The sequence below is a fragment of the Nonomuraea deserti genome (assembly GCF_004348685.1).
Lineage (GTDB): Bacteria > Actinomycetota > Actinomycetes > Streptosporangiales > Streptosporangiaceae > Nonomuraea > Nonomuraea deserti.
Window position 1 is genome coordinate 1 of record NZ_SMKO01000062.1, and the last position, 46,725, is coordinate 46,725.

At 71.0% G+C, this 46,725-nt stretch carries 38 protein-coding genes; 15 read left to right on the forward strand and 23 right to left on the reverse strand.

Translation table 11 applies throughout. The features are described from left to right. Positions 1-572, forward strand: a 572-nt coding sequence (locus E1292_RS22825; RefSeq protein WP_132597260.1) for a GNAT family N-acetyltransferase, incomplete at its 5' end; no start/stop codon positions are given. On the opposite strand, the gene E1292_RS22830 is transcribed toward E1292_RS22825, so the two are convergent. The 3 genes from E1292_RS22830 to fbaA all read right to left on the reverse strand — a co-directional run bounded on the left by E1292_RS22830 (position 569) and on the right by fbaA (position 3,417). Beyond that, positions 569-1,852 (reverse strand): adenylosuccinate synthase, encoded by a 1,284-nt coding sequence (locus E1292_RS22830; RefSeq protein ID WP_132597261.1) that lies wholly within the window; start codon positions 1,850-1,852, stop codon positions 569-571. The two genes, E1292_RS22825 and E1292_RS22830, sit on opposite strands and share 4 nt — an antisense overlap. 98 nt (positions 1,853-1,950) lie before the next feature. Continuing rightward, complete coding sequence (locus E1292_RS22835) at positions 1,951-2,361, reverse strand: DUF3151 domain-containing protein (RefSeq protein ID WP_220447009.1); 411 nt, start codon at positions 2,359-2,361, stop codon at positions 1,951-1,953. 33 nt (positions 2,362-2,394) lie between these two features. Next, positions 2,395-3,417 carry a class II fructose-bisphosphate aldolase gene (gene fbaA / locus E1292_RS22840; protein ID WP_132597263.1) on the reverse strand — a complete coding sequence of 341 codons (1,023 nt, stop codon included), beginning with the start codon at positions 3,415-3,417 and terminating at the stop codon, positions 2,395-2,397. A 127-nt stretch (positions 3,418-3,544) separates the two neighbouring features. Between fbaA and E1292_RS22845 the strand changes: the two genes are divergently transcribed. Both E1292_RS22845 and E1292_RS22850 read left to right on the forward strand, forming a co-directional pair. Further along, the gene (locus E1292_RS22845; RefSeq protein ID WP_132597264.1) at positions 3,545-4,246 is read left to right on the forward strand and encodes a DedA family protein; all 702 of its coding nucleotides are present in this window, start codon (positions 3,545-3,547) and stop codon (positions 4,244-4,246) included. Between the two features lie 170 nt (positions 4,247-4,416). Beyond that, a complete protein-coding gene (locus E1292_RS22850) occupies positions 4,417-4,917 on the forward strand; it encodes a hypothetical protein (RefSeq protein ID WP_132597265.1) in 501 nt (166 codons plus the stop codon). Here E1292_RS22850 and pyrE read toward each other — a convergent pair. Next, the gene (gene pyrE / locus E1292_RS22855) at positions 4,914-5,447 is read right to left on the reverse strand and encodes an orotate phosphoribosyltransferase (protein WP_132597266.1); all 534 of its coding nucleotides are present in this window, start codon (positions 5,445-5,447) and stop codon (positions 4,914-4,916) included. The genes E1292_RS22850 and pyrE overlap by 4 nt on opposite strands. Before the next feature lie 122 nt (positions 5,448-5,569). On the opposite strand from pyrE, the gene E1292_RS22860 reads away from it, so the two are divergent. Beyond that, the gene (locus tag E1292_RS22860; RefSeq protein ID WP_165974688.1) at positions 5,570-7,927 is read left to right on the forward strand and encodes a sigma-70 family RNA polymerase sigma factor; all 2,358 of its coding nucleotides are present in this window, start codon (positions 5,570-5,572) and stop codon (positions 7,925-7,927) included. Between the two features lie 186 nt (positions 7,928-8,113). Then, positions 8,114-9,499 (forward strand): NYN domain-containing protein, encoded by a 1,386-nt coding sequence (locus E1292_RS22865; protein WP_132597268.1) that lies wholly within the window; start codon positions 8,114-8,116, stop codon positions 9,497-9,499. Positions 9,500-9,716: 217 nt separating this feature from the next. On the opposite strand, the gene E1292_RS22870 is transcribed toward E1292_RS22865, so the two are convergent. Continuing rightward, positions 9,717-10,346, reverse strand: coding sequence for a response regulator (locus tag E1292_RS22870; protein WP_132597269.1), 630 nt, complete (start codon positions 10,344-10,346; stop codon positions 9,717-9,719). 3 nt (positions 10,347-10,349) lie between these two features. Further along, complete coding sequence (locus E1292_RS22875) at positions 10,350-14,525, reverse strand: hybrid sensor histidine kinase/response regulator (protein ID WP_181958280.1); 4,176 nt, start codon at positions 14,523-14,525, stop codon at positions 10,350-10,352. A gap of 570 nt (positions 14,526-15,095) precedes the next feature. Between E1292_RS22875 and E1292_RS22880 the strand changes: the two genes are divergently transcribed. Further along, positions 15,096-16,190 carry a PP2C family protein-serine/threonine phosphatase gene (locus E1292_RS22880; protein ID WP_246090275.1) on the forward strand — a complete coding sequence of 365 codons (1,095 nt, stop codon included), beginning with the start codon at positions 15,096-15,098 and terminating at the stop codon, positions 16,188-16,190. Positions 16,191-16,317: 127 nt separating this feature from the next. Here E1292_RS22880 and E1292_RS22885 read toward each other — a convergent pair whose 3' ends face one another. The 3 genes from E1292_RS22885 to rho all read right to left on the reverse strand — a co-directional run bounded on the left by E1292_RS22885 (position 16,318) and on the right by rho (position 20,378). Beyond that, positions 16,318-18,084, reverse strand: a complete 1,767-nt coding sequence (locus E1292_RS22885) for a S9 family peptidase (protein WP_132597270.1) — start codon at positions 18,082-18,084, stop codon at positions 16,318-16,320. A 129-nt stretch (positions 18,085-18,213) separates the two neighbouring features. Then, positions 18,214-19,257 carry a putative RNA methyltransferase gene (locus E1292_RS22890; RefSeq protein WP_181958281.1) on the reverse strand — a complete coding sequence of 348 codons (1,044 nt, stop codon included), beginning with the start codon at positions 19,255-19,257 and terminating at the stop codon, positions 18,214-18,216. A 23-nt stretch (positions 19,258-19,280) separates the two neighbouring features. Further along, positions 19,281-20,378, reverse strand: a complete 1,098-nt coding sequence (gene rho / locus E1292_RS22895; RefSeq protein WP_132597290.1) for a transcription termination factor Rho — start codon at positions 20,376-20,378, stop codon at positions 19,281-19,283. A gap of 367 nt (positions 20,379-20,745) precedes the next feature. Here rho and E1292_RS51295 point away from each other — a divergent pair, with 367 nt between their 5' ends. Together E1292_RS51295 and E1292_RS22900 are read left to right on the forward strand one after the other, a co-directional pair. Next, on the forward strand, positions 20,746-20,919 hold the full coding sequence (locus E1292_RS51295; protein WP_165974687.1) for a hypothetical protein: 174 nt from the start codon (positions 20,746-20,748) through the stop codon (positions 20,917-20,919). 22 nt (positions 20,920-20,941) lie between these two features. Further along, positions 20,942-21,763 carry an MBL fold metallo-hydrolase gene (locus E1292_RS22900; protein ID WP_246090276.1) on the forward strand — a complete coding sequence of 274 codons (822 nt, stop codon included), beginning with the start codon at positions 20,942-20,944 and terminating at the stop codon, positions 21,761-21,763. Here the strand turns inward: E1292_RS22900 and E1292_RS22905 are convergent. Continuing rightward, positions 21,750-23,651 (reverse strand): sensor histidine kinase, encoded by a 1,902-nt coding sequence (locus tag E1292_RS22905; protein ID WP_132597271.1) that lies wholly within the window; start codon positions 23,649-23,651, stop codon positions 21,750-21,752. The two genes, E1292_RS22900 and E1292_RS22905, sit on opposite strands and share 14 nt — an antisense overlap. Before the next feature lie 62 nt (positions 23,652-23,713). Between E1292_RS22905 and E1292_RS22910 the strand changes: the two genes are divergently transcribed. Then, positions 23,714-24,139, forward strand: coding sequence for a hypothetical protein (locus E1292_RS22910; RefSeq protein ID WP_165974690.1), 426 nt, complete (start codon positions 23,714-23,716; stop codon positions 24,137-24,139). Positions 24,140-24,145: 6 nt separating this feature from the next. On the opposite strand, the gene E1292_RS22915 is transcribed toward E1292_RS22910, so the two are convergent. Next, on the reverse strand, positions 24,146-24,502 hold the full coding sequence (locus E1292_RS22915; protein ID WP_132597272.1) for a hypothetical protein: 357 nt from the start codon (positions 24,500-24,502) through the stop codon (positions 24,146-24,148). 75 nt (positions 24,503-24,577) lie between these two features. Here E1292_RS22915 and E1292_RS22920 point away from each other — a divergent pair, with 75 nt between their 5' ends. Then, on the forward strand, positions 24,578-25,105 hold the full coding sequence (locus E1292_RS22920; protein WP_132597273.1) for a DUF6886 family protein: 528 nt from the start codon (positions 24,578-24,580) through the stop codon (positions 25,103-25,105). Here E1292_RS22920 and E1292_RS22925 read toward each other — a convergent pair. The 7 genes from E1292_RS22925 to xylA form a co-directional block, all read right to left on the reverse strand. Beyond that, positions 25,080-26,042, reverse strand: coding sequence for a ketopantoate reductase family protein (locus tag E1292_RS22925; protein WP_132597274.1), 963 nt, complete (start codon positions 26,040-26,042; stop codon positions 25,080-25,082). The genes E1292_RS22920 and E1292_RS22925 overlap by 26 nt on opposite strands. Before the next feature lie 41 nt (positions 26,043-26,083). Beyond that, positions 26,084-26,812 carry a glycosyltransferase family 2 protein gene (locus E1292_RS22930; protein WP_132597275.1) on the reverse strand — a complete coding sequence of 243 codons (729 nt, stop codon included), beginning with the start codon at positions 26,810-26,812 and terminating at the stop codon, positions 26,084-26,086. A 66-nt stretch (positions 26,813-26,878) separates the two neighbouring features. Next, complete coding sequence (locus E1292_RS22935) at positions 26,879-27,415, reverse strand: AAA family ATPase (protein ID WP_132597276.1); 537 nt, start codon at positions 27,413-27,415, stop codon at positions 26,879-26,881. Further along, positions 27,412-29,013 carry a lysine--tRNA ligase gene (gene lysS / locus E1292_RS22940; RefSeq protein WP_132597277.1) on the reverse strand — a complete coding sequence of 534 codons (1,602 nt, stop codon included), beginning with the start codon at positions 29,011-29,013 and terminating at the stop codon, positions 27,412-27,414. Before lysS ends, E1292_RS22935 begins: the two co-directional genes overlap by 4 nt. Positions 29,014-29,199: 186 nt before the next feature. After that, positions 29,200-30,303 carry a Gfo/Idh/MocA family protein gene (locus E1292_RS22945; RefSeq protein WP_132597278.1) on the reverse strand — a complete coding sequence of 368 codons (1,104 nt, stop codon included), beginning with the start codon at positions 30,301-30,303 and terminating at the stop codon, positions 29,200-29,202. Further along, positions 30,300-31,043, reverse strand: coding sequence for a sugar phosphate isomerase/epimerase family protein (locus E1292_RS22950; protein ID WP_132597279.1), 744 nt, complete (start codon positions 31,041-31,043; stop codon positions 30,300-30,302). Before E1292_RS22950 ends, E1292_RS22945 begins: the two co-directional genes overlap by 4 nt. Further along, complete coding sequence (gene xylA, locus E1292_RS22955; protein WP_132597280.1) at positions 31,040-32,191, reverse strand: xylose isomerase; 1,152 nt, start codon at positions 32,189-32,191, stop codon at positions 31,040-31,042. The genes E1292_RS22950 and xylA overlap by 4 nt, the downstream gene beginning before the upstream one ends. An 89-nt stretch (positions 32,192-32,280) precedes the next feature. Between xylA and E1292_RS22960 the strand changes: the two genes are divergently transcribed. Beyond that, positions 32,281-33,393, forward strand: coding sequence for an ROK family transcriptional regulator (locus E1292_RS22960; RefSeq protein ID WP_246090277.1), 1,113 nt, complete (start codon positions 32,281-32,283; stop codon positions 33,391-33,393). Here E1292_RS22960 and E1292_RS22965 read toward each other — a convergent pair. From E1292_RS22965 to E1292_RS22985, 5 genes are all read right to left on the reverse strand, one after another. Further along, complete coding sequence (locus E1292_RS22965; protein ID WP_132597282.1) at positions 33,390-33,908, reverse strand: DinB family protein; 519 nt, start codon at positions 33,906-33,908, stop codon at positions 33,390-33,392. The genes E1292_RS22960 and E1292_RS22965 overlap by 4 nt on opposite strands. Before the next feature lie 77 nt (positions 33,909-33,985). Further along, positions 33,986-36,997 (reverse strand): GH92 family glycosyl hydrolase, encoded by a 3,012-nt coding sequence (locus tag E1292_RS22970; RefSeq protein ID WP_246090278.1) that lies wholly within the window; start codon positions 36,995-36,997, stop codon positions 33,986-33,988. A gap of 191 nt (positions 36,998-37,188) precedes the next feature. Then, positions 37,189-38,142, reverse strand: coding sequence for a discoidin domain-containing protein (locus E1292_RS22975; protein WP_132597283.1), 954 nt, complete (start codon positions 38,140-38,142; stop codon positions 37,189-37,191). Positions 38,143-38,154: 12 nt separating this feature from the next. After that, positions 38,155-39,726 (reverse strand): alkaline phosphatase D family protein, encoded by a 1,572-nt coding sequence (locus E1292_RS22980; RefSeq protein ID WP_132597284.1) that lies wholly within the window; start codon positions 39,724-39,726, stop codon positions 38,155-38,157. Positions 39,727-39,820: 94 nt separating this feature from the next. Next, a complete protein-coding gene (locus E1292_RS22985) occupies positions 39,821-40,558 on the reverse strand; it encodes a DeoR/GlpR family DNA-binding transcription regulator (RefSeq protein ID WP_132597285.1) in 738 nt (245 codons plus the stop codon). A 189-nt stretch (positions 40,559-40,747) separates the two neighbouring features. Between E1292_RS22985 and E1292_RS22990 the strand changes: the two genes are divergently transcribed. The 4 genes from E1292_RS22990 to E1292_RS23005 all read left to right on the forward strand — a co-directional run. Further along, positions 40,748-42,049, forward strand: coding sequence for an extracellular solute-binding protein (locus tag E1292_RS22990; protein WP_132597286.1), 1,302 nt, complete (start codon positions 40,748-40,750; stop codon positions 42,047-42,049). Then, entirely contained in the window at positions 42,046-42,930 is an 885-nt protein-coding gene (locus E1292_RS22995; protein ID WP_132597287.1) for a carbohydrate ABC transporter permease, read from the forward strand. Before E1292_RS22990 ends, E1292_RS22995 begins: the two co-directional genes overlap by 4 nt. Next, a complete protein-coding gene (locus E1292_RS23000) occupies positions 42,927-43,739 on the forward strand; it encodes a carbohydrate ABC transporter permease (RefSeq protein WP_246090279.1) in 813 nt (270 codons plus the stop codon). Before E1292_RS22995 ends, E1292_RS23000 begins: the two co-directional genes overlap by 4 nt. After that, a partial coding sequence (locus E1292_RS23005) for a hypothetical protein (RefSeq protein ID WP_181958282.1) occupies positions 43,736-46,725 on the forward strand: 2,990 nt, incomplete at its 3' end. The genes E1292_RS23000 and E1292_RS23005, both read left to right, overlap by 4 nt.

Here is a 46,725-nt window from a genome sequence, read left to right on the forward strand (position 1 = left end):
GCCACATCGTGCCCGCCCCCACCCCCGAGATCCTCCACCGGCTGACCAGCAGGATCACGACGCCCGGCACCTGGCTCAAACTGTGCGCGCCCGCCGAGGCCGTCGTCCCGCACCTCCCGGCCGCCTGGCGCATCCAGGAGCCGGAGTTCATGATGATCGCCACCCGCCTGCCCCGCACGGCCCCGCCCGCGGCCCCCGCGGGCTACACGGCGGCCGTCACGACCAGGGCGGGCGTCACGGTGGCCCGCGTGCTGACGAACGCCGGCGAGATCGCGGCCAGGGGCCAGATCGCGCCGGCGGGCAGGACGGCCGTCGTGGACCAGGTGGAGACGGCCGCCCGCCACCGCCGCCGCGGCCTCGGCACCGTCATCATGCGGACGCTCACCTCCGCCGCCGCCTCGGCGGGCGCGCGGCAGGGCATCCTGGTGGCCACGGCAGAGGGCAGGGCCCTGTACGAAACGCTCGGCTGGACCCTCCACACCCCGATGACGGCCGTGGTCCTGACCACCCCGCGACCCGGTCCGCCGCCGGGGCACGGCCTGTCCCGGCCCCGCCCCGCACGCGGTCCCTAGACGAGCGGCCTGACCACGACCGTCTGGTCGCGGCCCGGGCCGACGCCGATCGCGGAGATCGGGGCGCCGCTCATCTCCTCCAGCGCCCTGACGTACGACTGCGCGTTCGGCGGCAGGTCCTCGAAGACCTTGGCCCCCGTGATGTCCTCCTGCCAGCCGGGGAACTCCTCGTAGATCGGCTTGGCGTGGTGGAAGTCGGTCTGCGTCATGGGGATCTCGTCGTGCCGCACCCCGTCCACGTCGTACGCCACGCACACCGGGACGCGCTCCAGACCGGACAGGACGTCCAGCTTGGTGAGGAAGTAGTCGGTGATCCCGTTGACGCGGGTGGCGTACCGGGCGATCACCGCGTCGAACCAGCCGCAGCGGCGGTCGCGGCCGGTCGTGACGCCGAACTCGCCGCCGGTCTGGCGCAGCCACTCGCCCATGTCGTCCGTGAGCTCCGTCGGGAACGGCCCGGAGCCGACGCGGGTGGTGTACGCCTTGAGAATCCCGATGATCTTCGTGAGGCGGTTGGGCGGGATGCCGGCCCCGGCGCACGCGCCCCCCGAGGTGGGCGACGACGACGTGACGAACGGGTAGGTGCCGTGGTCGAGGTCGAGCAGCGTGCCCTGCCCGCCCTCCAGCAGCACGAACTTGTCGTCGTCCAGCGCCTTGGACAACACCAGCGAGGTGTCGGCGATGTGCGGCTTGAGGCGCTCCGCGTAGGCGAGATATTCCTCCACGACCGCCGCCGGGTCGATCCCGCGCCGGTTGTAGACCTTGGTCAGCACCTGGTTCTTCTCGGTCAGGGCGACCTCGATCTTCTTCGCCAGGATGCCGGGGTCGAGCAGGTCCTGGACGCGCACCCCCATGCGGGCGACCTTGTCGCCGTACGCGGGCCCGATGCCGCGCCCCGTGGTGCCGATCCTGGCCTTGCCGAGGTAACGCTCGGTGACCTTGTCGAGCGCCTTGTGGTGGGGCATGATCAGGTGCGCGTTGGAGGAGATCAGCAGCCGCTCCGCGGAGATGCCCCGCTGGGCCAGCCCGTCGATCTCGCCCAGCAGCACGCCGGGGTCGATGACCACGCCGTTGCCGATGACCGGCACCACGTCAGGCGACAGGATCCCCGTCGGTAGCAGGTGCAGCGCGTATTTCTGGTCTCCGATGACCACGGTGTGACCCGCGTTGTTGCCACCCTGATAGCGGACGACGTAGTCGACGTCGCCACCGAGCAGGTCGGTGGCCTTGCCCTTGCCCTCATCGCCCCACTGGGCACCAACGAGTACGGCAGCCGGCATGGTTCAGTCTCCCGAGCACAAAACGAAACCCCTGGCGCAAGCGCGACAGGGGCTCTTGCGTGGAGAGACTACCCGAACGTGGTTATTCGTCCCAAGGCCTAGCCCTGGGTCAGCGCGTCGTAACCCGTTTCCGTGCTGTCCTTGAGGAACTGCAGGCACCGCTCGGCTTCGTCCTTCTCGCCGATCGCCTGAGCAGCCCTGGACAGCGCGTACAGGCAGCGCAGGAAGCCGCGGTTGGGCTCGTGCTCCCAAGGAACGGGCCCGTGGCCCTTCCAGCCGTTCCGGCGCAACTGGTCGAGCCCGCGGTGGTAGCCCGTGCGGGCGAAGGCGTACGAGGTGACGGCGTGCCCTTGAGCGAAGGCCTCTTCCGCGAGCGAAGCCCAGGCCGCGGGGAAGGCGGGGAAGCGGGCGGCCACGTCGGAGGCCTTGGCCCCGGATTCGAGCGCCTCCGTGGCCTCGGGCAGGTCCGGCAGGTGAGTCGGGGGCGGCCCGGCGAGAAGGTTATCCATAGGACAAGTCATACCCGCCGGACCGCTCCTGTGCTATGAGATCTTTGTCCCAGCGCTCTTCAGGCTCTGGCACGCCTCCGCGACGCGCGCGGCCATCCCGGCCTCGGCGGCCTTGCCGTAGGAGCGCGGGTCGTAGGTCTTCTTGTTGCCCACGTCGCCGTCGACCTTGAGCACTCCGTCGTAGTTGCGGAACATGTGGTCCGCGATCGGCCTGGTGAAGGCGTACTGCGTGTCGGTGTCGACGTTCATCTTCACCACGCCGTACGAGATGGCCTCGTGGATCTCCTCGAGCAGCGAGCCGGAGCCGCCGTGGAAGACCAGGTCGAACGGCTTGTCCTTGCCGAACTTCGCGCCGACCGCGTCCTGGATCTCCTTCAGCACGCTCGGCCGCAGCTTGACGTGGCCGGGCTTGTAGACGCCGTGCACGTTGCCGAACGTGGCGGCCAGCATGTAGCGGCCCTTGTCGCCGACGCCCACGGCCTCGGCGGTGGCCAGCGCGTCGCCGGCGGTCGTGTAGAGCTTCTCGTTGATCTCGCCGACGACGCCGTCCTCCTCGCCGCCGACGACGCCGATCTCCATCTCCATGATGATCCGCGCCTTGGCGCACTTCTCCAGGAGTTCCTTGGCGATGTCGAGGTTCTCCTCGAGGGGCACGGCCGAGCCGTCCCACATGTGCGACTGGAACAGCGGGTCGAGGCCCTTGGCCACCCGCTCCAGCGAGATGTCGATCAGCGGCCGCATGAAGCCGTCGAGCTTGTCCTTCGGGCAGTGGTCGGTGTGCAGCGCCACCGTGACCGGATATTTGGCGGCCACCACCCTGGCGTATTCGGCCAGCGCCGTCGCGCCCGTGACCATGTCCTTCACCGTGGTGCCCGACAGGAAGTCGGCGCCGCCGGTGGAGACCTGCACGATGCCGTCGCTCTCGGCCTCGGCGAAGCCCCGCAAGGCGGCGTTCAGCGTCTGCGATGAGGTCACGTTGATCGCCGGGTAGGCGAATCCGCCGGCCTTCGCCCGGTCGAGCATCTCAGCGTAGACCTCTGGAGTCGCTATAGGCATGATTCATCTCCCTGAGAAGTAAACGGCTTCGCGCGAGCCCAGTATCCCGGCTCCCTACCCTGCGTGGTAGAGACAGCGCGACCTCATTGGTCATCTCGCGCCTCTCCAGTACAGGTAGGCTCTCCTGGTGGACTGGCTTTGGAACCTCCTGGACCCGACGTGGTGGCTGACGATTCTCGGCGCTTTCGCCACGGTCGGCGTTCTGGCCATCATCTTCGCCGAAACCGGTTTGCTGCTCGGGTTCTTCCTGCCCGGCGACTCGCTGCTGGTGGCCGCGGGAATCTTCAGCTCGGCGGCGGTGGCCCAGGGAATGGGCATCACCCCGCTTTCCCTGCCCGTGCTGCTGATCGGCACGCCGCTGTGCGCGATCGCGGGCGCCCAGCTCGGGCATTTCCTGGGGGCCCGGTTCGGCCGCAGGCTCTTCGACAAGCCGGATTCACGGTTGTTCAAGCGCGAGCACGTGCTCAGGGCCGAGGAGTTCTTCGAGAAGTTCGGCCCCGCGAAGGCGGTGGTGCTGGCGAGATTCGTGCCGATCGTCCGCACGTTCATGAATCCGGTGGCGGGCGTGCTGGAGATGCCGGCCAAACGTTTCCTCGTCTGGAACATCGTCGGCGGCGTCGTCTGGACCGAGGGGCTCATCCTGCTCGGCAACGCCCTCGGCAGGGAGGTCGATCCCAAGCAGATCGACAAATACATCCTGCCCGGCGTCTTCCTCATCGTGCTCATCTCGATCATCCCGATCATCGTCGAGGTGATCAAAAAGCGCAGGGGTGACAAGGTCGCCGCCGTCCCCAGCGGCAAGCACCGTGTCACCAACGGCCGGCACTAACCGCGACGGCGGATCATTCGCCCGGCGGCGAGAACCAGACCGCCGGCTCTACGGCCCGGGTCGGCGGGATGTGAAGCCTGTGGAGGCCACGTAAGACCGTTGGGCAGTCCCCCGCCCCTCGCCTTGACCGGGACGGCTGTCGCCGGTGAAGCAGGAAGATCCAACCCGCGATGGTCGGAATCCCCGACAGCCGTGGGGAGAAGGTCAACAAGCTGTACGCTCCCCCTGTGGGACGCCACAGGTCAGATCCGATGGGCATGGCCCGATTAGCTCTCACCGTCCTGGCGGCGGGAGCCGTGGTGACACTGCTGGTCATCGGCGGGCGCGCGCTGCTCGTGGCGCCGGGCGGGCAGCCTTCTGAACGTGAGCGCGCCTCCGCCCCGGCCACCGGCCTCGCCACCGCTCCGGCCTCCGACGCCACGGTGCGGGTGCCGACCGTGCGCATCGAGTGCCTGGCGGAGACCTGCCCCGTGGTCACCGTACGCGTGCCGGGCGGCGACGTGCTCCACCACCACGAGATGACCAGGGGCGAGGAGCTCAACTACTTCGAGCCCGAGCTCGACGTGGTGCTCAGCGACGCGGGCACGGTGCGGGTCACCGAGAACGGCAAGCCGCGCGAGCAGGGCGGCAGCGGAAAGAGGGAGGCGTTCACCGTCCGGGAGCCCGACTAGAGCCCCAGGTCGGCGAGCGTGAAAGCGGTGCGGTAGTCGAGGCCCTCGCCGGTGACGCGCTCCCTGGCGCCCCTGTCGACGATCGTCGCCACCGCCACCACCTCGGCCCCGGCTTCCCGCAGCGCCTCCACGGCCGTCAGCGGCGAGGCGCCCGTCGTCGAGGTGTCCTCGACGGCCAGCACGCGCCGCCCCTTCACCTCGGGTCCTTCGATCCTGCGCTGCATGCCGTGCGCCTTCTGCGCCTTGCGCACCACGAACGCGTCGAGCGTGCGCCCGCGCGCCGCCGCCGCGTGCAGCATCGCGCCCGCAACCGGGTCGGCTCCCAGCGTGAGCCCGCCCACCGCGTCGTATTCCAGGTCGGCGGTCAGGTCGAGCATCACCCTGCCGACGAGCGGCGCGGCCACCCCGTCGAGCGTGATGCGCCGCAGGTCGAGGTAGAAGTCGGCCTCCTTGCCGGAGGAGAGCGTGACCTTGCCGTGGACGATGGCCTTGCTCTTGATCTCGGCCAGCAGGTTGTCGCGATCCGTCATGCGCCCAAGCTTATGGCCCGCTCGTGATCGCCTCCCCGCACCCGGTTTAGCCGTGCCGGGTAATGCGGAATGTATGCGCGGGGCAACCCTTCGTAATCGTGAGGCCGATCATGGGTGTCGAATTGCCGCAAAGCGATGCAAGCCTGCTACAGGCCGCCCGACAGGGCGATGCCACCGCCTACGGGCGGCTCTACGAGCGGCACGTGGCCGCGGCCCGCGCCATGGCCCGGCAGCTCGTCCGGCGCGCCGAGGCCGAGGACGTCGTCACCGAAGCGTTCACCAAGATCCTCGATCTCGTGGGCAGGGGCGGCGGGCCGGAGTCCGGCTTCCGCACCTACCTGCTGACCGTGGTGCGGCGCACGGTCCACGATCGCTCCAAGCTGGCGGGCCGCCAGGCGGGCGAGGTCGAGGGGTATGACCCGGCGGTGCCGTTCGTCGATCCCGCGCTCGCCGGGCTGGAACGGTCCCTGATCGCCAGGGCGTACCTGTCGCTGCCCGAGCGCTGGCGGGCGGTGCTCTGGCACACGCAGGTGGAGAGGTGCAAGCCGGCCGCGGTGGCGCCGCTGCTCGGGTTGTCGGCCAACGGCGTGGCCGCGCTGGCGTACCGGGCCAGGGAGGGGCTGCGGCGCGCGTACCTGCAGATGCATCTCGGCGCCGCGCCGCCGCACGACTGCCGCCCCGTGCTCGGCAAGATGGGTGCCTACGTCAGGGGCGGGCTGGCCAGGCGCGAGGCGAGGGCCGTCGAGCGGCACGTGGACGGCTGCGAGGAGTGCCACGGGGTGATCCTGGAGCTCACCGACGTCAACCGCGGGCTGCGGGTGCTGGTGGGGCCGTTGATCGCGGGGCCCATGTTCGGCGGGTACGCGGCGGCGCTGGCCAGGCCGGACGCGGCCGAGAGCGGGCCGCACCACGCGATCCGGCGGCTCTGGCGGGCGCGCCGGCGGCAGCCCGTCATGCTGGTCGCCGGCGTGGCCGTCACCGTGGCCGCGGCGGCGTCGTTGTGGCAGACCGCCGGCAAGGCACCCGACGGCACACCGGCGACCTCGACGGTGGCCGCCCAGCCGTCGGAGCCCGTACGCGCGGTACGCGTGCCGCCGCAGGGCGACGACCCCGAGCAGATGCCGCCGCAGGAGAACCCCGATCAGCCGTCGCCGCGGGGCGGGGAGCCCGAACGGGTGCCGCCACCCCCTGTGGAGCAGGAGCCCGCGGGCCAGGCGCGGCTGCGCGCCACCGTCGACGTCCTCGGCGCACTCGTACGCGCCCAACCCGGCATCGTCGGCCTGCGGCTGCGCAACTACGGATCGCGGCCGAGCGAGGAGCTGACGGCGTACGTGACCCTGCCGCCGGGCGTGACGCTCATGCCGCCCGAGCGCCGCGGGCTTCCGGCCGTCGTGGGGCCCGCGGACGGCTGGGAGTGCCGTCCCTCGGTGGGCGGGGCCCGCTGCACCAGGGAGCCGCTGGGCGCAGGGCGGGCGACGGCCGTCTTCCTGCGGGTGGTGGTGGCCCGGCGGGCTCCGCGGAGCACGGGCCCCGCCGCGCGCGTCGACGCCGGCCCGCTGCGGGTCAGGGCGCGGGCCGGCAAGGGGGTACGCGCGACGGGCGCCCCCGCCAGGTTCGCCGCCGACGGGAAGGTGACGGTCAGGGCGGTGGGCAACGCGCTGCTGAGCTGCCCCGAGGAGAGCCCCGGCTGCGCGCAGGCCCGGCGTCGCGAGGGCGGCAGGCGCGACAACGACCTCTGGCCGATGGCCGCCGTGGACCGGGACGGCACCCTCGGCACCGCCACCTCCAGCGGGGCGAGGCTGTCGCTGCCGAAGGGTGGCAGGGTCGTGTGGGCCGGGCTCTACTGGTCGGCCGGTGGCGCGAACACCGGGCCCATCAGGTTCAGGCCGCCGGGGAAGCGTAAATATGCGACGATCCGGCCCAGTCACGTGGCCGTGCGCGAGCTGCCCCAGGGCCCGGTCTACCACGCGTTCGCCGACGTCACAGGGCTGGCGGCGGGTGCGTCCAGGACCGGCGTGTGGTGGGCGGCCGACGCCCCCATGGAAGTAGGGGCCTCGCGCCATGCGGGCTGGAGCCTCGTGCTGGTGGTGACCGATCCGGCGCAGCCGTACAGCCAGGCCGTGGTGCTCGACGCGGCCACCGTGGTCGGCGGGCCCGTCCGCCGGGTGAGCCTCCCGCTGGGCGGGCTGCGCCCCGCCGCCACTCCCGCGAGGGCCGCGCTCGTGACGTGGGAGGGCGACGCCGACCTGAAGGGCGACAAGGTCTCGCTCGGGTCAGGCGCGCTGCGGCCGGCGGGCGGCGACCGCGATCTCGCGAACGTCTTCGACGGGTCGTCGGGCGGTGTGGCGGAGATGACGTTCGGCGTCGACGTCGACACGGTCAGCGCCGAGCTCGGAGCGGATCCCGGGCTGACGATCGCGACGGGTAAGGACGCCGTTCTGTTCGGAGCCGCGGCCATAAGCGTACGAGCACGATCGTGACCATAATCGGGACAAACTGGTACCGTCGGCCTGAGTGGTCCGGCGCGATGGCGGCTGAGGGGCGAATCGTCAGGATTAACCCTCGCACGATCACCTGCTTTCATTACCCTGAGAGAGGGCCGCCGAGTCCGGTCTCTGACGGTGCAGAGCCAGCAAGGTCGGACCACCAGGAAAGGGGCGGTGTCAGTGGATCGCTGTGCGCTGTTCGTGGACGCCGGCTATCTGCTGGCAGACGGAGCGATGGCCGTGCACGGCACGCGTCATCGAGAGGCGGTCTCCTGGGATTATCCGGGCCTGCTCCAGCTGATGACCGGCTTGTCACGCGAGCGCACCGGCCTGCCGCTGCTGCGGTGTTACTGGTACGAAGCGACCGTCGAAGGCCGCCGCACCCCGGAGCACGACGCGCTGGCCGACATACCGGGTATCAAGCTCAGGCTGTCCCGCATCCGGCCGGGCCGGCGCGAGGGCGTGGACGCCCAGGTGCATCGCGATCTCATGACCCTCGCCCGCAACAACGCCATCTGCGACGCGGTGGTCCTGAGCGGCGACGAGGACCTCGCGCAGGTCATCTGCGACGCCCAGGATCTCGGCATCAGGGTGAGCGTCATCCACATCGCGGTCGAAGGCAGCTGGGCCGTGTCGCGCTCGCTCAGGCAGGAGTGCGACGACCTGGTCGAGCTGGGCGCCGTCCACCTGCGGCCGTACGTCAGCCTGGTCAGCGGCGCCGCCGAGGCGGCCAACGGGCACCACCAGCCGATCAGCAACGGGCAGGCCACCCACTCGCTGCCGCCCGGCCAGAGCTCCACGCCGTCGCTGCCCTCGCTGCCGCAGTCGCCGCCGTCCGGCAGCCACGCCACCGGCAACCACGCATCGGGCGGCCACGCCTCCGGTGGTCACGCGGCCGGCAGCCACGCCTCGGGCGGCCACGCCACCGGCAGCCACGCCACCGGCAGCCACGCCACGGGAAATCATGCCACCGGGAGCCACGCCGGCAGTCACGCCGCCGGCGGTGCCACCGCGCCGAGCCAGCCGTCGTCCAACGGGCCTTCGCCGTCGGGGCAGGGCCAGTCGTCGCCGCCTCCGGTGCTGCCCACGTACACCAACTACCAGCCCGAGCCGCAACCGCAACCTCAGCAGCAGGCGCCGCCGCCCTCGGCGCCCGCGCAGCCGCAGCAGCCCAGCACCGGCCAGTTCGCGTCGCCCACCAGTGGTGGCACCGGCCAGTTCTCCCCGCCGGCCAGCGGCGGCTACCAGCAGTCGCAGCACGGCCCCTACACCGGGCCGCAGCCCGCGCCGGTCACACCGTCGGCCTCGACGGCCGGCGCCACCACGCTGTCCGACGCGGTCAAGGCCGCGCACCGGGAAGGGCACGACTTCGGCGAGTCGGTCGCGCGGGACGCGCCCGCGCTCTGGCTGGAGGCGGTGCTGGCCCGCAAGCCGCGCATGCCCTCCGACCTGGAGGCGCGGTTGCTGCAGGGGTCGTCGCTGCCGATCGACTTCCTGCTGCACGACGAGGTGCGCCACGCCCTGCGCCGCGGCTTCTGGGACGCACTGGAACGCGCCCGCCAGTGACCCCTCGACACCGGATGGGCAGCGTCTAGAAGCCCCCGCGTCCCGCAAGCTCGCCCAAGTCCGTGCGCCCGGGCAAGCGCGTCCCGACCGCAGCTCGCCCCATCGCGCGCCCGGGCAAGCGCGTCCCGACCCGCTCGCCCCGGGGAGCGCGCCCGACCCGCTCGCCCCGGGGAGCGCGCCCGACCCGCGTGGCCGGGCAGGCGGGCGCGCCCGCGCGTCAGGAGAGGGCGTCGAAGCCCGCGCGCAGACTGTTCACCCGGTCCGTCAGGTCGGCCAGCGGCGCGGCCAGCGCGGGGTCCTGCGACTTGCGGGCCAGTTCGCGCACCCTGGCCAGCTCGTCCTCCACGGCAGTGAGCCGCCGCGACAGCTCGGGCAGCACCGCCGCGTGGTCGCCGGCGCCGGGCGGCAGCTCGCCGGTCAGGCGATCCCGGAGCATGATCGCCTGCTCCGCCAGGCGCTTGTTCATGTTGTACAGCTCGGTGAACACCGACACCTTCGCCCGCAACACCCACGGGTCGAACGGTTTGGTGAGGTAGTCGACCGCGCCCGCCGCGTAGCCGCGGAAGGCGTAGTCGGGGGCGCTGTCGACGACGGTCAGGAAGATGATCGGGATGTTCCTGGTGCGTTCGCGCCGCTTGATGTGCGCGGCCGTCTCGAAGCCGTCCATGCCGGGCATGCGCACGTCGAGCAGGATGAGCGCGAACTCGGTGTTGAGCAGCGCCTTGAGCGCCTCCTCGCCGGACCTGGCGCGCACGGGCACCAGGTCGAGGGAGCTGAGGATGGCCTCGAGGGCGATCAGGTTTTCCTCGCGGTCATCTACCAGGAGGATCTTCGCACGATCTGTCATCGATCACGACCCTTCGGCTGGTGAGTCGGACGCGGAGCCGCGTCCTCGGCTGAGCCAGCCGCGCAGGCGTTCGAGCAGGCGGTCCACGTCGACCGGCTTGGGCACGTAGTCGGACGCGCCCGAGGCGATGCTCTTCTCCCGGTCGCCCCGCATGACCTTGGCCGTGAGCGCGATGATCGGCAGATCGGCGAACTGGGGCATGCGCCGGATCGCCGACGTCGTCGCCCAGCCGTCCATTTCCGGCATCATGATGTCCATCAGCACGAGCGCGACGTCCTCGTTCCGTTCGAGCTGCTCGATCCCCTCCCGACCGTTTTCAGCGTAGACGACCGTGGAACCATGTCGCTCCAGCACGCTCGTCAGCGCGAAGACGTTACGGATGTCGTCGTCGACGATGAGGATCTTCGCGCCGGCGAGCGGATCGTCGCCCTGCCACTGCGCGGGCGTCTCGGTCGGCGTCTCGACCAGCTCGGGCATCGGCAGGTCGAGCGGCATCGGCGGCTCGGGCGCCGGCGACGTGGGCTCCTCCGCCGGCTTGGTCATGAGCTGCCGGCGCGCGGCGCCGCCGTCGGTCACGGCCAGCGGGCCGGTGTAGGAGGCCGGCAGGTAGAGGGTGAACGTGCTGCCCTTGCCGAGCTCGCTGTCGACGTGGATCTCGCCGCCGAGCAGCCGGGCGATGTCGCGGCAGATGGCCAGGCCCAGGCCCGTGCCGCCGTATTTGCGGCTCGTGGTGCCGTCGGCCTGCCGGAACGCCTCGAAGATGACGTCCCGCTTGTCGGGGGCGATGCCGATGCCGGTGTCGATCACCTGGAAGGCGAGCAGGTCGTCGGCGTCGTGCAGGGTGTCGTCGTCGAACTGCACCCCGGTGGGCGGGGTAGTGACGCGCAGCTTCACCTCGCCCCGCGGCGTGAACTTCACCGCGTTGGAGAGCAGGTTGCGCAGCACCTGCTGCAGGCGCTGCTCGTCGGCGCGCAGCTCCTGCGGCACGTCGGGCTCGACCTCGACGCTGAACGACAGCCCCTTGTCCTGCGCCAGCGGCGCGAACGCCGCCTCCAGCAGGTCGACCATCTTGGGCAGCGACACCTGGATGGGGTGGATGTCCATCCGGCCCGCCTCGACCTTCGACAGGTCGAGCATGTCGTTGATGAGCTGGAGCAGCGCCGAGCCCGCGCTGTGGATCGTGCGGGCGAACTCGACCTGCTGCGAGGTCAGGTTGCCCTCGGCGTTCTCGGTCAGCAGCTTGGCCAGCACCAGCAGGCTGTTGAGCGGCGTGCGCAGCTCGTGCGACATGTTGGCGAGGAACTCGGACTTGTAGCGCGAGGACACCGCGAGCTGCTCGGCGCGCTCCTCCAGGGTGCGGCGGGCCTGCTCGATCTGGAAGTTCTGGATCTCGATCGCGCGGTTCTGCTTGGCCAGCAGCGCCGCCTTGTCCTCCAGCTCGGCGTTGGACCTGCGCAACTCCTCCTGCTGGCGCTGCAGCTCGTCGGAGCGCTCCTGCAGCTCTCTGGTGAGCCGCTGCGACTCGGTCAGCAGGTCTTCGGTGCGGGAGTTGGCGATGATCGTGTTCATCGTGACGCCGATGGTCTCGACGAGCTGCGTCAGGAAGTCGAGGTGCACCTCGCCGAACGGCGTGAACGAGGCCAGCTCGAGGGCGCCGAGCACCCGGCTCTCGAACAGGATCGGCAGCACCACGATCTGGGCGGGCGTGGACCTGCTGAGCCCGCTGTCGATGGTGATGAACTCCGGCGGTACGTCGTCGAGGATGATGTGCCGGCCCTCGGCCGCCGCCTGGCCGACGATGCCCTGGCCGATCGCGAAGCGCTGGCGCGGCCCCCGGTCGGGGCGCACGCCGTAGCCGCCGATCAGCATCAGCTCGTGGTCGCCCTCGGGGTCGATGCTGTAGAAGGCGCCGTAGCGGGCCGACACCAGCGGGGTCAGCTCGCTCATCGTGAGTTTGGCGACCTCGAGGAGGTCGCGGTGGCCCTGCATGAGCCTGGAGATGCGGGCCAGGTTGGACTTGAGCCAGTCCTGTTCCTGGTTGGCCTGGGTGGTCTCGCGGAGATTGGCCACCATCGAGTTGATGTAGTCCTTCAGCTCCGCCAGCTCGCCCTGCGCCTCGACGGCGATCGAGCGGGTCAGGTCGCCCCGCGCCACGGCGCTGGTCACGGTGGCGATGGCGCGCACCTGCGTGGTGAGGTTGCCGGCCAGCTCGTTGACGCTCTCGGTGAGCCGCTTCCACGTGCCCTCGACGCCCTCGACGCGGGCCTGGCCGCCGAGCTGGCCTTCCGAGCCGACCTCGCGGGCGACTCGCGTGACCTCGGAGGCGAACGACGACAGCTGGTCGACCATGCGGTTGATGGTGGTCTTCAGCGCGAGGATCTCGCCCTGGGCGTCGACGTCGATCTTGCGGGTGAGGTCGCCGTTGGCGACCGCGGTGGTCACCTCGGCGATGTTGCGCACCTGGTAGGTCAGGTTGTTGGCCATGAAGTTGACGTTGTCGGTGAGGTCTTTCCAGACGCCCGACACGCCCTGCACCCGGGCCTGGCCGCCCAGCTGCCCCTGCGTGCCCACCTCGCGGGCGACGCGGGTGACCTCGTCGGCGAAGGACGACAGCTGGTCGACCATCGTGTTCAGGGTGTCCTTCAGCTGGAGGATCTCGCCCTGCGCGTCGACGGTGATCTTCCTGGACAGGTTGCCCTGCGCCACCGCGGACGAGACCGCCGCGATCTGGCGCACCTGCGAGGTCAGGTTGTTGGCCATCGAGTTGACGTTGTCGGTGAGGTCTTTCCAGACCCCGGACACGCCGCGCACCTGCGCCTGGCCGCCGAGCTGGCCTTCCGTGCCCACCTCGCGGGCGACGCGGGTCACCTCGGAGGCGAACAACGAGAGCTGCTCGACCATTGTGTTCATGGTCGACTTGAGCTCGAGGATCTCGCCCTGGGCGTCGACGTCGATCTTGCGGGTGAGGTCGCCGTTGGCGACGGCCGTGGTCACCTGGGCGATGTTGCGCACCTGGTAGGTCAGGTTGTTGGCCATCGAGTTGACGTTGTCGGTGAGGTCCTTCCAGACGCCCGACACGCCCTTCACCTCGGCGCGGCCGCCCAGCTTGCCCTCGGTGCCCACCTCGCGGGCGACGCGGGTGACCTCGTCGGCGAAGGACGACAGCTGGTCGACCATCGTGTTCAGGGTGTCCTTCAGCTGGAGGATCTCGCCCTGCGCGTCGACGGTGATCTTTTTCGACAGGTTGCCCTGGGCCACCGCCGTCGCCACGGTCGCGATGCTCCGCACCTGGGAGGTGAGGTTGTTGGCCATGAAGTTGACGTTGTCGGTCAGGTCTTCCCAGACCCCCGACACGCCGGGCACCTGTGCCTGGCCGCCGAGCTGGCCCTCGGTGCCCACCTCGCGGGCGACTCGCGTCACCTCTTCGGCGAAGCCGGAGAGCTGGTCGACCATCGTGTTGACGGTGTTCTTCAGCTCGAACATCTCGCCCACGGCGTCGACCGTCACCTTGCGGCTCAGGTCGCCCTTGGCCACCGCGGTGGTCACGACCGCGATGTCGCGCACCTGCGCGGCCACGCGGGACGACATCGTGTTGACGGCCTCGGTGAGGTCGCGCCAGCTGCCCGACATGCCCCGCAGGTTGGCCGAGCCGCCCAGCCGGCCCTCCGTGCCCGCTTCGCGCGCGACCCTCGTCACCTCGGTGTTGAACAGCGCGAGCTGGTCGACCATGCCGTTGATGGCCTTGCCCAGCCGCCGCACCTCGCCGCGCGCCGTGCGGTCGAGGTCGATGCGTCGTGACAGATCGCCCTTGGCCACCGCGTCGATGACGTCGGCCGCGCCGCTCACCGGGCTGACCAGGGCGTCGATCAGGATGTTGACCGACTCGACGCTCTCCGCCCAGGCGCCGACGCCGGGACCGGGGGTCAGCCGCTCACCGAACCGGCCTTCTTTGACGACTTCCTTGCGTACGCGTGCGAGCTCGTTGGAGAGATGCTCGCGCCGGTCGGCCACTTCGTTGAGCAGCAGCCGCACCTCGCTGAGTATCCCGGGAGGGGCATGAGGGACCCGGCGTCGGAAGTCGCCGTCCCGCCAGGAGAACAGGGTCTCCAGGATGGGAACGAGATCCGACTCGGTGTACGTCCTCTCCTCCGGGGTTAGCGTGGCTTTGGCCGTGGTCATGGGGCCTCCTTCACTCGCGGCGTGCTCCGGCGAGTGATTCAAGTCTGTCACGATGAGTAGCTCGTAGTCCTGTCCTTGGATTTACCCCAAGTCAACGGGAAGTGTGGTAGGCACGTTGGGATGACTGCTTCTCCCCATGCGGTTCTCGCTGCGACGTTCGCGCCGGGCGGGACCGCTGTGACCGCTGCGATGAGGTTCACGCGCGAGGTGATGACCGCGTGGGCCACCGGTGGCGTGCTCCACACCGCAGAGCAGGTCGCGGGAGACTTGGCGGAGCAAGTCGCCGACGAGCCGTTTGAGGTGATTTGGAAGCATTTTGGGGACGCCGTACAGGTCGAGTTGCGGCAGCAAAACCTCTCCCAGAGTGATCCAAAGGCACCTTCCGCGAATGTCGAGGAGTGGGGAGTCACCTTCGCGGGTGATTCCCGTGTCCATTGGGCTAGGATCACGGTACCCGGCTCGGCGGACAGAGTTGCAGCCGAGTGGCTGGAGGAGAGTTCCAGAGGGCCCCACTGGCTGGGGTTCCTTGCCGACGCGAGTGACCTGCTGGCGGGCACGCTCGATCCCGACATGGTCCCCGCGATCGTCGCCCAGGTTGTGGTGCCGAGGCTGGCGAGCTGGTGCGCCGTCTACACCTCCGACACCGCCGCGGGCCCGCTGCGGCTGGTCTACCTCTGGCACGCCGACGAGGCGAAGATCGACGGCCTGCGCGAGCAACTCGACGGCATGGACGTCGACGGCGCCGACACCAGGGTCACCTCCGCGTTCCACGTGAACGACTCGCACGTTCTCGCGGTGCCGCTCACCGCGCGCGGCCGCAGCCTCGGCATGATGTGCCTGGGCCGCCCCGACCGCTTCCCCGACGAGGTCATCCAGTTCGCCGAGGACATCGGCAGGCGCGCCGCGCTCGCCATGGACAACGCCAGGCTCTACGCCCAGCAGGCGGCCGCCAACCGCGCGCTGCAGCGCAGCCTGCTGCCGCCCAACGAGCCCGAGGTCCCCGGTCTCGACTACGGCGTCATCTACGAACCCGCCGGCGAGGCCAACGAGGTCGGCGGCGACTTCTACGACCTGTTCAAGGCGGGCGACGAGTCGTGGCGCTTCGCGATCGGCGACGTCTGCGGCACCGGCCCCGAGGCCGCCGCCGTGACCGGCCTCGCCCGCCACACGCTGCGGCTGCTCGCCAGGGAGGGGTACGGCGTGGCGGCCGTGCTCGGCCGGCTCAACCAGGCGATCCTCGAGGAGGGCGAGCGGGCCAGGTTCCTCACGTTGCTGCACGGCGAGATCACGCCGGTGGAGACCGGGCTGGAGCTGCGCCTGGTGTCGGCGGGCCACCCCGAGGCGCTGCGGCTCAAGCCGAGCGGCAAGGTCGAGGCGGTGACCACCCCGCAGTCGCTGCTGGGCGTCTTCCACGAGGTGATGTTCGAGGCCGACACGATCCGCCTCGACCACGGCGACGTGCTGCTGGCGGTGACCGACGGGGTGACCGAGCGGCGCTCCGGCGGGCGGCTGCTCGACGACGACGGCGGCCTGGCCAAGCTGCTGGCCGAGTGCGCGGGGTTGTCGGCCAGAGCGGTGGCCGAGCGCATCCGCAGGGGTGCGGCCGAGTTCGCCTCCGAGCCGAGCGCCGACGACCTGGCGATCGTGGTGCTGCGCGCCCGCTAGTACGACGACGTGGCGATCGTGGTGCTCCAAGTACGCCCTTCCGGCTCGGCGGTGGCGTGATGGTGGCAGCCGGGAAGCCCGACGATCAAGGGATGGAGTCGCCCAAGTTCTTACGACATGTCAGTAGTTAGTGCAGTTTGACGTGTTTTCGGGCGAAATCGAGCTGGTGCGCGATCTGGGTGATGCGCTCCGAGACCAGGAGCGAGCTCGCGGCGGCGTCGTAAGTGTAGACCTCGTGTTCGCGCCCGTGCTCGGCCAGCTTGGCCACGTACTTCTCGATCTGGCGCATCGGGCAGCGGGCGTCGTTCTCGCCCGCCAGGATCAGCAGCGGGCTCTGCACCTGCTCGACGTAGGTGATGGGGGAGCTGGCCGCGTACCGCTCCGGCTGCTCGTCGGGTGAGCCGCCGAACAACGCCCGGTGGTAGGCCCGCAGGCTCTCCGCCTCGTCCTCGTACGACGTCTGGTGGCAGGCCAGCGGCACCGCCGCGATGCCGGCCGTCCACAGGTCGGGCTGGGTGCCGAGGCCGAGCAGCGTGAGGTAGCCGCCCCAACCCGAGCCCGCGAGCACCATCCGGCCGGGGTCGGAGATGCCGCGCTCGACCACGCACCGGTGCACGGCGGCCACGTCGGCCAGCTCGGTGTGCCCGACGTCGCCGCGCAGCGCGTCACGCCAGGCCGATCCGTAGCCGGTCGAGCCGCGGTAGTTGACCCGCACCACCGCGAAGCCGGCGTCCACCCAGGCCGCGACCTCGGGTGAGAAGGCGTCGCGGTCGTGCGCCGCCGGCCCGCCGTGCAGCAGGAAGATCGTCGGGTAGGGCGCGGTGCCGACCTCGGGCCTGCTGACCAGCGCGTGGATGCGGCCGCCCTCGCCCTCGACGTCGAGGTCCTCCACGGGGACGCTCGGCGGGGCGGGCGGGCCGCTGGAGTTGACCACGACCTGATCGTTGCTCGACCGGATGACCGGCGGGTGGGAGGCGCTCGACCAGGAGTATTCGACATGGCCGCCGGGCCGCGGGGTGGCGTCGTCGATCACGCCGTGCGGCGTCTCGATGAGTTTCAGTACGCCGCCGGCCAGGTCGTAGCGGTGCAGGTGGCTGCGGGCGCGGTCGTCGCGCAGGATGAGCAGGCCGCGGCCGTCGTCGTACCACTCGGCCGCCAGGTCGCCGGAGTCCTTCAGCCAGATCTCGCGCTGCTCGCCGGTCACCGGGTCCCACACCAGGGGCTCGTGGCGCCGGCGGCGCTCGTGCAGGGCGAGCAGGCGGCGGTCGCCCATGACCGGGGCGAAGGTGAGGCCGAGGACCCCCTTGCCGGGGCCGTCGTAGAGCTCGCCGACCGTGTCGCCGTTGTGGCGGACGACGCGGAGCGCCGGGTGCCGGAAGCCGGCGTACTCGCCGTGGTTGACGGCGATCAGAGAACCGTCGAGTGACATGTCGGTCACCCAGTTGGCCTCGGCGTGCTCGTACAGGAGTGTGGCCGGCTCGCCCGCGCGTACCAGGTGGATGCGGAACGCTCCGCCGCTGGCCAGGCTGATCGCCGCGACGCCCGTCGCGGACAGCGCGATGCCGCCGGGCTGGCCCGGCGGGACGTCGGGGGCGACCGGCTCGTCGGGGCCGCCGTTGAACGGCTGGCGCCACCACGACCCGAACTCGTCGCCCTCGGTGTCGGCGAACCAGTAGATCCACTGGCCGGTCGGGTCGATGGCGGCGTACACCGCGCCCCTGGGCCGGTCGGTGACCTGGCGGGTGGTGCCCGACACGCGGTCCAACGCGTAGACCTGCCAGGTGCCGGTGGCGTTGGAACGGTAGATGGAGCGGTTGGGGGCCTGGCGAGCCCAGGACGGCAGCGTCATGCGCGAGGCCCGGAACCTGGCCTGCCAGCGTTCCTCCGCCTTCATCCGGCGCGCTCCCTCCCTGAAGTCCTTCGCCTCGGGGCGACGGATGTCGTCCAGTATTGCGCCTGTGCCGGGGAAATACTTAGGAAATGTGGGGGAATTTCGGACTAAATGCCCCATCAGTAACATCGGTCACGCCGGCCCGTCAAGGAACGGCACTTGATCCGGGGCGGTCTCGTAGATAGACAGGTGAAACGCCGCGCGGGTCGTCACTTTATGACGTCCTTTCGCGACGTTATGGGAGATAAATGAGGCAATTCGCTCATCGAGCGTAGTCGCGTCGGTATGCCACGCACTCGGGCCCATCCCGATCACCTGGGCGAGGTCACCGTGCCCCAACTCCATGTCGAACTCCACCGAACGCCGCTCGCGCTCGGCGAACCCCTCCAGGCTCCGAGCCACCCTGCGCTCCTTCTCGTCGTCGACGGAGAGCAGGCCCAGCTCCTCGACCAGCGGGCTCAGATGCGCCTTCGCGGGAGTGACGACCACCGCGACGCCGCCGGGCCGCAGAATCCTGCCGAACTCCGGCCCGTTCCTGGGCGCGAACACGTCGATCACCACATCGGCCACCCCATCCCGGATCGGGAGGGGCCGCCACACGTCGGCCACGAACGCTCCCGCCCTCGGATGCACCCGCGCCGCCCGGCGCACAGCGTGCTTCGACACATCGAATGCCATCCCGATGCCATCGGTCACCGCGTTGAGCGTGGCCGCCAGATAGTGCCCGGTGCCCGCTCCTGCGTCGACGATCACCGGCGCGGCCCTGCCCTCCGCGCGACGACCCTCGACGATCCCCGGCGCGCGCCCGCGGCCGGCCGACCCCGGGCCGTCACCGGCCTCCATTTGCGCCCCACGGTACGCCCTCAGCTCGGCTCCGTCACTCGTTTCCGTGGAGGACTCATGTTTTCCCCGCCGCGTCACATGCGCCCGCACGGTTTCCGCCACGGCGTCGGTCAGGGGCGCATAGTGCCCCGCGTCCAGGAAATCGGCCCGCGCGGCCACCATCGCGGCGGTGTCGGCGGTGCCCGGCGGCCTGGAGCCGACCAGGAGGCTGACGTATCCCTGCCTGGCCACGTCGAACGTGTGCCCCTGCGCGCACCGCACCGTCGCCGCGTCGATCCGCAGCCCCGCACGGCACACGGGACAGCTCAGATAGTCGACGATGTCAGGCAGCATGTGCCCATTCTGGTGCACGCACGTCACGCGCTCGCTTCGAGGAGGAACGCGGCGTTGGAGGGGGTGGCGCGGAGCTTGCCGACGAGCATCTCGAGCCCCTGCTGCTTCTCCTGCGTGGTGAGCATCCGGCGCAGCCGCCAGATGACCTGCCGCTCCCGCGGGTGCAGCAGGATCTCCTCCCGCCGGGTGCCGGAGGCGTCCAGGTCGACGGCCGGGAACAACCGCCGCTCGGCCAGCTCGCGGGTGAGGTGCAGCTCCATGTTGCCCGTGCCCTTGAACTCCTCGTACAGGCTGTTGTCCATCCGCGAGCCGGTGTCCACCAGCGCGGTGGCGAGGATGGTGAGCGAGCCGCCGCCCTCGACGTTACGAGCGGCGCCGAAGAACCGTTTGGGCGGGTAGAGGGCGGTGGCGTCGATGCCGCCGGTGAGCACGCGTCCCCCGCCCGGCGCCAGGTTGTTGTACGCGCGCCCGAGCCGCGTCAGCGAGTCGAGCAGCAGCACCACGTCCTGCCCTGCCTCGACGAGCCGCTTGGCCCGTTCGATGGCCAGCTCGGCGAGGGCGGCGTGGTCGCGGTCGGGGTGGTCGAAGGTGGAGGAGAAGACCTCGCCGTCGATGGTGGCGCGCATCTCGGTGACCTCCTCGGGCCGCTCGCCCACCAGGAGGACCATGAGGTGCACCTCGGGGTGGTTGCGGGAGATCCCGGCGGCCAGCGCCTGCATCGCCATGGTCTTGCCGGCCTTGGGCGGCGCCACGATGAGGCCGCGCTGCCCCTTGCCGATGGGGGCGAACAGGTCGATGACGCGCGTGCTGAGCGACTCTGTCTCGATGCTGAGCCGTTCTGTCGGGTGGATCGGTGTCAGGTCGGCGAAGCGGGGGCGGTCCCGCCATTGTGCGGCGCCGTTGACGGACTCGACGCCGACCAGCTTGTTGCCGGCGAAGGAGGCGGTCACGTGGTCGCCGGGGCGCAGGTCGTACTGGCGGATCTTGTCGGGTGTGAGGCGGACGTCGCCGGGTCCCGGCAGATGGCCAGCCCGGATAAACGCGGATTTGTCGCGTACGTCCAGAAGGCCGGTCACATGCCGGACGGACGTGGCGGCACGCTGCTGCGGAATGGTTTGCACAGACATGATGGACCCCTCAGGGGAATGCGCCGAACCCGTGACGGGTTGGCATAAAAAGGAACCGCAAGCCGGGCCCTGTGAAGCGGGGCGGGGCTGCGAGGTGAAGATCAGCGGAGCTTGGGCTCAACGCTTGATGGGAACATACCACACCATCTGGTCCATGGAACGTCTAGCCCGCTTGGACTATTCCCGGGCCGTTCCCGTGTCTTAACCGGCGAACGCGGGGTAGACGCGTGACAATGTTCTTCTCGGCACCGCAGGGCGAGGAAAATTACCGCGCTCGGTGTATCGAAGGACACAACTCCCATCGGTGTAGCGGCGTCATATCAAGTGGCATGCAGGATCCCTGCAACTCGATGAGGGTTCCATGAGGACGAAGACAGACTCCTGGGGGAGCATCATGAAGACCGTCAACTGCCCGCGGTGCCACAACGAGCTCGACGAAGGCCCGATCATGTACAGGTGCGCCCACTGCCGCCGAGCCGTCTACGCCGCCGACGTCGAGAACGAGTACGTCCCCCGCGAGCCGGTCGCCGCCTGAACTGACGGCGTAGCCTTACCGGGTGCCGCACCGACCGATCACCGTGTCCGGCGTCGACGTGACCCCGCTCTGCGACGCCGTGGGCCCCATGGGCCCCGCCATCCGACGCCCGCTCGCCGAGATGTTCGCCGGCTCAGGCCTGCCCGACGAGCCGTGGGTCCTGCACTTCCACTGCTATCTGCTGCGTGACGCGGCCGGCCGCCTGACGCTGGTCGACACCGGCATCGGCGGCATCGACTCACCGGCGGCCACCTGGGCGCCGGTCCCCGGCACGCTGGCCGGCGAGCTCGCGGCCGTGGGGGTGACGCCCGCCGACATCGGCACCGTCATCCTGACCCACCTGCACAGCGACCACGCCTCGGGCGCGGTCGCCGCCGGCAGGCCGGTGTTCGAGAACGCCCGCTACGTGCTCCAGCGGGCCGAGCTCGACGCCGCCGCCGGCCCGATGCTCGACGACGTCGTCACCACGATCAAGGATCAGCTGCACGTCGTCGAGGGTGACGCGGACGTCGCGCCGGGTGTGCGCGTGCATCTCGCACCCGGCCACACCCCCGGACACCAGATCGCCAGGGCCGGCGACGTGGCCATGACCGGCGACCTCGTCCTCCACCCGGTGCAGCTGGACGATCCGCGCCTGCGCTACCTCTACGACGGCGACCAGGAGGCCGCCGCGCGCACCCGCGCGGAGACGCTCGCCGCGCTCCGCGCCGAGCGGGCGATCCTGGCCACCGCGCACTTCAGCGAGCCGTTCCTGCGCCTGACACCGGCCGGCGCGACCCCCGTCACCGGACCCGTCACCGGACCCGTCACCGGACCCGTCACCGGACCCGTCACCGGCCGCTGAGCACCGGCTGGTCGGCCAGCAGCGACGAAGGCAGGGCGACCATCGCGGTCAGCCCGCCGTACGGCGAGGGCGCCAGGGTGACCTTGATGCCGTGCCTGGACGCGAGCCTGCCGACCACGAACAGGCCGAGCCGGTCGCTCTGCGCCAGGTCGAACTCCGGCACCTTCGACAGCCGATCGTTGAGCTCGTCGAGCTCGACGCGGGGCAGGCCGAGGCCGCGGTCCTCAATCTCGATCATGAGGCCGTGCGCGGTGCTGGAGCTGCGCACGTCCACCTTGGTCTGCGGCGGCGAGAACAGGGTGGCGTTCTCCACCAGCTCGGCCACCAGGTGGGCCACGTCCGTGACCACCGAGCCCAGCAGGGAGACCGGCGGCGGCTGGAGCACCTCGACCCGCTCGTACTCCTCGACCTCCGCGACGGCCGCGCGCAGCACGTCGTGCACCGGCACCGGGTTGCGCCAGCCGCGCCCCGGCGCCTGGTCGGACAGGATGATGAGGCTCTCCGCGTGCCGGCGCATGCGGGTGGTGAGGTGGTCGAGCTTGAACAGGTCCGCCAGCGTCTCCGGCTCCTCGGTGGCCCGCTCCATGTTGTCGAGCTGCAGCAGCTGCCGGTGCAGCAGCGACTGGTTGCGCCTGGCCAGGTTCACGAAGACCTGGCTGACGCCGTGCCGCAGCTTGGCCTGGCCCAGCGCGGCCTCGACGGCCGTGGACTGCACCTCGTTGAACGCCTGGACGATGTCGCTCACCTCGGAGGTGCTGGTCTTGACCTGCAGCGGCGCCACCTCCTCCGGCGTGGGCGGGTTCACGTTCTTGCGCAGGCGCCTGATCAGCTCGGCCAGCCGCACCTCGGCCAGCTCCGTGGCCGCGTCGCGCAGCCCGGCCAGCTCGCTCACCAGGCGTCTGCGGAAGCGCAGCGAGAGCACGATAGAGGCGATGACGGCGATCAGGCCCACGCCGCCCGCCACGCCGAGCTTGACCAGCATGCCGATGGCTGTCGGCGTGACCCGGGCGGTGATGCCCCGCACGGCCTCGCTCTGGTTGCGCTCGACGGCCTGCCACAGGTTCTGGGCGTCGACCGGCCAGGTGGCCGCCGTGGGCGGCAGGCCGGCGGTGGCGGTCAGCGTGCGGATGGCGTCCTCGGTGCGCACGAACTCCCGGTAGACCGGTGACGCGGACAGCTGCTCGTACGGGCCGCGCAGCTCGTCGTCCAGGTGGGAGAGCGCCTGGGAGTAGAGCAGCCGCCTGGTGGCGACCATGGCCGTGAACGCTCCGCGCTCCCTGGGCTCCACCTTGCCCTTGGCGAGCACCACCGTGATCACCGCCTGCTCCCGGGACAACATGTCCTTGGCCTCGCCGAGCATCGTGATCGCCCTGGCCTGCTTGTAGAGGGACATTTCGGGCACCAGCACCATGGCGTCGTACATGCGGAAGGACGCGTCGACGATCTGGCTGTAGCCCTCGACGATGTCGAGCGGCGCGACCATGCCGCCGTCGACCGCGCGCCGGAGGTCGGGAAGCTGGCCGAGCTTGGTGTTCAGCGCGTTGAGCTGCGTGGTCATGGCGGGCGTCAGGTCCTGCTGGGCCTTGGTCAGCCTGCGGAACGTGGCCATGGCCTTGTCGGTGGCCTCACGCTGCTGGGCCACCTTGCCGGCGCCCTCACCCGTGGCCAGGAACTGCGTCGAGACGAGCCGCTCGTTCTGCAGGTGGACGTTGACCTGCTCGGACGGGATCGCCAGGTTGCCCGCCAGGTCGTTGATCGCCAGCAGTCGGACGCCGTCGCCGCCGGTCAGTCCAGCGGCGAACGCCCACAGGCCCACGAGGGACAGCAGCGGGACGAGGAGGAGGACGAGGATTTTCAGCGCGATGGGGCGGCCACGCGTGGGGGGCATGCGACCTCCGGGTGCATGATGAGATCGCCTCGCAGAGTACACCCCCCTTTGGAAGGATTTCTGTGCGTCTCCCGCGTTCTTTTTCCGGCTGGACCATCGCGGTCTTCGGTGTCCTCGCCTTCGCCCTCGGCCTGCTGGGTCTGATCTCTCCTGACACCCTGCTGGTCATGCTGGGGTTCGAGGTGCTCGACACCAGGCCGCCGGGGGACTACACGCTGGTCTACATGGCCGCTTCGTCGATGGCGGCGGTCAACATGGGGGTCTACTACGTCTTCGCGGCCTCGGCGAACTACACGCCGTTCTTCCGCTGGACGGTGCCGTTCCGGCTCGTGACGTTCGCGGTGTTCACCACGCTGGTGCTGACGGGCGCGGCACCGGGCGAGTTCTTCGGCGTCGGTCTCTGGGAAGGGCTGGGCGCGCTGATCACCGGGTTCGCGCTCTGGCGTGAGGGTAACCTGCTGCCCGCACGCCAGAGCGTGAACGCCTGATCAGCGTCACTGATGCGCGTCCTCGGATCCGCGCGACACCAGGCGGTCACCGGAGGCGCCGTCACGTTCGAGCTTGCGCTCCAGATCGCGTTTCTCGTCCTCCAGCCGGGCCACCCGGCTGGAGGCCTCGGCCTTGGCGCTGCGCAGCCTGCGGCGCTGCCTGGAGGTCCTGCGGGACCCCGAGCCGATCAGCCAGAACCCCGCGAGCAGGACGGCCGCGACGGCCGCCCCCGCGAGGAACATCTCCAGGTGATTGGGCTCGAAGGTGTACCCGAACAGGATGTACCTGGCACCCTCCTCGGTGAGGACCAGTGCGACGGCGGCGCCGGCGAGCAGGACCAGAAGCACACCTAAAAAGATCATCCAAACTCACCCCTTGTCGTCAGAGCGGGTTTCCCCTGCCCTGGCGGCGGCGGGATATGCGCCATGATGGTCTTCATGAGACCTGGACCGGGCGAGGTGCTGCACTTTTCCGAGGACCCCACCATCGAGCGGTTCGTGCCGCATGTCGCGCCGACGTCCGTCCGGACCGAACCCTACGTGTGGGCGGTCGGCCACGACCGGTGCCCCGACTACTGGTTCCCCCGCGCCTGCCCGCGGGCGATGGCGTGGGCCGGGCCGCGCACCACCCAAAAGGATATCGACCGGATCGTCGGCGCGGGCTGCGGCGATCGGGTCCACGCCGTCGAGTACGGCTGGCTGCGGGCCATCATGGACGTCCGGCTGTACGCCTACCGGCTCCCGGCCGACGACTTCAAGCCCATCGGCGATCCGCCGCACGCCGTGGTCTCGACGGTCCCCGTGGTGCCGCTGGGCCCGCCCGAGCCGGTCTCCGACCTGTTCGAGCTGCACGAGGAAGCCGGCATCCAGCTCAGGGTGATGGCCGACCTGTGGCCGTTCTGGAACGAGGTGACGGCGAGCACGCTGGAGTTCAGCGGGATCAGGATGCGCAACGCTCGTCGATGAGCGCCCGCAGCGTCTCCAGCCGCATCGAGCCGGGCGGCAGCTTCTCGCGGGCGGCCCTGTTGGCCTCGCGCCGCAGCACCTCGTTGACGGGGGTGGGCACGCCGTGCAGCCGGCCGATCAGGACGATCTCGCCGTTGAGGTAGTCGGCCTCGATCGAGCCGCTGCCCCTGGCCAGGCTCTGCCATGACGACCCGCCGCCGCGCTGGGCGCCCTCGACCGGGCGGATGTCGACCCGCCGGCCGCGCACTTCGGCCTCCTCCTCGCTCGTCGAGTACGCGATGCCCGCCGTGTCGAGCACGGTCATGGCCTCCACCCTGGCCCGCGTGACCACCTCGCTGATTCCGTCCACGCGGCCGAGCAGCGCCTCGACGGCGTTGCCCAGGTTGCCGATCAGCTTGCCGTGCTTCCAGCGCATCACGTCGGGGACGGCCCGCCCGACGAGTCCGCGCTTGCCGAGGTCGGTGGCGATCTGCTCGGTGAGTTCGTCCACACCCTGTGGATAGCGTCCGACGTGCAACATGCCGGAGTACGGGTGGCCGTTCGCGGTCACCACGCCGGGCTGCAGATGCTCGGCGGGCAGCCACACGCACATGCCGTGGACGTGCTCGAACCGCCGCAGGGCCATGCGCTCGTTGGCGACGCCGTTCTGGGCGCAGACCACGGGCAGGCCGGTCGGCCACGGGCTGAGTGCGGCGATGGTGTCCTGCGACTTGGTGGCCAGGATCAGCACGTCGCCGTCGCGGGTGGGCACGGGGCCGTCGGCGGTGGGGATGGCGAGGGTCTCGGTGGATTCCGGGGTGATCAGGCGCAGGCCGTCACGTTTGAGCGCGTCGTGGTGAGCGCCTCGCGCGATGAGCAGAACGTCGTGGCCGCCCTGGAACAGGCGGGCCCCGATGGTTCCCCCGACTGCTCCCGCCCCGATCACTATGTAGCGCATTGTCAGAGAATGTCACTATTCAGGCGGCCGGCGCCACCGGCTCACTTCGCCAGGGCCACCTGCGCCTGGGCCGTGACGGCGCTGCCGCGACCGCGCTCCCGCAGGATCGTTCTGAGCACGCGCCAGCCGTCGCGCAGCGCGTGCAGGTTGCTCTCGCCGTGGATGCGGGAGCGCTCGTGGCTGGGGACCTCGCGGATGACGAGGCCCGCCTGGGCGGCCCGGACGTTCATCAGGGTCTCGATCTCGAAGCCGTCGCAGTCGAGGTCGAGGGCGTCGAGGTGGCGGGTCCAGAAGGCGTTGTAGCCGTAGCAGAGGTCGGTGTAGCGGGTGCCGTAGAGGAGGTTCGTCAGCCCGGTGAGGACCTTGTTGCCGAGCGAGCGGATCGGACTGAGGTCGTCCGAGCCGCCACCAGGGGCGTACCTGGAGCCCTTGGCGAAGTCGGCGCCGTTGACGAGCGTGGCGACGAACGAGCGGATCTCCCGGCCGTTGGTGGACCCGTCGGCGTCGATCATGACGATGATGTCGCCGCGTGCGGCGTGGAAACCCTCGATGAGGGCGTTGCCCTTGCCGCGCCGTGTCTGCGTGACGACCCGGAGGTCGGGGCGCAGCCCGCGCGCCACGGCGACGGTGTCGTCGGTCGAGTTGCCGTCGACCAGGATCACCTCGTCGATCCAGTCGGGCAGCGTGGCGAACACGTGAGGGAGGTTCTCGGCCTCGTTAATCGCGGGAACGATGACACTGACGCTGGCGGCGAAAGGCTGCTTGTTCATGGCAGAAAAATCCCCCCTTTCACATGCAGCTCACTTGACGATTCCTTGCATGGGTCAGGGTTCTTATCAGTCGTCCCCTATTTGGGCCTCTCTGACCCGAGAGATAATCTCGTTCACGGTTTCTTCCGGGGTCTGCCGCGAGGTGTCGAGCCACAGGCCGATGCGCGGCGTCTCGTGCCGCAGCACCGCGTCCAGCTGGGCAATCGTCCATCCGCCCGCGTAGCCGCGCTTGGCGCGCGCCCGCTCGCGGCGCTCCACGGCCGCCGGGTCGGGAGCGAGGACGACGACCTGCAGGGGACGAGAACGGACCATTTTCGTAAATCGCTCCAAATCCCTACCAATAACGACGTCCTGAACAATCGCTGTAAATCCGGCTTCGTAATACATGTCCGCAGTTTTCGCTGCGATGCGGTAACGGAGGTGGAGTTGGCGCAGCGCCTCGTCCGTGCCCTCCGGCGCCATCTCGGCGCGGCCGCCGACCACCATGCGCCGGAACACGTCGCCCCGCACGTGGGCGGAGCGCGGCAGCCGCTCGGCCAGGGCCTGCGCCACGGTGGACTTGCCGGCGGCCGAGATGCCGGTGACCAGGACGACGCCGTTCACGCGCCGACGAGCTTGCGTACGCGGTCGGCGCCCACGGCCATCAACAGCGTGGGCAGCCTGGGGCCGGTCTCGCGGCCGACGAGCAGCTTGTAGAGCAGGGCGAAGAAGGCCCGCTGCGCCGCCTTCAGCTCCGGCGTCGCCTTGGCGTCGGCCGGCAGCCCGGCCTGGACCTTCGGCACGCCGTACACCAGCGCGGTGAGGCCCTCGATCGACCAGTCGTCGAGGCCGTCGGCCAGCAGCCGCAGCGACTCGCGCGCGCCGGGGTCGAGCGAGGCGAGCAAGTCGTGGTCGGGCGTCCCGCGCACGCGGGTGCGCTGGTCGGCGGGCAGGTGATCGTCGACCCAGCTCTGCGCCTTGTCCAGGCGCGGGCGGGCGTCGTCGAGCGAGCCGACCGCGTCGAGGTCGCTCAGGATGCGCATGGTCTGCCCGGCATGCCCGGTCGTGATGTCGAGGACGGAGGCCAGCGTGCGGTAGGGGATCGGGTGCGGCGTGGCGGGCAGCGGGCCCGCGGCGGTGCCGACCGCGCGCCTGTGCGCGGCCAGCTCGGCGGGCTGGGCCTGCCCGGCGGCGACCTTGCGGCACAGGGCGTCCCACTCGTCGTAGAGCCGCTGGATCTCCTGGTCGAAGGCGATCTTGAAGGACTGCGCGGGCTTGCGGCGGGCGTACAGCCAGCGCAGCACCGGCGCCTCCATGATCTCCAGGGCGTCGGCCGGGGTCGGCACGTCGCCCTTGGAGCTGCTCATCTTGGCCATGCCGGTGATGCCGACGAACGCGTACATGGGGCCGATCGGCTGCCGGCCGCCGAACACGTCGCCCACGATCTGCCCGCCCACGATCCAGGCGGAGCCGGGAGAGTGGTGGTCGACCCCGGACGGCTCGAAGATCACGCCCTCGTAGGCCCAGCGCATCGGCCAGTCGACCTTCCACACCAGCTTGCCGTGGTCGTGCTCGGCCAGCCGGACCGTCTCGCCGAAGCCGCACTCGCAGGTGTAGGCCAGCTCGGTGGTCTCGTCGTCGTAGGCGGTGACCGTCGTCAGGTCACGCTCGCACAGGTCGCAGTAGGGCTTGTACGGGAAGTAGTCCTCGACCTGCTTCGAGCGGTAGCGCGACAGCACGGCGTCGATCGCCGCCCGCTCGCGCACCGCCCGCAGGATCTGCTCGCGGTAGGCCCCCGAGGTGTATTGCTCCGTCTGGCTGATGCCGCGACAGTCGACGCCCAGCTCCTCGAGGGCCTCGGTCATCGGCGCCTTGAAGTGCTCGGCCCAGTTGGCGTGCACGCTGCCGGGAGGGGCGGGCACCGAGGTCAGCGGCTTGCCGATGTGCTCGGCCCAGGACGGGTCGACGCCCGCGGGGACCCGGCGGAACCGGTCGTAGTCGTCCCACGACAGCAGGTGCACGCAGTCGAGACCGCGCCGGCGAATCTCGTCGGCGACCAGGTGGGGGGTCATGACCTCGCGCAGGTTGCCCAGGTGGATCGGGCCCGACGGGCTCAACCCCGATGCGCAGACGATCGGTTTGCCCGGAGCGCGTCTCTCCGCCTCGGAGATCACCTCGTCCGCGAACCTGGAGACCCAGTCGGTCTCGGCACTTTCCGCCATCGCGCCATTCTTGCGGGTCCGGCCGGTTCAAGCCAACGCGATACCCTACGGGTTCGTCGCGCTGAGCCCCGCCGCGATCTCGTTCCGCCCGGGCGGGCAGGCGGCGTGGATGGATCGAAGTCGGGGATGCCGCCGTCCTTGCCGGTTGACCATACTCCTTTGTACGAAGTATGGTCAACCGCCGGATCAGGACAGGGTGGCCGCGTGCGGATCCCAGTCGGCGGGCAGCGGGTCGGGGGCGGTCGTGGTGGAGGCGATGGGACGGAACTCCGAACGTTCGCCTGACTGCGCGATCGACGACATGAGCTCCAGCACGTGGTAGGCCAGCTCGCCCGACGCGCGGTGCGGCGTGCCCGCGCGCAGCGACCTGGCCAGGTCCAGCACGCCGATGCCGCGGCTCACCGTCGTGCCCGACACGGGCAGCTCGCGCCAGTCCGTGTCGTGCAGGCCGCGAGCCAGCAGCGGGCCGTCGAACGTGTTGGGGTCGGGGAGCGACAGCGCGCCCTCGGTGCCGATGACCTCGATCATCCTGCGGTTGACGGGCGAGTCGAAGCTGAACGTCGCCGTCGCCGTGGCGGCGCCCGGGAAGTCCAGCAGGGCGTTGACGTGGGTGGGGACATCGACGGGGAAGGCCGTGCCCGCCTTGGGCCCTGACCCGACGACGCGCTGCTCGCGGGCCTTGCGCGTGCCGGCCGCGACCCGCTCGACCGGGCCGAACAGGGACACGAGGGCGGTCAGGTAGTAGGGGCCGAGGTCGAAGAGCGGACCGCCGCCGGGCTGGTAGAAGAACTCGGGGTTGGGGTGCCACGACTCGGGGCCGAGGCTCTGCGTGGCCGCCGCGACGGCGACCGGGGTGCCGATGAGGCCGGAGCGCAGGGCGTGCAGGGCCGACTGAAGCCCGGCGCCCAGGAAGGTGTCGGGGGCGCAGCCGAGGCGCAGGCCCCGGTTGGCGGCCTCGGCCATGACCTTCGAGCCCTCGTCCATGTCCATGGCGAAGGGCTTCTCGCCGTACACGTGCTTGCCGGCGCGCAGGGCCTCCAGCGCGACGGCGGCGTGCGCGGACGGGACCGTGAGGTTGACCACGATCTCCACCTCGGGCAGCGCGAGTGCCGTGCCAGGGTCGCCGGAGACGGGCACGCCGTGCTCGCGGGCGACGGTCGCGGCCCGGTCGGCGTCGAGGTCCGCGACGGCGAGCACGCGCACGTCGGGGAAGGCGGTGAGGTTGCGGAGGTACTGGCCACTGATGACTCCGGCGCCGACCAGGGCGACGCCGACGGGGCCGTTGCTCAAAGGCTCTCCAAGGAGGTGAGGTAGGCGTGGCTGTCCGCCAGAGCGGCGAAGATGTCGGTGGCGCACTCGTCGAGCTCGACGACGCGCCAGGCGTCGGGGGCGGCGGCGAGGATCTCGGGCACGGGCATGAGACCCCTGCCGACCGCGGTGTGCGGCTCGCCCTTGACCACCGGGCCGTCCTTGACGTGCAGCGCGATCACGCGCTCCGCGAGGCGGCCGAGCAGACCGGGCACGTCGGCGCCGCCCACCGCCGCCCAGTAGGTGTCGATCTGGAGGAACACCTCGGGAGCCAGCCGGTCGGCCAGCACCTCGATGGCGTGCCGGCCGTCGATCCTCGGCTCAAGCTCCCACCAGTGGTTGTGGTAGCCGATCCGCATCCCGTGCCCCGCCGCCTGCTCGGCCAGGCCGTTCAGCAGGTCGGCCGCACGGGCGATGCCGTCGGCGGTGGCGAACTCCTCGTGCGCGATCCCGGCAGGGATGATCACCAGGTCGGTGCCGAGCGTGGCGACCGCGTCGAACACCTCGGCGGGCTCCTCGCGCAGCAGCGCGCCCGCGTGCGTGCTCGACACGCGGAGTCCCAGGTCGTCGGCGATCTGGCGGAAACCCTTGGGGTCGGAGGTCGGGTCGTACGGCTCGACCGCGGTGTAGCCGATCTCCGCGAGCCGCCGGAGCACGTCGTCGCGGTCCGCGGTCAGCGGCTCCCTGACGGTGTAGAGCTGGACACTGATGGGTCTCGTCATCCGCGTACCCCCATGAGGTGCTCGAGCGCGAGCTGGTTCAGCCGGGTGAAGTGGAAGCCCCGCTCGGCCGCGGCCTCGGGGTCGAAGTCGTCCTCGGCCAGGTCGGCCCACGTCTCGCCGGCCGCGAGGGTGGGCTGGGCGAGCTCGTCCACGCGGGAGGCGCGCAGGGCCTCCTGCACCTCGGGGTCGGCCCGGTAGGCGCGGGACTTCTCCTTGAGGATCAGGTAGGTCCGCATGTTCGCCGCCGCCGAGACCCACACGTCCTCGCGGTCCTCGGTGCGCAGCGGCTTGTAGTCGAAGTGGCGGGGACCGTCGTAGCCGCCGTTCTCCAGCAGGTCGACCAGGAAGAACGCGCTCTTGAGGTCGCCGTGGCCGAAGATCAGGTCCTGGTCGTACTTCGGCCCGTGCTGGCCGTTGAGGTCGATGTGGAAGAGCTTGCCGTGCCACAGCGCCTGGGCGATGCCGTGCACGAAGTTGAGCCCGGCCATCTGCTCGTGGCCGACCTCGGGGTTGAGGCCCACCATCTCGGGGTGCTCCAGCTCGTTGATCAGCGCCAGGGCGTGGCCGATCGTGGGCAGCAGGATGTCGCCGCGGGGCTCGTTGGGCTTGGGCTCCAGGGCGAAGCGCAGGTCGTAGCCGCGGTCGCGGACGTACGAGCAGAGCAGGTCCAGGCCCTCCTTGTAGCGCTCCATGGCAGCCTTGACGTCCTTGGCGGCGTCGGACTCCGCGCCCTCGCGGCCGCCCCAGCAGACGTAGGTTTTCGCGCCCAGCGAGGCGGCCAGGTCGATGTTGCGCATGACCTTGCGCAGGGCGTGGCGCCGCACGTCGCGGTCGTTGCTGGTGAACGCGCCGTCCTTGAAGACCGGGTGGGTGAACAGGTTGGTGGTGGCCATCGGCACCTTCATGCCGGTCTCGTCGAGGGCCTTCCTGAACGCCGCGATGGCCTTCTCCCGGTCGGGCTCGACCGCGAGGAGGTCGTCGTCGTGGAAGGTGACGCCGTACGCGCCGAGCTCGGCCAGGCGGTGCACGCTCTCGACCGGGTCGAGCGGCGGCCTGGAGGCGTCGCCGAACGGGTCGCGGGCCTGCCACCCGACGGTCCAGAGGCCGAAGGTGAAGCGGTCGTCGGGGGTGGGCGTGAATGCGGTCATGGTGCGTCCTTTTGGCCTTTAGTCCATAATCTGTACATAATCCTGAGGAGGTGGGCATGGTGGCGTCAAGAGGGGTCCGTCATGATTCCATGCGTGCCCGCAACCTGGCCGTCGTACTCGGGGCGATCCACCGGTCGGGGCCGCACACCCGCGCCGCGCTCGCCGAGCTGACCGGGCTCACCAAGACCACCGTGTCCAGCCTCGTCGCCGACCTGCTGGAGGCGGGGGTGGTGACAGAACGCGGCGCCGTCAGGGGCGGCGAGCGAGGCCGCCCGGGGGTCGCCGTGAGCCTGAGCGGCCACCGGGTGGCCACGCTGGGACTGGAGATCAACATCGACTATCTGGCGGCCTGCGTGGTCGACCTCACCCGCACCGTACGCCTGCGCCGCACCCGCCCCGCCGACAACCGCAACTCCGACCCCGCGCACATCCTTCAGGAACTGCGCGGACTGGCCAAGGAGACCATCGCCGAGGCCGAGGCGGCCGGGCTGCGGGTCATCGGCGCCGCGCTCGCCGTGCCCGGCACCGTCGAGGGCGAGACGCTGCGCAGCGCGCCGCATCTCGGCTGGCGGGACGTACGGGTGGCCGACCTGGTCGACCTGCCGTTCGCCATCGACAACGAGGCCAACCTGGCGGCGCTCGGCGAGTTGTGGTTCGGCGCGCGGGAGACGGACTTCCTCTACGTGTCGGGCGAGATCGGCGTCGGCGCCGGGCTCGTGGTGGCCGGCAGCCTGTTCAGGGGCACGTTCGGGCTGGCGGGCGAGCTGGGCCACGTCGTCGTCGTGCCCGACGGGCCCGCCTGCCGGTGCGGCGGCCGCGGCTGCCTGGAGGTCTATGCCGGGCAGGACACCCTGCTCGGGGAGCTGGACTCGGTCTCCGCGCTGGTGGCACGGCTGGAGTCGGGCGACCCGCGGGCGCTGGAGACGTGCGAGCGGGCCGGGCACGCCCTCGGCGTGGCGCTCACCTCGGCCGTGCACCTGCTCGACCCGGGCATGATCGTGCTCGGCGGCGTCTTCGCGCCGCTGTTCCCGTGGCTGGAAGGGCCCGTGGCCGACGGGCTGGGGGCCAGGCTGGCGCACATGCGCGACAACCCGCCCGCCCTCGTGGTCTCGGTAACCGGCCCGGACGCGGCCGTGCTGGGGGCGGCCGGGATGATCATCCAGCGCATCATCGCCGAGCCGGCCGAGGCCCTCGGCCTCTAGAAGTAGCCCTTCTCCCCGTCGAGCAGCTCGCGGATCGCGTCGAGGTGGCCGGCGTGCCTGGCGGTCTCCTCCACCATGTGGATCACCATCCAGCGCAGGCTCGCCTGCGCGGAGCGGAAGCCGGGGTGCCTGCCGACGTCGTCGAGGGAATGAGCGGCGATGATCTCGTTGGAGAGCCGGCACTGGCGTTCGTAGTCGTCGAGCAGCCGGGCCGTCGGCACGCCGTCGGCGAACATGTCGGCGTCCTCCTCCGCCTCCTCGTCGAACTGCGGGTTGCCGGCGGCGGAGCGGCCCATGAAGAGCACCTCGAACCAGCAGTGCTCGACCCAGCGCAGGTGGGAGAGCACGCCGGCCACCGTCATGAGGGGCGAGGCGGGCAGGACGGGGCGGTGCGCGTCCTCCTCCGACAACCCCTCGCACTTCCACTGGACGATCGCGCGCTGCATGTCGAGCCAGCCCACGAGCTGCGTGCACTCGTCGGCCACGAAGGGGGGCCGTTCCCGGGGAAGTGTCATGACGGCCGACGGTACTTCAACCGCGCCGACATCGCGCGATCTTTTCGGCCGGCCCGCCACGACGAGAGGGGTGACGCTCAGGCGCGGGCGCTGAGCGCGAAGATCTTCAGGTCGGGGGTCGGGGAGCTGGTGAACGAGACGGCCTCGCGGGCCGGGTCGACCGGTACGGACACCCGCCAGATGGTGACCTCGCGGCCGTCCGAGGTGCCGTTGACGTGGTAGCGGGTGTCGGCCGTGAGCGCGGCCTCCTCGCCGAAGTGCGGTGACGCGCTCGCCCAGTCGGTCACCCGCAGCGGCGCCGCCGACGTGCCGCCGTCGGCGTAGGTGATCGTGAGCTCGGTCCGCTGGTCGCCGTTCACCGCCGTGATCAGCAGGTCGAGCGCGCGGTAGCGGCCCTCGGTCAGGTAGGTGCGCTGGCCGCGCAGGCTCGTGAAGTTGACCGCGGTGCCCCCGGTCTCGGGGATCAGGAACGCGGTTCCCGCCACGGTGTGCGGGCCGGGCTCGGGCAGCTGCTCGGCGGGGAAGCTCCAGCCCTTGCCGTCCAGGTCGCCCTGGGACCTGGCGTCGGCGGTGGCCACGCCGTCCACGTCGTACTGCGGCTCGTGGAGGCAGGAGCCGCCGGACGGCTCGCACGGGGCGGGCAGGTTGGGGACGGGCTCCCGCGCGGCGGGGACGTGGTCGACCGGGAGGTCGCCGGCGGCCGTGCCCCACGACCCGCCGGGGGCCGTGCCCACGTCGACCACGACGTGCCCGCCCTTGTTGACCAGCGACTCCGGCAGCCAGGAACGGGTGTGGCGCTTGCCGTTCACCCGCACGTCCTGGACGTAGATCGCGTCAGGGGAGGCCTGCGGCGCGGACACCGTGATGGTCCTGCCGTTGCCGCGCCTGATCCACGCCTTCGGGAAGATCGGGCTGGACAACAACATCTCGGCGCGGCTGGGCGTCTGGGGGTACATGCCGAGCGCGGCGAAGACGTACCACGCGGACATGGTGCCGAGGTCGTCGTTGCCGGGCAGCCCGCCGGGGCCGGTCCTGTAGACCAGCGACGCCATCGCGCGCACCGTCTCCTGCGTCTTCCACGGCTGTCCGAGCGCGTTGTAGAGCCACGGCACGTGGATGCCGGGCTCGTTCGTCGGGTCGTAGCGGAAGCCGTCGCCGCCGGTCGCCCACGAGCCGTCGGGGCGGCGGAAGAACGTGTCGAGCCGCTCGGCCGCCCGCTCCCTGCCGCCCATGGCGGCGGCCAGCCCGGACACGTCGTGCTGGACCATCCACGTGTACGTCGCGCTCGTGCCCTGGGCGAACCCGGCGTCCGAGGTGGGCGAGAACGGCCACGACCAGCCGCCGTCCGCCTTGCGCGCCTGCTGGTAGCCGCCCTCGGGCCCGGCCGACGGGTTGAACGTGCTGCGCCACCAGCTCGCCCTCGGCATCAGCCGGTCGTGCTCGGCCTCGCGACCGAGCCGCCTGGCCCAGTCGGCGAGCGCGAAGTCGGCCGTGGCGTCCTCCAGCGTCTCCGCGGCGCCGCCCCAGCAGTGGCAGGTGTCCTGCGGCGCGTAGTGGAGCCGCAGGTACTCGGCCAGGTTGGGGCGCTGGCCCTCGCACTGTCCCGGGCAGCCCTTGTCGGACAGGCCCGACGGGTGCGGCACGGTCGCCTGCTTCACCAGCGAGTCGAAGGCGCCGCGCACGTCGAAGTTGCGCACGCCGAGCGAGTGGAACCCGGCCAGCGTCGGAGCCGACGGGTCGCCGGTCATCACGTGGGTGGGGCCGTTGACGTGCACCCAGCGGTCCCATACGCCGCCGTTCTGCCGCGCGAGGTTGTACAGCGACTGGGCGTAGTCGCCCGCCACCTGTGGCTCCAGCAGCGCCAGCAGCTGGGTGTGGGCGCGGTACTGGTCCCAGCCGGAGAAGTTGCCGTACTGCGCCCGCTGGCCGCGCGCCAGCCGGTGCACCTCGCGGTCGCTGCCGAGGTAGGTGCCCGAGACGTCGCTGGCGATGTTGGGCTGCAGGTAGGCGTGGTAGAGGGCGGTGTAGAACGTGGTGCGCAGGTCGTCGGAGCCGCCGGCCACCTCGATCGAGCGCAGCCGGTCGTTCCAGGCGCGGCGCGCCCTGGCGGCCACGTCGTCGACGTCGTCCCCGGGCCCGATCTCGCGGGCCAGGTTCTCCTTCGCCGCAGCCAGGCTCGTGTACGAGATGCCGACCTTCATCCGCACGTCGGTGCCGGACGCCGTGTCGAAGGAGACGTAGCCGCCCGATCCGCGTCCCGCGCGGTCGGCGCCCGTCGCGTACCCCTCGCCGCCGCCGGCCTTCGTGGTGCCCGGCCGCAGCTCGCCGTCGACCCACGTGCCGGTGCCGGAGAAGGCGCGGTCGAACGTCGCGGCGAAGTGCAGCCGGTAGTAGCTCCTGCGGTTGTTCTCGCCGCCGTTGGCGCGCCGGCCGCAGAAGGCGCCCGTCAGCACCGAGCCGGTGACGGCACGCCGGGCGGGGTCGATCGCGATCTCGGCGTCCTCGCTGCCGTTGAGCGAGTTGGACACCCGGAACAGCAGGTTGGCGGCCGAGCCCTGCGGAAAGGTGAACTCGCCGACGCCGGCGCGGGCCGTGACCGACAGGTCGGTCCTGACGCCGGAGTCGAGCGTGACGGTGTACCTGCCGGGGCGCGCGGTCTCGTTGTCGTGGCTGAAGTCGCTCGCGTAGACGGCGTCCTTCGTGTCTGCCGTGGGTGACGACGTGACCTCGCCGGCGTACGGCATGATCGGGACGTCTCCCGCCGCTCCTGGATGGCAGCCCGCGCCGTTGACGTGGGTCAGCGCGAAGCCGCGCACGCGCGGCGTGTCGTAGGAGTAGCCGTTGGAGCCGGCGGCGTTGGTCTGGTCGCCCGCCGTGTTGGTCGGGCTCCAGGAGATCATCCCGAACGGCGTGACGGCGCCGGGATAGGTGTTGCCGCCGTTGGCGGAGCCGATCAGCGGATCGACGTGGCTGACGGGATCGGTGACCTTCGCTGGGGAGCGGCCGGCGGAGGCCGGCGTGGCGGGCGCGAGCGTGGCGACGAGCGTGCCGATGAGCGTCACGGCGAGCCACGAGCGGGGGGAGAACACCTCGTGATCACACCGTCCCACATTAACCGGATCATTTACGGCGATGTAAGCCCGGGAGAACATCGCTCCCTGGGTGCCGGCTCACCTATCGGGCCATGGCCGCCCGCGCGCACCACTCCGCCGCGACGCTCGCGCAGGCCGCAGCCAGGCGGCCGCCTGCTCCACGTGAGCATGAGCCCTGCCGGGTCCGGTCAGCGGACCTCGACCTCGATGATCCGCGTGTAGTCGTTGGCGCCGTTGGAGGCGAGCGCGACGATGCGGACGGCGTCCGCGGTGACGGGTGAGAAGTCCGAGCGCACGTTGCCGGCGGTGTTGCCGCGCACCTGCGCGACCGTCCGCCACTCGCCGTCCACCTGGGCCTGGACGTCCCAGTCGCGCAGCCCGTGGCGCGACGCCGGGTAACGCTCGGTGTCGAGGGTGTAGAGGTCGACGCGGGAGACCTGCTCAGGCCCGCCCAGCGCGACCGCGACGGTGTCCGGCCAGGACCGGCCGGTGGCGTCGTTCCAGCCGTTGCCGCCGGCCCAGCCGTTGGAGGAGGTGTCGCCGTCGGCGACGCTGCACGGCGGGTAGTTGGCGTTGGTGTGCTGGGAGGAGGCGGTGACCGGGCGGTGCAGCGCCAGGTTGCCGCCGTTGTCGAGCTTGTCGAGGGGCACGACGTCGACCGGCACCTTCAGCGTCTTGGCGCGGGTGCGCAGCCGCAGCTCGTACGTGCCCTCGCTGGTCTCGGGCGGGACGGCGACCAGCAGTTTCGCGCCGAGCTCGTACCCGGGTGGCAGGTAGCTGGTCAGCATCGACCGGGAGGCGGTCAGCGGCGGGTCGACCTCGACGTCCATCGTGGCGTACGCGGGTTTCCCCGCGTCGCTGCGCATGCCGATCTCGATCTTGGCGGGGCAGGCGGGGTCCACGCCGAGCGCGGCGACGAGCCGGTCGGCGCCCGCGATGGGGGTGAGGTCGCCGGAGGGCTTCCCGGCGGTCGCGGCGAGGTTCCGGGCGGTCGCGGCGGGGTTCCAGGCGGTCTCGGTGAGCGCGGCGGCGGGGGTCACGGTGGCTCGTTCGGTGTGCGTGGCGGCGGGGTTCCAGGCGGCTCCCGTGGTGAGCGTGACGGCGGCGGTGGCGACGGTGAGCGCGGCGGCGAGGTGACGCATGATCGTTCCTTCCTAGAGCGCCTGCAGGCCGGGGGCGCCGTCGAGGGTGACGAGGCTCGCCCTGGTGGAGACCGGGGCGCCGGGGCGGTCCACGTACGGGACGACCTTGAAGTCGGCCCGCCACCGGTCGCGGGTGACCTCGCAGGAGACGTAGCCGCGCTGGTAGCTGGAGAAGCGCAGGTGCGGGTTGATCGGGTCGGCGCCGCCCGGAGGCAGGCCGGTGTCAGGGTTGCCGTTGCCGCCGCTGCTGACCGAGGTGCAGACGAACTCCACGCCGGCCGTGCGGGAGGCGGGGTCGTCGAAGTTCTGCTTGAGCTCGCCGGCCAGGTTGTAGTGGATGTCGCCGGTCAGCACCACCGGGTTGCCGACCTCGCGCTCGATCATGCCGTTGATCAGGCGGTCCTTGGCGGCCTTGTAGCCGTCCCACAGGTCCATGCTGAGCTTCTGGGCGGGGCCGGGGTCGAAGTCGAGCTGCATCATGGCGACCTGCTGGGCGAGCACGTTCCACCGGGCGCGGGAGGCGCCCATGCCGTCGAGTAACCACCGCTCCTGCTCGGCGCCGAGCATCTGCCTGGCCGGGTCGAGGCGGTCGGCGCAGTCGACCTGCTGCCCGTCGCCGCACACCTGGTCGTCGCGGTACTGCCGGGTGTCGAGCACGTTGAACTCGGCCAGGTCGCCGAAGGTGTACCTGCGGTAGACGCGGGCGTCCGGGCCCTGCACGGCGGGCACGCGGACGGGCAGGTTCTCCCAGAAGGCGCGGAAGGCGTTGGCGCGGATCACCAGGTAGTCCTGCTCGGTCACCTCGCCGCCGGGGCCGTGCGGGCCCGCCCAGTTGTCGAGCACCTCGTGGTCGTCCCAGGTGACGATCCACGGCGCCCGGTGGTGGGCGGCCTGCAGGTCGGGGTCGCTCTTGTAGAGGCCGTACTGGATGCGGAAGCGGTCGAGGGTGTCGCACTGCACGCGGTACTGCTCGGGCACCGGGACCCCGCGGTTGCCGCCGGTCGGCACGATGCCGTACTCGTAGATGTAGTCGCCCAGGTGGAAGACGACGTCGGGGTTCTCGTCGGCGAGGTGACGGTAGGCGGTGTAGTAGCCGTCCTGCCACAGCGCGCAGGAGGCGAAGGCGAGCCGCAGGGCCTCCGGGTCGCCGCCGGGCGCGGGCGCGGTCTTGGTCCGGCCCACCGGGCTGATCTCGCCGCCGGCGCGGAAGCGGTAGAAGTATTCGCGGCCGGGGCGCAGGCCCTTGGCGTCCACGTGGATCGAGTGGCCGTATTCGGGGGTGGCCCAGGTGGAGCCGCGGCGGGCGCGCCGGGTGAACGCCTCGTCCTCCGCGATCTCCCAGTCAACCCTGATCTTGTTGTACGGCAGCCCGCCGAGCGGCTCCAGCGGCTCGGGCGCCAGCCGCGTCCAGAGGATGACCCGGTCGGGCAGGGGGTCGCCCGAGGCGACGCCGAGCTTGAAGGGGTAGTCACCGCGGACGGTGGTCGTCTGCGCGGTGGAGGGGTCGGCCAGGTTCGTGGTGAAGGCCAGGGCGAACGCGGCGCCGCCGAGGCCGAGGAAGGATCGACGTGAGGGACAATCCATGCCGCTTCCTGAGCTGGGGGGTGAAAGCCCTCACTTTGTAACAAGCAACCGCACTTCTTAACAAGACTCAAGTGAGAAATAACGCGCGATCGCGTTACATCTCCGCCACCTGGACGTTGCCGTGCCGGTCACGCAGCCGTTGGAGCAGGTCGGCGGGGGCGGCCGAGTCGACGACGATCGCGTCGAAGTCGTCCAGAGGCGCGACCCGGTGCAGCGCCACCCGGGCGAGCTTGGAGCCGTCGACCGCCAGGATGCGGCGGGTGCCCGCGCGCAACATCGCCCGCTTCACCAGGACGATCTCCTGCTCCTGGTGGAAGGCGTACTGGTCGGAGACAGCGGAGGTGGAGACCACGACCACGTCGGTGCTCACCGCCTCGACCGCGTCGACGCAGCCCAGGCCGAGGAAGGAGTCGTGGGTGGCGCGGTACTCCCCGCCCAGCGCGATGAGCCGGATGTCGGGGCTGCCGGCCAGCAGCCTGATCGCCTCGAGGAAGTTCGTCACCACGGTCAGCGGCGCCAGGTCGCCGAGATGGCGGGCCACGGCCAGCGCCGTCGTCGAGTCGTCGAGCATGACGGACCCGCCGGGCTCGATCATCCCCGCCACCACCCGGGCGATCGCGTCCTTCTCGGCGGTGTGGGCCTGGAGCCGGTAGGCGATGTTGCTCTCCCACACGTTGCTGGCCTGGGCGGTGACCCCGCCCCTGACCTTGCGCACCATGCCCTGGCGCTCCAGCTCGTCGAGGTCGCGGTGCACGGTCATCACGCTGACGCCGAAGCTCTCGGCGAGCTCCGTCACCGAGGCCGAGCCCTGGCGCACGATGTGCTCGGCCATGCCCCGCCACCGGGCGGACTTGCTTGAGGTGTGCTGACGCGAATCCACCGGGAGCCCTCTCACCCTCTTCGACGACTGCGAATCCTAACCTTGACACCCAACTTGGGCGACTCGTACCCTCCCCACATCTATCACTTTTAACAAATATGGCTGTTAAGTTAACAGTCAGGTCATGGAGGTGGGCGGGACATGACCGGCCTTCTGCACGACGCCAGGGTGAGCCGCGGGCAGTTCCTGCGCATGATGGGCGGCCTGGCGGTGGCCGCCACGGCCACCGCGTGCTCCACCAGGCCGGAGACCACGGCGACGACCGGCGGCGGCGCCACGACCGAGCTGAAGTTCATCGGCGTGGCCGACCAGAAGGCGCCGATGGACGAACTGGTCGGCGCCTACCAGAAGGCCAAGCCCGCGGTGCGCATCACCGCCTCCTACGCTCCCACCGACCAGGTGCAGACCTCCCTGCGCACGCAACTCGGCGCCGGCAACGCCCCCGACCTGCACGTCGTCTACCCCGGCAACGGCAGCGCGATGTCGATGGCCCAGATCGCCGAGGCCGGGCTGCTGGCCGACCTGTCCGCCCAGCCGTGGGCGGCGACCGTCCCCGCCGGCTTCAGGCCCGCCTTCCAGCTCGACGGCAAGACCTACATCTACTCCGCCGGCTCATCGGTCATCGGCGCCGTCTACAACAAGAAGGTCTTCGACAAGGCGGGCATCGACGCCCCGCCGACCACGTGGAACGAGTTCCTCGCCGCCTGCGACAAGCTGAAGAAGGCCGGCGTGGTGCCGATCGCGCTGGGCGCGCAGACGCCGTGGGTCACCCAGCTCATCACGTACGCGCTGGTGCCCTCGACCGTCTACGCCAAGGACCCGACGTTCGACGACAAGCAGCTCGCCGGGCAGGCGACCTTCGCCGGCTCCGGCTGGCAGGACGCCATGGAGATGTACCTGGAGCTGCAGAAACGCGGCTACTTCAACGACAACCCGAACGGCACCACCTTCGAGCAGCAGACTTCCATGGTGGCCGGCGGCAAGGCCGGCATGGCCGTCCAGGTCTCCGCCGTCCTGCCCGACTTCCGCAAGGCGGCCGCCTCGCCCGACGACCTGTCGATGTTCCCCGTGCCGGGCGCCGACGACGCCGGCTCCGTGTGGATCCCCGCCGGCGTCGTCGTCGGCCTCGGAGCCGCCGCCAAGGGCAGGAACGTCGAGGAGGCCAAGGCGTTCATCGACTTCCTCGGCAAGCAGGAGAACATCAACGCCTGGGCCAAGGCGATCTCCGCCATCCCGCTCACGCAGGACGACTCCTCGACCATCGACCCGGCCGTCGAGTCGTTCCTGCCGTTCACCAAGGACCGCGCGGTGCCGTTCATGGACCAGCGCTGGCCCAACGCCGAGGTGCAGCCGGTGCACTTCGCCGTCGTGCAGGAGCTGCTGGCCGGCGAGTCCACCATCGACGAGGCGCTGAAGAAGATGGACGAGGCGTACCGGAAGTGACCGTCAGCTCCTCCCGCCGCCGCTTCACCGCGTCCGCCCCGTCCTGGCTGTTCGCCGCGCCCGCGCTCGCGGTCTACGCGCTGGTCGTGCTCTACCCGGCGGTCAGCGGCGTGGTGTACGCGTTCACGGACTGGAGCGGCATCGGCCAGGACATGTCCTTCGTCGGCCTGGCCAACTTCGGCACGCTGCTCGGCGACGACCAGGCCATGGGCTCGATCGGCAACACGCTGCTGCTGACCGTGGCCACCGTGGCCGTGCAGAACGGCGTCGGGCTGCTGCTGGCGCTCGGCGTGCACGCCAAGCTCAAGAGCCGTGCCCTGCTCCGCGTGATCTTCTTCGCGCCGGTCGTGGTCAGCCCGGTCATGGTGGCGTTCCTGTGGAAGTACATCTACAACCCCGACCCGTCCGCCGGCCTCAACGGGCTGCTCGGCCTGCACGTCGACTGGCTGGGTGACCCGTCGGTCGCGCTGTGGTCGATCGCCGGCATGGTGGTGTGGCAGTACGCCGGATATTCCATGGTCATCTTCCTTGCCGGGCTGGAGGGCGTGCCGAGGGAGCTGCACGAAGCCGCCATGATCGACGGCGCGGGCACCCTCCAGCGTTTCCGCTACGTCACCTGGCCGCTGCTGGCCCCCGCCGTGACGATCAACCTGATGTTGTCCACGATCGGCGGGCTCAAGCTCTTCGACCAGGTCTTCGCCGCCACCAACGGCGGTCCGGGCTACGCCACCGAGACCCTGTCGACCGTGCTGTACAAGCAGGCGTTCGTGTTCGGCAAGTTCGGCTACAGCACCGCGGTCGCCCTGGTGCTCGCGCTGTTCGTGGCCGCCGTCTCGCTCGTCCAGGTCTACTACCTGCGTCGCCGGGAGGTGACCGCGTGAGGAAGACGTTCCTGCTGGAAATCGTCATGATCGCCGTCGCGGTGGCGTTCCTGTTCCCCGTCTACACCCTGGTCTCGCTGTCGCTGAAGGACCCCGGGCAGATCTCGCGGTCGCCGCTGGCGTTGCCCGACCCGCCGACGCTCGACAACTACGGCTCCGCGTGGACGGCGGCCGCCCTCGGCCCGTCTCTCGTCAACAGCACCGTCGTCACCGTGGCCAGCCTGGTCGCGCTCATCGCGCTCGGCTCGTTCGCCGCCTATTTCCTGGCCCGGGTGCGGACCCGCCTCGGCTACGGCCTCTACGTGCTCTTCCTGCTCGGCATCGTGCTGCCCTTCCAGCTCGGCATGATCCCGCTCTATGAGCTGGTGAACACCCTCGGGCTGATCGGCACGCACGCCGGGATGATCCTTTTCTACACCGGCATCCAGCTGCCGTTCACCGTCTTCCTCTACACCGGCTTCATCCGGGCCCTGCCCCGTGAGTACGCCGCCGCCGCCCAGATCGACGGCGCCTCCCACCTGACGGCGTTCACCCGCGTCGTCTTCCCCCTGCTGCGGCCCATCACCGGCACCGTGCTGATCCTCAACGCCGTCTTCATCTGGAACGACTTCTTCACGCCGCTCGTCTACCTCGGCGGCTCCGGCTTCGAGACCGTCCCGGTCAGCGTCTTCGCCTTCGTCGGCCAGTACGTCTCCCAGCACGGCCTCGTCTTCGCCGGGCTCGTGCTCGGCGCGGTGCCGATCGTGGTGGTCTTCCTGGCGCTGCAGCGGTACGTCATCAAGGGCTTCGCCAGCGGGCTCAAGGGATGAACGGCCTCTTCGGCGACCCGCCCCCCAGGGAGTACTCCCCGGCGGCCATCTGGTGGTGGAGCGGCGAGCCGCTGCGCCGCGACCGGCTCCGCGGGCAGATGGAACGCCTGGTGGCCGGGGGGGTGCACAACCTCGTCATCCTCAACCTCGCCCCGTCGGGACCCGCCTTCGGCGCCGACGCCGACGACCCGCCGTTCCTGTCGGAGGCGTGGTGGGAGCTGTTCGACCAGGTGTGCGCCGACGCGTACGAGCTGGGGGCGTACCTGTGGTTCTACGACCAGCTGGGCTTCTCCGGCGCCGACCTGCAGGCCCGGCTCGTCCAGGAGCACCCGTCGTTCGCCGGGCAGTGGCTGAACCCCGACGGGTCGGTCACGCTGCGCGGCTTCGACTACCTGTCGCCCGAGGCGTGCGCGGTGCTGCTCGACCGGGTACACGGCGAGTTCGAGCGGCGCGTAGGCCACTGGTTCGGCCGGGTGATCGCCGGGTCGTTCCAGGACGAGCTGCCAACTCTGCCCACCTGGTCCGCCCGCTTCGCCGAGGAGTACCGCGCCAGGCGGGGCGCCGAGTTCTCGACGGCCGACCCGGACTGGCGGGCGTACCAGCGGACCCGCGCCGAGCTGGCCGAGGAGGCGTTTTTCCGGCCGCTGAGCGAGTGGCACGCGCGGCACGGGCTGCTCAACGGCTGTGACCAGCAGGACCCGGCCCGCGCCGGGCACCCGGTGGCCGGGGTGGAGCTGTACGCCGACTACGCCCGCACCCACCGCTGGTTCGGCGCGCCCGGCTCCGACCACCACGGCGACGCCCGCCTGCACGCCTCGCTCGCCCACCTCTACGGCCGGCCGCGCACCTGGATCGAGGCGTTCCACTCCAGCGGCTGGGGCGGCACGCTGGAGGAGACCTTCGACTGGCTGCTGCCCTGGCTGCGGGCCGGGGCCACGCTGTACAACCCGCACGCGGTCTACTACACGACCAGGCGCGGCTGGTGGGAATGGGCGCCGCCGTCCACGGACTGGCGGCAGCCGTACTGGCGGCACCACCGGGTCTTCGCCGACGCCGTCACCCGGCTGTGCGCCGCCCTGTCGCAGGGCCGCCACGCCTGCGACGTCGCCGTCCTCCTTCCCACGGCCACCGCACAGGCCGCCGGCTCGGACGAGGCGGGGTCGGCGGCACGCGCCGCGGCCGAGCGGGCGCAGGAGACGTACCGGGAGATCGTCGGCGACATGGCCTGGTTCGCCACCAGGCCGGGCGTGCTGGACCGGCTGGGGCTCGACGCCGACGTCATCGACGAGGACTCCGTACGGCGGGCGACGGTCGAGGACGGGCGCCTCGCCGTGTCCGGCGAGGCGTACCGGGCCGTGGTGCTGCCCGCCGTCGCCGTGCTCGACGAGGACGTCGCCGCCCGGCTCGCCGAGTTCGCCGCGGACGGCGGGTCGGTCGTCACCGTCGGCACGGATCCGCTGCGCGGGGCGGCCCGTTTCGTCCCGTCCGCGGATCGCCTGGGCGACGCGCTGGCGGAGCTGCCACGCCGGGTGGAGGCCCCGGTGCCCGCGCTGGTGCGCGAGGCCGGCGACACCACGCTGGTGTTCCTGACGGCGACCTTCCCGATGGCCAGCAGGATCGGCGTCGGACGGCCCGAGCGGCGCGGCGTCGAGCTCGGCTGGCTGGACGCCGACATCGACTTCGACCCCGCCAGGTACGCCCGCGAGATGCGCGTCACCGTCAGGGGCGTGTCGGGAACGCCGCGGCTCGCCCGCCCCTTCGCCGGCGGCGACCCCGTCGCCCTGCCGTACACGCGCGTCGGCGACGACGGGGACACGGTGGAGGTGGTCGTGCCGTTCGACGACGGGCCCGCCGCGCTGCTGGTGTTCGACGGGACGCACGCCGAGCCGGCGCCGCCGCGGCCCGCGTACCCGGTGGAGGTGGACCTCGGGGACGAGTGGGACGTCGAGCTCGTCCCCACCATGGACGACACCTGGTCGGACTTCGGTCTCACCACCGCGTCCGCCACCGCGACCGCCACCGCGTCCGCCACCGCGTCCGCCACCGCGTCAGCCACCACGACCGCGACCGCCACCACGACCGCGACCGCCACCGCGACCGCGACCGCCACCGCCACCGCGACCGCGACCGCCACCGGGACCGCGGCCGTCGCCGACGTCGGCAGCGGCACCGGTGCTTGCGTCGAACGCTGGTCGTTGCGCAGGCGCAGCGGGGAGCCCGCGCACATGACGTTCGGCCCGCGCGGCGAGCAGCGCGTCGGCGACGGCCCGTGGACCCCCTCGGTGTGGTCGACGTCGCGGGGGCTGCACAAGGACCCCGTCCACCGGGAGACCCTGGGCCCCAAGGGACACGTGCCGGTGGAGTTCCTCGCGTTCGGCCGGGTCGCGGCCGGAGCCGCGGCCCGCTTCCGCAGCGTGCTCACCGTGCCGCCGGGCGCTCCCGCCTGGCTCGCGATCGGCGCGGGCGCCGCCAAGACCCTCTGGCTCGACGGCGAGGAGCGCCCGCTCGACGACGCCGGTTACGCCGCCGTCACGCTCTCGCCCGTCGCGCCTGGCGACCACCTGCTGGAGCTGGCGCTCGTACCGGACGAGGAGCACGACCTGCGGGCCTACGCCTGCCTGGTGTACGACCCCGGCGACGCCGCCCGCCCCGAGTGGATCGCCGGCACACCCCTGGAGACCACCGTGCACGTCCAGGAGGGAGGCGGATCGCTGCTTCAGGTCGCCTCGACCGCCTTCTGCCGGGTGCTGGTGAACGGCGTGGAGGCGGGCCGCCAGGGCGGCTTCGACCCGTACGCGGAGGCCGACATCCCGCGCGTACGCCGCTACGACGTGGCCCGCCTGCTGCGCCCCGGCGACAACACGATCAGGATCGAGTCGGACGGCTGGGTGCTGGCCGACGGCCTGGCCGTCTCCGGCCCCGGCTGGACGCCACGCCCCCGGGTACGCCGCCGCCAGCACGGCGACCCCGCCGCCCTCTGGCTGCG

Bases quoted from the DNA above. Each gene is read 5' to 3' on its own strand.
- E1292_RS22830 (WP_132597261.1), bottom strand. From the start codon at position 1,852: ATGCCGGCTGCCGTACTCGTTGGTGCCCAGTGGGGCGATGAGGGCAAG.
- E1292_RS22835 (WP_220447009.1), bottom strand. From the start codon at position 2,361: ATGGATAACCTTCTCGCCGGGCCGCCCCCGACTCACCTGCCGGACCTG.
- fbaA (WP_132597263.1), bottom strand. From the start codon at position 3,417: ATGCCTATAGCGACTCCAGAGGTCTACGCTGAGATGCTCGACCGGGCG.
- E1292_RS22850 (WP_132597265.1), top strand. From the start codon at position 4,417: ATGGTCGGAATCCCCGACAGCCGTGGGGAGAAGGTCAACAAGCTGTAC.
- pyrE (WP_132597266.1), bottom strand. From the start codon at position 5,447: ATGACGGATCGCGACAACCTGCTGGCCGAGATCAAGAGCAAGGCCATC.
- E1292_RS22870 (WP_132597269.1), bottom strand. From the start codon at position 10,346: ATGACAGATCGTGCGAAGATCCTCCTGGTAGATGACCGCGAGGAAAAC.
- E1292_RS22875 (WP_181958280.1), bottom strand. From the start codon at position 14,525: ATGACCACGGCCAAAGCCACGCTAACCCCGGAGGAGAGGACGTACACC.
- E1292_RS22880 (WP_246090275.1), top strand. From the start codon at position 15,096: ATGGTCCCCGCGATCGTCGCCCAGGTTGTGGTGCCGAGGCTGGCGAGC.
- E1292_RS22885 (WP_132597270.1), bottom strand. From the start codon at position 18,084: ATGAAGGCGGAGGAACGCTGGCAGGCCAGGTTCCGGGCCTCGCGCATG.
- E1292_RS22890 (WP_181958281.1), bottom strand. From the start codon at position 19,257: ATGCTGCCTGACATCGTCGACTATCTGAGCTGTCCCGTGTGCCGTGCG.
- E1292_RS51295 (WP_165974687.1), top strand. From the start codon at position 20,746: ATGAGGACGAAGACAGACTCCTGGGGGAGCATCATGAAGACCGTCAAC.
- E1292_RS22905 (WP_132597271.1), bottom strand. From the start codon at position 23,651: ATGCCCCCCACGCGTGGCCGCCCCATCGCGCTGAAAATCCTCGTCCTC.
- E1292_RS22915 (WP_132597272.1), bottom strand. From the start codon at position 24,502: ATGATCTTTTTAGGTGTGCTTCTGGTCCTGCTCGCCGGCGCCGCCGTC.
- E1292_RS22920 (WP_132597273.1), top strand. From the start codon at position 24,578: ATGAGACCTGGACCGGGCGAGGTGCTGCACTTTTCCGAGGACCCCACC.
- E1292_RS22925 (WP_132597274.1), bottom strand. From the start codon at position 26,042: ATGCGCTACATAGTGATCGGGGCGGGAGCAGTCGGGGGAACCATCGGG.
- E1292_RS22930 (WP_132597275.1), bottom strand. From the start codon at position 26,812: ATGAACAAGCAGCCTTTCGCCGCCAGCGTCAGTGTCATCGTTCCCGCG.
- lysS (WP_132597277.1), bottom strand. From the start codon at position 29,013: ATGGCGGAAAGTGCCGAGACCGACTGGGTCTCCAGGTTCGCGGACGAG.
- E1292_RS22950 (WP_132597279.1), bottom strand. From the start codon at position 31,043: ATGACGAGACCCATCAGTGTCCAGCTCTACACCGTCAGGGAGCCGCTG.
- xylA (WP_132597280.1), bottom strand. From the start codon at position 32,191: ATGACCGCATTCACGCCCACCCCCGACGACCGCTTCACCTTCGGCCTC.
- E1292_RS22960 (WP_246090277.1), top strand. From the start codon at position 32,281: ATGCGTGCCCGCAACCTGGCCGTCGTACTCGGGGCGATCCACCGGTCG.
- E1292_RS22965 (WP_132597282.1), bottom strand. From the start codon at position 33,908: ATGACACTTCCCCGGGAACGGCCCCCCTTCGTGGCCGACGAGTGCACG.
- E1292_RS22975 (WP_132597283.1), bottom strand. From the start codon at position 38,142: ATGCGTCACCTCGCCGCCGCGCTCACCGTCGCCACCGCCGCCGTCACG.
- E1292_RS22980 (WP_132597284.1), bottom strand. From the start codon at position 39,726: ATGGATTGTCCCTCACGTCGATCCTTCCTCGGCCTCGGCGGCGCCGCG.
- E1292_RS22985 (WP_132597285.1), bottom strand. From the start codon at position 40,558: ATGGCCGAGCACATCGTGCGCCAGGGCTCGGCCTCGGTGACGGAGCTC.
- E1292_RS22990 (WP_132597286.1), top strand. From the start codon at position 40,748: ATGACCGGCCTTCTGCACGACGCCAGGGTGAGCCGCGGGCAGTTCCTG.